At 71.1% G+C, this 56,494-nt stretch carries 52 protein-coding genes and 1 pseudogene (2 of these 53 cut by a window edge); 29 read left to right on the top strand and 24 right to left on the bottom strand.

The genetic code is table 11. The features are described from left to right. Positions 1-674 carry the 3' end of an NAD(P)H-quinone dehydrogenase gene (locus HNR57_RS12090; protein ID WP_184559648.1) on the top strand. It extends 775 nt beyond the left edge of the window, so only the last 674 of its 1,449 coding nucleotides appear in the window; its start codon lies beyond the left edge, outside the window; its stop codon occupies positions 672-674. A gap of 165 nt (positions 675-839) precedes the next feature. Next, complete coding sequence (locus HNR57_RS12095) at positions 840-1,826, top strand: DeoR/GlpR family DNA-binding transcription regulator (protein ID WP_184559649.1); 987 nt, start codon at positions 840-842, stop codon at positions 1,824-1,826. Positions 1,827-2,065: 239 nt separating this feature from the next. On the opposite strand, the gene HNR57_RS12100 is transcribed toward HNR57_RS12095, so the two are convergent. Beyond that, positions 2,066-3,838, bottom strand: a complete 1,773-nt coding sequence (locus HNR57_RS12100; protein WP_184559650.1) for an acetyl/propionyl/methylcrotonyl-CoA carboxylase subunit alpha — start codon at positions 3,836-3,838, stop codon at positions 2,066-2,068. A gap of 336 nt (positions 3,839-4,174) precedes the next feature. Here HNR57_RS12100 and HNR57_RS12105 point away from each other — a divergent pair, with 336 nt between their 5' ends. Further along, positions 4,175-4,651 carry a hypothetical protein gene (locus tag HNR57_RS12105; RefSeq protein ID WP_184559651.1) on the top strand — a complete coding sequence of 159 codons (477 nt, stop codon included), beginning with the start codon at positions 4,175-4,177 and terminating at the stop codon, positions 4,649-4,651. Here HNR57_RS12105 and HNR57_RS12110 read toward each other — a convergent pair. The 4 genes from HNR57_RS12110 to HNR57_RS12120 all read right to left on the bottom strand — a co-directional run bounded on the left by HNR57_RS12110 (position 4,620) and on the right by HNR57_RS12120 (position 7,350). After that, positions 4,620-5,240, bottom strand: coding sequence for a Maf family protein (locus HNR57_RS12110; RefSeq protein WP_184559652.1), 621 nt, complete (start codon positions 5,238-5,240; stop codon positions 4,620-4,622). The two genes, HNR57_RS12105 and HNR57_RS12110, sit on opposite strands and share 32 nt — an antisense overlap. A 32-nt stretch (positions 5,241-5,272) precedes the next feature. Then, positions 5,273-5,401 (bottom strand): morphogenic membrane protein MmpB, encoded by a 129-nt coding sequence (gene mmpB, locus HNR57_RS40250; RefSeq protein WP_281403879.1) that lies wholly within the window; start codon positions 5,399-5,401, stop codon positions 5,273-5,275. Between the two features lie 109 nt (positions 5,402-5,510). Beyond that, positions 5,511-5,720, bottom strand: a complete 210-nt coding sequence (locus HNR57_RS12115; protein WP_031109407.1) for an acyl-CoA carboxylase epsilon subunit — start codon at positions 5,718-5,720, stop codon at positions 5,511-5,513. Positions 5,721-5,745: 25 nt separating this feature from the next. Then, positions 5,746-7,350, bottom strand: a complete 1,605-nt coding sequence (locus HNR57_RS12120) for an acyl-CoA carboxylase subunit beta (RefSeq protein WP_184559654.1) — start codon at positions 7,348-7,350, stop codon at positions 5,746-5,748. Positions 7,351-7,460: 110 nt separating this feature from the next. Between HNR57_RS12120 and HNR57_RS12125 the strand changes: the two genes are divergently transcribed. Together HNR57_RS12125 and HNR57_RS12130 are read left to right on the top strand one after the other, a co-directional pair. Continuing rightward, positions 7,461-8,327 (top strand): biotin--[acetyl-CoA-carboxylase] ligase, encoded by an 867-nt coding sequence (locus tag HNR57_RS12125; protein WP_184559656.1) that lies wholly within the window; start codon positions 7,461-7,463, stop codon positions 8,325-8,327. 246 nt (positions 8,328-8,573) lie between these two features. After that, positions 8,574-9,680, top strand: a complete 1,107-nt coding sequence (locus tag HNR57_RS12130; RefSeq protein WP_184559658.1) for an adenylate/guanylate cyclase domain-containing protein — start codon at positions 8,574-8,576, stop codon at positions 9,678-9,680. A gap of 22 nt (positions 9,681-9,702) precedes the next feature. Here HNR57_RS12130 and HNR57_RS12135 read toward each other — a convergent pair whose 3' ends face one another. Beyond that, positions 9,703-10,374, bottom strand: a complete 672-nt coding sequence (locus HNR57_RS12135) for a hypothetical protein (RefSeq protein WP_246554470.1) — start codon at positions 10,372-10,374, stop codon at positions 9,703-9,705. Between the two features lie 213 nt (positions 10,375-10,587). Between HNR57_RS12135 and HNR57_RS12140 the strand changes: the two genes are divergently transcribed. The 3 genes from HNR57_RS12140 (at position 10,588) to hutH (ending at position 14,259) form a co-directional block, all read left to right on the top strand. After that, positions 10,588-11,388, top strand: coding sequence for an enoyl-CoA hydratase/isomerase family protein (locus tag HNR57_RS12140; RefSeq protein ID WP_184559660.1), 801 nt, complete (start codon positions 10,588-10,590; stop codon positions 11,386-11,388). A gap of 86 nt (positions 11,389-11,474) precedes the next feature. Next, complete coding sequence (locus tag HNR57_RS12145) at positions 11,475-12,626, top strand: GGDEF domain-containing protein (protein WP_184559662.1); 1,152 nt, start codon at positions 11,475-11,477, stop codon at positions 12,624-12,626. Between the two features lie 94 nt (positions 12,627-12,720). Then, a complete protein-coding gene (hutH, locus tag HNR57_RS12150) occupies positions 12,721-14,259 on the top strand; it encodes a histidine ammonia-lyase (protein WP_184560386.1) in 1,539 nt (512 codons plus the stop codon). 69 nt (positions 14,260-14,328) lie between these two features. Here hutH and HNR57_RS12155 read toward each other — a convergent pair whose 3' ends face one another. Beyond that, positions 14,329-14,643 carry a hypothetical protein gene (locus HNR57_RS12155; RefSeq protein ID WP_184559664.1) on the bottom strand — a complete coding sequence of 105 codons (315 nt, stop codon included), beginning with the start codon at positions 14,641-14,643 and terminating at the stop codon, positions 14,329-14,331. A gap of 148 nt (positions 14,644-14,791) precedes the next feature. Between HNR57_RS12155 and HNR57_RS12160 the strand changes: the two genes are divergently transcribed. The 5 genes and pseudogenes from HNR57_RS12160 to HNR57_RS12180 all read left to right on the top strand — a co-directional run bounded on the left by HNR57_RS12160 (position 14,792) and on the right by HNR57_RS12180 (position 21,140). Next, positions 14,792-15,082 carry a hypothetical protein gene (locus HNR57_RS12160; RefSeq protein WP_313673461.1) on the top strand — a complete coding sequence of 97 codons (291 nt, stop codon included), beginning with the start codon at positions 14,792-14,794 and terminating at the stop codon, positions 15,080-15,082. Between the two features lie 263 nt (positions 15,083-15,345). After that, positions 15,346-16,596, top strand: coding sequence for a L,D-transpeptidase (locus HNR57_RS12165; protein ID WP_184559668.1), 1,251 nt, complete (start codon positions 15,346-15,348; stop codon positions 16,594-16,596). Between the two features lie 107 nt (positions 16,597-16,703). Continuing rightward, a pseudogene (locus HNR57_RS40255) lies at positions 16,704-17,035 on the top strand (ATP-binding cassette domain-containing protein); the annotation flags it as partial. A 267-nt stretch (positions 17,036-17,302) separates the two neighbouring features. Continuing rightward, entirely contained in the window at positions 17,303-20,557 is a 3,255-nt protein-coding gene (locus HNR57_RS12175) for a S8 family serine peptidase (protein WP_221342478.1), read from the top strand. Positions 20,558-20,627: 70 nt separating this feature from the next. After that, positions 20,628-21,140 (top strand): hypothetical protein, encoded by a 513-nt coding sequence (locus HNR57_RS12180; protein WP_184559670.1) that lies wholly within the window; start codon positions 20,628-20,630, stop codon positions 21,138-21,140. A 49-nt stretch (positions 21,141-21,189) separates the two neighbouring features. On the opposite strand, the gene HNR57_RS12185 is transcribed toward HNR57_RS12180, so the two are convergent. Continuing rightward, complete coding sequence (locus HNR57_RS12185) at positions 21,190-22,104, bottom strand: helix-turn-helix domain-containing protein (protein WP_184559672.1); 915 nt, start codon at positions 22,102-22,104, stop codon at positions 21,190-21,192. A 181-nt stretch (positions 22,105-22,285) separates the two neighbouring features. Here HNR57_RS12185 and HNR57_RS12190 point away from each other — a divergent pair, with 181 nt between their 5' ends. From HNR57_RS12190 to HNR57_RS12200, 3 genes are all read left to right on the top strand, one after another. After that, entirely contained in the window at positions 22,286-23,326 is a 1,041-nt protein-coding gene (locus HNR57_RS12190; protein ID WP_184559674.1) for an NAD(P)-dependent alcohol dehydrogenase, read from the top strand. 172 nt (positions 23,327-23,498) lie between these two features. Continuing rightward, a complete protein-coding gene (locus HNR57_RS12195; protein ID WP_184559676.1) occupies positions 23,499-23,882 on the top strand; it encodes a VOC family protein in 384 nt (127 codons plus the stop codon). A gap of 92 nt (positions 23,883-23,974) precedes the next feature. After that, positions 23,975-24,736 (top strand): SDR family oxidoreductase, encoded by a 762-nt coding sequence (locus HNR57_RS12200; protein ID WP_184559678.1) that lies wholly within the window; start codon positions 23,975-23,977, stop codon positions 24,734-24,736. Here the strand turns inward: HNR57_RS12200 and HNR57_RS12205 are convergent. The 6 genes from HNR57_RS12205 to HNR57_RS12230 all read right to left on the bottom strand — a co-directional run bounded on the left by HNR57_RS12205 (position 24,733) and on the right by HNR57_RS12230 (position 29,151). Beyond that, on the bottom strand, positions 24,733-24,876 hold the full coding sequence (locus tag HNR57_RS12205) for a hypothetical protein (protein ID WP_184559680.1): 144 nt from the start codon (positions 24,874-24,876) through the stop codon (positions 24,733-24,735). The two genes, HNR57_RS12200 and HNR57_RS12205, sit on opposite strands and share 4 nt — an antisense overlap. A gap of 58 nt (positions 24,877-24,934) precedes the next feature. Next, positions 24,935-25,636: a DUF4389 domain-containing protein gene (locus HNR57_RS12210; protein WP_184559682.1), complete on the bottom strand. Its 702-nt coding sequence runs from the start codon at positions 25,634-25,636 to the stop codon at positions 24,935-24,937. Between the two features lie 135 nt (positions 25,637-25,771). Next, a complete protein-coding gene (locus HNR57_RS12215) occupies positions 25,772-26,887 on the bottom strand; it encodes an AI-2E family transporter (RefSeq protein ID WP_184559684.1) in 1,116 nt (371 codons plus the stop codon). Positions 26,888-26,948: 61 nt separating this feature from the next. After that, the gene (locus HNR57_RS12220) at positions 26,949-27,287 is read right to left on the bottom strand and encodes a hypothetical protein (RefSeq protein WP_184559687.1); all 339 of its coding nucleotides are present in this window, start codon (positions 27,285-27,287) and stop codon (positions 26,949-26,951) included. After that, a complete protein-coding gene (gene msrA, locus HNR57_RS12225; RefSeq protein WP_184559689.1) occupies positions 27,280-27,948 on the bottom strand; it encodes a peptide-methionine (S)-S-oxide reductase MsrA in 669 nt (222 codons plus the stop codon). The genes HNR57_RS12220 and msrA overlap by 8 nt, the downstream gene beginning before the upstream one ends. A gap of 81 nt (positions 27,949-28,029) precedes the next feature. Beyond that, a complete protein-coding gene (locus HNR57_RS12230) occupies positions 28,030-29,151 on the bottom strand; it encodes a hypothetical protein (RefSeq protein ID WP_184559691.1) in 1,122 nt (373 codons plus the stop codon). Between the two features lie 119 nt (positions 29,152-29,270). Between HNR57_RS12230 and HNR57_RS12235 the strand changes: the two genes are divergently transcribed. Continuing rightward, entirely contained in the window at positions 29,271-30,425 is a 1,155-nt protein-coding gene (locus HNR57_RS12235; protein ID WP_184559693.1) for a cystathionine gamma-synthase, read from the top strand. Positions 30,426-30,443: 18 nt separating this feature from the next. Here the strand turns inward: HNR57_RS12235 and HNR57_RS12240 are convergent, their stop codons facing one another. The 3 genes from HNR57_RS12240 to HNR57_RS12250 form a co-directional block, all read right to left on the bottom strand. Next, positions 30,444-30,692: a hypothetical protein gene (locus tag HNR57_RS12240; RefSeq protein WP_184559696.1), complete on the bottom strand. Its 249-nt coding sequence runs from the start codon at positions 30,690-30,692 to the stop codon at positions 30,444-30,446. A gap of 25 nt (positions 30,693-30,717) precedes the next feature. Beyond that, positions 30,718-31,218: a sigma factor-like helix-turn-helix DNA-binding protein gene (locus HNR57_RS12245; RefSeq protein WP_184559698.1), complete on the bottom strand. Its 501-nt coding sequence runs from the start codon at positions 31,216-31,218 to the stop codon at positions 30,718-30,720. Between the two features lie 177 nt (positions 31,219-31,395). Beyond that, the gene (locus tag HNR57_RS12250) at positions 31,396-31,902 is read right to left on the bottom strand and encodes a MarR family winged helix-turn-helix transcriptional regulator (RefSeq protein ID WP_184560391.1); all 507 of its coding nucleotides are present in this window, start codon (positions 31,900-31,902) and stop codon (positions 31,396-31,398) included. A 163-nt stretch (positions 31,903-32,065) separates the two neighbouring features. Between HNR57_RS12250 and ilvA the strand changes: the two genes are divergently transcribed. The 3 genes from ilvA (at position 32,066) to HNR57_RS12265 (ending at position 35,278) form a co-directional block, all read left to right on the top strand. After that, positions 32,066-33,295: a threonine ammonia-lyase gene (gene ilvA / locus HNR57_RS12255; protein ID WP_184559700.1), complete on the top strand. Its 1,230-nt coding sequence runs from the start codon at positions 32,066-32,068 to the stop codon at positions 33,293-33,295. Positions 33,296-33,446: 151 nt separating this feature from the next. Next, positions 33,447-34,424 carry an efflux ABC transporter ATPase subunit, DrrA-related gene (locus HNR57_RS12260; protein ID WP_184559702.1) on the top strand — a complete coding sequence of 326 codons (978 nt, stop codon included), beginning with the start codon at positions 33,447-33,449 and terminating at the stop codon, positions 34,422-34,424. After that, complete coding sequence (locus HNR57_RS12265; RefSeq protein ID WP_184559704.1) at positions 34,421-35,278, top strand: ABC transporter permease; 858 nt, start codon at positions 34,421-34,423, stop codon at positions 35,276-35,278. Before HNR57_RS12260 ends, HNR57_RS12265 begins: the two co-directional genes overlap by 4 nt. Before the next feature lie 58 nt (positions 35,279-35,336). On the opposite strand, the gene greA is transcribed toward HNR57_RS12265, so the two are convergent. Next, complete coding sequence (gene greA, locus HNR57_RS12270) at positions 35,337-35,834, bottom strand: transcription elongation factor GreA (RefSeq protein ID WP_184559706.1); 498 nt, start codon at positions 35,832-35,834, stop codon at positions 35,337-35,339. A 178-nt stretch (positions 35,835-36,012) separates the two neighbouring features. Beyond that, entirely contained in the window at positions 36,013-36,411 is a 399-nt protein-coding gene (locus tag HNR57_RS12275; protein WP_184559708.1) for a DUF4307 domain-containing protein, read from the bottom strand. A 147-nt stretch (positions 36,412-36,558) separates the two neighbouring features. Between HNR57_RS12275 and mca the strand changes: the two genes are divergently transcribed. Beyond that, positions 36,559-37,440 carry a mycothiol conjugate amidase Mca gene (gene mca, locus HNR57_RS12280; RefSeq protein WP_184559710.1) on the top strand — a complete coding sequence of 294 codons (882 nt, stop codon included), beginning with the start codon at positions 36,559-36,561 and terminating at the stop codon, positions 37,438-37,440. Beyond that, positions 37,433-37,735, top strand: a complete 303-nt coding sequence (locus tag HNR57_RS12285) for a hypothetical protein (protein ID WP_184559712.1) — start codon at positions 37,433-37,435, stop codon at positions 37,733-37,735. The genes mca and HNR57_RS12285 overlap by 8 nt, the downstream gene beginning before the upstream one ends. 166 nt (positions 37,736-37,901) lie before the next feature. On the opposite strand, the gene HNR57_RS12290 is transcribed toward HNR57_RS12285, so the two are convergent. Continuing rightward, complete coding sequence (locus tag HNR57_RS12290) at positions 37,902-41,099, bottom strand: tetratricopeptide repeat protein (RefSeq protein ID WP_184559714.1); 3,198 nt, start codon at positions 41,097-41,099, stop codon at positions 37,902-37,904. 170 nt (positions 41,100-41,269) lie between these two features. Between HNR57_RS12290 and HNR57_RS12295 the strand changes: the two genes are divergently transcribed. The 5 genes from HNR57_RS12295 (at position 41,270) to HNR57_RS12315 (ending at position 49,971) form a co-directional block, all read left to right on the top strand. Next, a complete protein-coding gene (locus HNR57_RS12295) occupies positions 41,270-43,303 on the top strand; it encodes a thioredoxin domain-containing protein (RefSeq protein ID WP_184559716.1) in 2,034 nt (677 codons plus the stop codon). A 146-nt stretch (positions 43,304-43,449) separates the two neighbouring features. Beyond that, positions 43,450-44,733 carry a glycosyltransferase gene (locus tag HNR57_RS12300; protein WP_184559718.1) on the top strand — a complete coding sequence of 428 codons (1,284 nt, stop codon included), beginning with the start codon at positions 43,450-43,452 and terminating at the stop codon, positions 44,731-44,733. Beyond that, positions 44,730-46,379 (top strand): ArnT family glycosyltransferase, encoded by a 1,650-nt coding sequence (locus HNR57_RS12305; protein ID WP_184559720.1) that lies wholly within the window; start codon positions 44,730-44,732, stop codon positions 46,377-46,379. The genes HNR57_RS12300 and HNR57_RS12305 overlap by 4 nt, the downstream gene beginning before the upstream one ends. After that, complete coding sequence (locus tag HNR57_RS12310; protein ID WP_184559722.1) at positions 46,376-47,569, top strand: glycosyltransferase; 1,194 nt, start codon at positions 46,376-46,378, stop codon at positions 47,567-47,569. Before HNR57_RS12305 ends, HNR57_RS12310 begins: the two co-directional genes overlap by 4 nt. Continuing rightward, positions 47,566-49,971, top strand: coding sequence for a galactose oxidase family protein (locus HNR57_RS12315; protein WP_184559724.1), 2,406 nt, complete (start codon positions 47,566-47,568; stop codon positions 49,969-49,971). The genes HNR57_RS12310 and HNR57_RS12315 overlap by 4 nt, the downstream gene beginning before the upstream one ends. Here the strand turns inward: HNR57_RS12315 and HNR57_RS12320 are convergent. The 3 genes from HNR57_RS12320 to trhA all read right to left on the bottom strand — a co-directional run bounded on the left by HNR57_RS12320 (position 49,968) and on the right by trhA (position 52,181). Further along, positions 49,968-50,699 carry a Mut7-C RNAse domain-containing protein gene (locus HNR57_RS12320; RefSeq protein WP_184559726.1) on the bottom strand — a complete coding sequence of 244 codons (732 nt, stop codon included), beginning with the start codon at positions 50,697-50,699 and terminating at the stop codon, positions 49,968-49,970. The genes HNR57_RS12315 and HNR57_RS12320 overlap by 4 nt on opposite strands. 33 nt (positions 50,700-50,732) lie before the next feature. Beyond that, complete coding sequence (locus HNR57_RS12325) at positions 50,733-51,359, bottom strand: TetR/AcrR family transcriptional regulator (RefSeq protein ID WP_376772225.1); 627 nt, start codon at positions 51,357-51,359, stop codon at positions 50,733-50,735. A 108-nt stretch (positions 51,360-51,467) separates the two neighbouring features. Beyond that, positions 51,468-52,181: a PAQR family membrane homeostasis protein TrhA gene (trhA, locus tag HNR57_RS12330; RefSeq protein ID WP_184559730.1), complete on the bottom strand. Its 714-nt coding sequence runs from the start codon at positions 52,179-52,181 to the stop codon at positions 51,468-51,470. A gap of 326 nt (positions 52,182-52,507) precedes the next feature. Between trhA and HNR57_RS12335 the strand changes: the two genes are divergently transcribed. Both HNR57_RS12335 and HNR57_RS12340 read left to right on the top strand, forming a co-directional pair. Then, on the top strand, positions 52,508-54,337 hold the full coding sequence (locus tag HNR57_RS12335) for a phosphoenolpyruvate carboxykinase (GTP) (RefSeq protein WP_184559732.1): 1,830 nt from the start codon (positions 52,508-52,510) through the stop codon (positions 54,335-54,337). A gap of 245 nt (positions 54,338-54,582) precedes the next feature. Next, entirely contained in the window at positions 54,583-56,313 is a 1,731-nt protein-coding gene (locus HNR57_RS12340) for an Ig-like domain repeat protein (protein WP_184559734.1), read from the top strand. A 143-nt stretch (positions 56,314-56,456) separates the two neighbouring features. On the opposite strand, the gene HNR57_RS12345 is transcribed toward HNR57_RS12340, so the two are convergent. After that, on the bottom strand, positions 56,457-56,494 hold the final stretch of the coding sequence (locus HNR57_RS12345; RefSeq protein WP_184559736.1) for an SCO4983 family protein. 379 nt of this gene lie beyond the right edge of the window; the window shows 38 of its 417 coding nt (coding positions 380-417); its start codon lies off the right edge, out of view; the stop codon is at positions 56,457-56,459.

Raw genomic sequence — 56,494 nt, forward strand, 5'->3', positions numbered from 1 at the left:
AACGGGTGGGGGACCGGGTCGAGGTGACCCTCTCCGACGGGCGGGTCATCACCGGCTCGCACTGCCTCATGGCCGTCGGTGCCGTGCCCAACAGTGCGGGCATGGGGCTGGAGGACGCCGGTGTCCGGCTGCGCGAGTCCGGCCACATCTGGACCGACAGGGTCTCGCGTACGACCGCTCCGGGCGTGTACGCGGCCGGTGACGTGACCGGTGTGTTCGCCCTCGCGTCCGTGGCCGCCATGCAGGGCCGCATCGCCATGTACCACTTCCTGGGCGACGCGGTGGCCCCGCTGAACCTGAAGACGGTCTCGTCGAACGTCTTCACCGACCCGGAGATCGCCACCGTCGGCTACACGCAGGCCGACGTCGACGGCGGGAAGATCGACGCCCGGGTCGTGAAGCTGCCGCTGCTGCGCAACCCGCGCGCCAAGATGCAGGGCATCCGGGACGGCTTCGTCAAGATCTTCTGCCGGCCGGGCACGGGCATCGTGGTGGGCGGTGTGGTCGTGTCACCGCGCGCCTCGGAACTGATCCACCCGATCTCGATCGCGGTCGACAACAATCTGACCGTCGAACAGATCGCGAACGCCTTCACCGTCTACCCGTCGCTGTCGGGCTCGATCGCCGAGGTGGCACGGCAGCTGCACACCCGCAAGGAGAACGGCGACGGCTGAGGCCGAAACCGGCTCCTCGCTGGTCACGGGGAGTGTTCGACCATGCGTACGGCATAGGCGGCAGGACTAGGCCTTATACCACTTCCCGCTGCTCGGTGCGAACATCTTCTGCTATTCAGCGCAAACTGCTGAAAGCAGACGGTCGCTGGCGTTACTGTCAGTTTCGTGTTCGCTGCAGAACGTCGCCAATTGATCCTCGAAATGGTGCGAGCCAACGGGGCCGTGTCGCTCCGTGAGCTTGCCCGCGTCGTCCAGACCTCCGAAGTGACCGTACGGCGGGACGTGCGCGCGCTGGAGGCAGAAGGACTCCTCGACCGCCGGCACGGCGGTGCGGTACTGCCGGGCGGTTTCACGCGGGAGTCCGGCTTTCCGCAGAAGTCTCATCTCGCGACCGCCGAGAAGACCGCCATCGCCGACCTCGCCGCGAACTTCGTGGAAGAGGGGGAGGCGATCGTGGTCGGGGCGGGTACGACGACCCAGGAGCTGGCGCGCCGGCTCGCCCGGGTGCCCGGGCTGACCGTCGTCACCAACTCCCTCCTCGTCGCCCAGGCGTTGGCCCATGCCAACCGGGTCGAGGTGGTGATGACCGGCGGTACGCTCCGCGGTTCGAACTACGCCCTGGTCGGCAGCGGTGCCGAGCAGTCCCTGCACGGGCTGCGGGTGTCGCGGGCGTTCCTGTCCGGGGCGGGGCTGACCGCCGAGCGGGGGCTGTCCACGTCCAACATGCTGTCGGCGTCCGTGGACCGGGCGCTGGTGCAGGCCGCGGCGGAGGTGGTCGTCCTCGCCGACCACACGAAGCTCGGCACCGACACCATGTTCCAGACCGTGCCCACGGATCTCATCACGCGCCTCGTCACGGACGAGCCGCCCGCCCACGACGACCGTGCGGCCACGGAGCTCCAGGCGCTCGCCGACCAGGGCGTGCAGATCGCCGTGGCCGGGGGGCAGGGGGGTTCGGCCGGGTCGGGTGCGGGGGGCCCGGGGGGTGATGCCGTCCCGGCGCGTCAGCAGCGCCGGGACGTGCCGGTGCCCGGGCCTCGGCGGCAGGCGCCGGGGGCTGGGGGGCCGTTGCGGTCTGCCTCTGCCTCGATGCTGGGTGAGCCGGGGCCCGGGGCGGAGCGGGCGCGGGTGGCGGACATGCGGCGGCGGTAGACGGCGCCGGCTGTTTGCCTTTCAGGTGCCCGGCGTTGTTGCTGATGCCGGGTGGGTCCGCAGCCCGGCGTGACGGGGTGCCTCCCCCCCAAGCGGGGGACCCCCACGCGCACCCGTGCCGCCCTGGGGGCACCTCCCGGGCCCTAGAGGCACTGGGGGAGGCACGATTGCCCGCAGCTGAGGCGCCTACGGCGCGACCCCAGTTCGGGTCGCGCCGTAGGCGTTGGTCTGTTTTCCGGTCAGTCCTTGATCTCGCAGATGGCCGCGCCCGACGTCACCGACGCGCCGATCTCCGCGCTCAGGCCCTTGATCGTGCCCGAGCGGTGCGCGTTCAGGGGCTGCTCCATCTTCATGGCCTCCAGGACGACGACGAGGTCGCCCTCCTTGACCTCCTGGCCCTCCTCGACGGCGACCTTGACGATGGTGCCCTGCATCGGGGAGGCCAGGGTGTCGCCCGAGGCCACCGGACCCGACTTCTTCGCCGCGCGGCGCTTCGGCTTGGCGCCCGCCGCGAGACCCGTACGGGCCAGGGACATGCCCAGCGACGACGGCAGGGAGACCTCCAGGCGCTTGCCGCCGACCTCGACGACGACCGTCTCGCGGCCCGGCTCCTCGTCGGCATCGGCGTCGGCCGGCGCGGCGAACGGCTTGATCTCGTTGACGAACTCGGTCTCGATCCAGCGGGTGTGGACCGTGAACGGGTCGGACGAGTCCGTCAGCTCGGGCGCGAACGCCGGGTCCTTGACCACCGCGCGGTGGAACGGGATGGCGGTGGCCATGCCCTCGACCTGGAACTCCTCCAGCGCGCGGGCGGCCCGCTGCAGGGCCTCCTTGCGGGTGCGGCCGGTGACGATCAGCTTGGCCAGCAGGGAGTCCCAGGCGGGGCCGATGACCGAGCCGGACTCCACGCCCGCGTCCAGCCGGACACCCGGGCCGGACGGCGGGTCGAACGTCGTGACCGTGCCCGGAGCGGGGAGGAAGTTGCGGCCCGGGTCCTCGCCGTTGATGCGGAACTCGAAGGAGTGGCCGCGCAGCTCCGGGTCGCCGTAGCCGAGCTCCTCGCCGTCGGCGATGCGGAACATCTCGCGCACCAGGTCGATGCCGGCGACCTCCTCGGTGACCGGGTGCTCCACCTGGAGGCGGGTGTTGACCTCCAGGAAGGAGATCGTGCCGTCGAGGCCGACGAGGAACTCGACCGTGCCGGCGCCGACGTAGCCGGCCTCCTTCAGGATCGCCTTGGAGGCGGAGTACAGCTCCTCCACCTGCGCGTCGGACAGGAAGGGGGCGGGGGCCTCCTCCACCAGCTTCTGGTGACGGCGCTGCAGGGAGCAGTCACGGGTGGAGACGACGACCACGTTGCCGTGCTGGTCGGCCAGGCACTGGGTCTCCACGTGCCGCGGCTTGTCCAGGTACCGCTCGACGAAGCACTCGCCCCGGCCGAAGGCGGCGACGGCCTCACGGACCGCCGAGTCGTACAGCTCCGGCACCTCTTCGAGGGTGCGGGCGACCTTCAGACCGCGACCGCCACCACCGAAGGCGGCCTTGATCGCGATCGGCAGGCCGTGCTGCTCGGCGAACGCGACGACCTCGTCCGCACCGGAGACCGGGTCGGGCGTGCCGGCCACCAGCGGGGCACCGGCGCGCTGCGCGATGTGCCGGGCGGCGACCTTGTCACCCAGGTCGCGGATGGCCTGCGGCGGCGGGCCGATCCAGATCAGGCCCGCGTCCAGGACCGCCTGCGCGAACTCGGCGTTCTCGGAGAGGAAGCCGTAGCCGGGGTGGATCGCGTCCGCACCCGACTCGCGGGCGGCGTTGAGCACCTTTTCGATGTCGAGGTAGCTGGTGCCCGGCGTGTCACCGCCCAGGGCGAACGCCTCATCCGCGGCGCGGACATGCAGAGCGTCCCGGTCCGGGTCGGCGTAGACGGCCACGCTCGCGATACCGGCATCCCGGCAGGCCCGGGCCACGCGGACAGCGATTTCGCCACGGTTGGCGATGAGCACCTTGCGCACGATTGAGGCTCCCTCCTTGAAACAAGCCGAGTTTAGGGACAGCCGACACGACACTTCGACCCGTCCCCAGTGGTGAGCTTGCCCACACGGAGCGTGATGCGTGGCTCGCTCGACCCGCGAAATCCCTTGTCGCACCGCGGTACGCAGTACTCCTGCGGGAAACCCTAGCCGTCTCCTGTGGTCAAGGTCTCTGTCATCACGTGCTGCGGGCCACTCGGTTTCTTTGTCGAGTCCCTACGAATGGCCCAATGATTCTTTGCCCGCCGCCGGACCCTTGTCCCCCGGTTTACCGGTTAGTAGCGTTCGCGATGTCTTCAAGGGAAGAGGGTGGGCCCGGTGATACGCAGGCCGGTGGCGTGGGTCGTGGCGGTGGTGCTGTTCGCGGAGGCGTTCGGCGTCGCGGCGCTGAACTGGTTCCTGGGGATGGTCGTCGACCGGCAGGACATGTCGCTGGCAGGGCTGGACCCGCACATGATGTCGGTGTCGTCGAAGATCGGCGGGATCGCCTTCGGCCTCTACTTCGCGCTGTGCGGCCTGGTCGCCCTGCTCGTGGCGCTGCGGGACCGGCCCCCGGCCGGCTTCGGGCGCGTACTGCTGATCAGCGCGGCCGTCGTGCACGCCCTGCTGGGCGCGTTCACCTGGGGCCTCGTCGGCTGGACCGCGTTCCTGTTCATGGTGCTGGTCCTCGCCCTGATCGTGCTGCTGCTGATGACGTACGACCGTCCGGCCGAGCCCGCCGACGCCGCTCCCGGAAGCGGGAAGAGCGGCGACGGGTCCCCGGTCACTTCTCCGCCGGCGCCCACAACTCCGTGATGCCGACGCCCAGTTCCGCCAGCAGCCGCCGCACCAGGGGCAGGCTGATGCCGATGACGTTGCCGTGGTCGCCGTCGATGCCGTCGATGAACGGGGCGGAACGGCCGTCCAGGGTGAACGCCCCGGCGACGTAGAGCGGTTCGCCGGAGGCGACGTAGGCGGCGATCTCCTCGTCCGTGGGGTCGCCGAAGTGGACGACCGTGGACGCGGTGGCGGAGACGTAGCGGCCGGTGAGCGTGTCGTAGACGCAGTGGCCGGTCTGGAGGGTGCCGGCGCGGCCGCGCATCGACTTCCAGCGGGCGGTGGCCTCCTCGGCGTCCGCGGGCTTGCCGAGGGCCTGGCCGTCCAGGTCGAGCACCGAGTCGCAGCCGATCACGAGCGCGCCCTTGACGTCCGGCCGGGCCGCCACGACGGACGCCTTCGCCTCGGCCAGGGCGAGTGCCAGCTCGGCGGGGGTGGGGGCGGTGACGGCGTCCTCGTCGACGCCGCTCACGATCACCTCGGGGGCGAGGCCGGCCTGGCGGAGCAGCCCGAGCCGGGCGGGGGACTGGGAGGCGAGGACGAGTCGCCTGCGGCGCTGAGCGGTCATGCAGTCAGGTTAGTCACACGGGTGAGGCCGACTCACCTCATGCCGATCACCAGCATGGCCACGAACGTGGCCAACGCCATGAGAACGCCCAGCCGCCGGAGCATGTCCTGCATGTCGCGGAGTTCTTTCGGCGGTTCGTTCTCGGGGTCGGACCACAGCATGAGTCCAGCGTGCGGCTTGGCAGAGCGGGGCGCCTGAGTAGGGGTACTCAAATCGGCGCCCCGCGTTGTTCCGCCGTGCGCGGTTCCCCGCGCCCTTGGGGCGAGAGCTCTAGCCCGGCCAGTAGGTACGGCCCCACGCCGCCGGCCCCGGCTGGGGCAGGCGGTGGGCCGCGATGCGGGACGGGTCGGACCAGGAATCGCGGGACGTCGGCGCGCCGGGCGGGGCGGCTGCCGCCGCCGCGGCGCGGGCCCTGACCACCGCCAGGGCGGCGGCCAGCTCCTCCGGGGTCGGGTTGCCCCGTACGACCTTGATCGTCATGTGGGCCTCCTGGGCTCGCTGCGGGCTAGAGGGGGATGTTGCCGTGCTTCTTCGGAGGCAGGGATTCCCGCTTGGTACGCAGTTGACGCAGGCCGCGTACGACGTGGCGGCGGGTGTCGGAGGGCAGGATCACGGCGTCGATGTAGCCGCGCTCGGCCGCGACGTAGGGGTTGAGGAGGGCGTCCTCGTACTCCTGGATCAGCCGGGCGCGGACCGCCTCCAGGTCCTCCCCGCCCGCCTCCGCCTCGGCGATGGTGCGGCGGTGCAGGATGTTGACCGCGCCCTGGGCGCCCATGACGGCGATCTGGGCGGTGGGCCAGGCGAGGTTGAGGTCGGCGCCCAGGTGCTTGGAGCCCATGACGTCGTAGGCGCCGCCGAACGCCTTGCGCGTGATGATCGTGATCAGCGGGACGGTCGCCTCGGCGTAGGCGTAGATCAGCTTGGCGCCGCGGCGGATGATGCCGTCGTGCTCCTGGTCGACGCCGGGCAGGAAGCCGGGGACGTCGACGAAGGTGATGACCGGGACGTTGAAGGCGTCGCAGGTGCGCACGAAGCGGGCGGCCTTCTCGCTGGCCTTGATGTCCAGGCACCCGGCGAGCTGCGTCGGCTGGTTGGCGATGATGCCGACCGGGTGGCCCTCGACCCGGCCGAAGCCGGTGACGATGTTCGGCGCGTACAGCGGCTGCGTCTCGAAGAACTCGGCGTCGTCCAGGACGTGCTCGATCACCGTGTGCATGTCGTAAGGCTGGTTCGCGCTGTCCGGGACGATCGCGTCCAGCTCGCGGTCCTCGTCGCTGACCTCCAGGTCGGCCTCCTCGGGGAAGGCCGGTGGCTCGGAGAGGTTGTTGGACGGCAGGTACGACAGCAGCTGCTTGATGTACTCGATGGCGTCCTTCTCGTCGCCCGCCATGTGGTGGGCGACTCCGGAGGTCGCGTTGTGGGTGCGGGCGCCGCCGAGCTCCTCGAAGCCGACGTCCTCTCCGGTGACGGTCTTGATGACGTCGGGGCCGGTGATGAACATGTGCGAGGTCTGGTCGACCATGACCGTGAAGTCGGTGATGGCCGGGGAGTAGACCGCGCCGCCCGCGCACGGCCCGACGACCAGGCTGATCTGCGGGATGACGCCGGAGGCGTGCGTGTTGCGGCGGAAGATCTCGCCGTAGGCGCCGAGCGAGGCGACGCCCTCCTGGATGCGGGCACCACCGGAGTCGTTGATCCCGATGACGGGGCACCCGGTCTTCAGGGCGAAGTCCATGACCTTGACGATCTTCTGCCCGTAGACCTCGCCGAGGGCACCGCCGAAGACGGTGAAGTCCTGCGAGAACACGGCGACCGGACGGCCGTCGACGGTTCCGTACCCGGTGACGACGCCGTCGCCGTAGGGGCGGTTCTTGTCGAGGCCGAAGTTGGTGGAGCGGTGCCGGGCGAACTCGTCGAGCTCGACGAAGGAGCCCTCGTCGAGCAGGAGCTCGACCCGCTCACGGGCCGTCAGTTTGCCCTTGGCGTGCTGCTTTTCGACGGCACGAGCGGAGCCGGCGTGTGTCGCTTCCTCGATGCGTCGCTTCAGATCCGCGAGCTTGCCCGCGGTCGTGTGAATGTCGGGCTGCTGCTGCTCTTCCGGCTCGGACATCGGGATGCGGCTCCCTGCCTGCTCAAAAGGGGGGACGGTTACTCATCCGTAGAGTAGTGGGGGGCCTCCACATCGGCAGTGCGGCGTTTACCACACCTAGGGTGGCTTGCATGACGCCGCGAGATGCATCAGAGCCGAACCGGAGCCGTTGGTCCGACCTGGACCGCCCGCCCCTCAACGTCACCGCCCTGCGCCGGGGTCTGGTGCGGCAGGGAGGGCTGTGGTCGGAGGTGGACGTGGTGCCGCGCACCGGCTCCACGAACTCCGACCTGGTCGCCCGTGCCGCGAAGGGCGAGGTGACCGAGGGCGCGGTGCTGGTCGCCGAGGAGCAGACGGCGGGCCGCGGCCGCCTCGACCGCCAGTGGACGGCGCCGCCCCGCTCCGGCCTCTTCTTCTCCGTACTGCTCACGCCGAGCGAGGTGCCGGTCGCACGATGGGGGTGGCTGCCGCTGCTCACGGGGGTCGCGGTGGCGACGGGGCTGTCGCGGGCGGCCGGCGTGGACACGGCCCTGAAGTGGCCGAACGACCTGCTGGTCACGGTGGGGGGCGCGGAGCGCAAGGCCGGCGGAATCCTGGCCGAGCGGGCCGGCGACGGCGGGGTCGTGATCGGGGTGGGCGTCAATGTGTCACTGAAGGCCGACGAACTGCCGGTGCCGACGGCGGGGTCGCTGGGTCTGGCCGGAGCGGTGAGCACGGACCGGGACCCGCTGCTGCGGGGGATGCTGCGCTCGCTGGAGGACTGGTACGGGAAGTGGCGTGACGCCCGGGGTGACGCGGGGGCGTGCGGGTTGCAGGAGGCGTACGTGGCGGGGTGCGCGACGCTCGGCCGGGAGGTGCGGGCGGAGTTGCCGGGGGATCGGGCCGTGGTGGGGGAAGCGGTGGCTGTGGACGGAGACGGGCGGCTGGTACTGGCGACGGAGGAGGGGGTGCAGGAACCTGTCGGCGCGGGGGACATCGTGCACCTGAGGCCGGCGTGAGCGCCTGAGGCAGGGCGCGGGCCAGGTGCTTCCAGCCCGTCCGGCGATCGAGGACGAGGCCGTTCAGGCCGAAGCGGGGGTCCAGGGGGCGGAGCTCCCTGGGGGCAGCGGCAGAGACGCCGGGTTCCTGTACAACCCCGGGCACCTCACCCGACGGCTGAACCTAACGGAGTGAGCTGGCGCACACCTGCCGTAGAGTTGAGGCCGGTCGATACATGACCGTGACAGATCGGAAGGGCAACACGCGTGACCGTCGACGACTCGGGTTCCGGCGAGGACGCGCAGGGCGCCGACTCCGGCGAGGATCCGCTCGCCCTGCGCCTCGAAGGGCTCATCCTGGGCGCCGAGCGCCGCTACACCCCGTTTCAGGCGGCCCGCAGCGCCGGTGTCTCCATGGAACTGGCCTCCCGCTTCTGGCGGGCCATGGGCTTCGCCGACATCGGCCAGGCCAAGGCCCTCACCGAGGCCGACGTCCTCGCCCTGCGGCGCCTCGCCGGTCTCGTCGAGGCGGGGCTGCTGAGCGAGGCGATGGCTGTACAGGTGGCCCGGTCCACCGGGCAGACCACCGCGCGGCTCGCCGAGTGGCAGATCGACTCCTTCCTGGAGGGGCTGACCGAGCCGCCCGAGCCGGGCATGACACGCACCGAGGTGACGTACCCGATCGTCGAGCTGCTCCTGCCCGAGCTGGAGGAGTTCCTGGTCTACGTCTGGCGCCGGCAGCTCGCCGCCTCGGCCGGACGGGTCGTGCAGGCGGCCGACGACGAGGAGATGGTCGACCGGCGCCTCGCCGTCGGCTTCGCCGACCTGGTCGGGTTCACGCGGCTGACCCGCCGCATGGAGGAGGAGGAGCTCGGCGAGCTGGTCGAGGCCTTCGAGACCACGGCCGCCGACCTGGTGGCCGCGAACGGCGGGCGGCTGATCAAGACCCTCGGCGACGAGGTGCTCTACGCCGCCGACGACGCGGGCACGGCCGCCGAGATCGCCCTGCGGCTGATCGAGACGATGGCGCACGACGAGACGATGCCGGAGCTGCGCGTCGGCATGGCGTTCGGCACGGTGACCACCCGTATGGGCGATGTGTTCGGTACGACCGTGAACCTGGCCTCCCGGCTCACCTCGATAGCTCCGAAGGACGCCGTCCTCGTCGACACGGCCTTCGCCGAGGAGCTGATCCGCACCAGGGACGCCCCGGCCTCGGAGGCGGAGGCGGCCGACGAGGCCGCGGCCGCGGAGAAGGAGGGCGAGGAGCCCCCGGCGTACCGGTTCGGGCTGCAGCCGATGTGGCAGCGGCCGGTCCGTGGCCTGGGCGTCGTGGAGCCGTGGCTGCTCACGCGCCGGGACAGCGCGCCGTAGCAGCCGTCGCGTCGGTCGGACGTCAGCGGCGGTCGACCGGCGAATCCACGCACAGCCCTATGACCGGCACGCACAGGCCCGGGTCGTGCGGCTTCTTCGACTCCTCGGGCTTGGGCGCCGGGGCCGGTGTGGTCCGGCGCGGCGGTGCGGGCGGGGCCGGGTCCGGGGCCGGGCGCGTGGCGTCGCCGCCCGGGGGCGTCGGGGCGGGGGCGTTCGGCGGGTTCGGTGTGTCGGGGAGGGTCGTGGGTGCCGGGGCGGCCGCCGTCGCGGCCGCGGGCGTGCCGGTCGTGGTGGACGGGGACGGTCGCGCGCCCTTGGCGGCCGGTGACGGGGTGAGGCCGCCCAGGGCCGTGGGCGAGGAGGGGCTCGCGTCGGGGGCCGCCGGGAAGGTCGCGGCCGTGCCGGCGGCGCCGTCCGTGGCGGTGGTGACGGGCTCGGGGCGGGGCCCGGCCTCGACGGTGCGGGCGTCGGGGCCCGGGCCGGAGGTCAGACGCAGGAGGATCAGGGCGCCCGCGGCGAGGGCGAGGCCACCGGCGGCGAGCAGGACCTTGCGGGAGCGGGGCTTGCGGTGACGGCCCCGGGCGCGGGGGGTTTCGGCCGGTGCCGGCTCGTGGGGCGCGGGCGGCTCCCGTCGGCGGGGTGCCGTCACGGTCCTGGTGGCCTGGTGCGGTTTCGTCGGCGTGTTCGTCGTCATCACGGTCCCTCCCCGATGCACATGCGCCCCCTGTGCGCCGTGGGGGTCGCACGCTATGCGCTCCCATGGGCGTTTGGGCCGGAGTTGCGGTGATGTCACTCGAACGGGTGGGCGGGGGTGGTGGGGGCCGAGGTGTCCGCCCTTCCGCGGGTGGGGTGCGGCTGCGATGATCGGAGCGTCGACCTTGTTAACCCGCGTTAACCGGAGGGTGTCATGAGTGAGGAACGGTTCGGGGAGTTCGTGCTGGTGCGGCGACATGAGCAGGGGCACGTCGCGGAGCTCGTCCTCGACCGGCCCAAGGCCATGAACGCGGTGTCGACGGAGATGGCACGCTCCATCGCCGGGGCGTGCGCGGCGCTCGGGGAGGACCGGGAGGTACGGGCCGTCGTCCTGACCTCGACGCACGAGCGGGCGTTCTGCGTCGGGGCGGATCTGAAGGAGCGGAACTCGTTCAGCGACGCGGATCTGCTGCGGCAGCGGCCGGTGACGCGCGGGGCGTACACCGGGGTGCTGGAGCTGCCGGTGCCGACGGTGGCGGCGGTGCACGGGTTCGCGCTCGGCGGCGGGTTCGAGCTGGCGCTGGCGTGCGACGTGATCGTGGCGGACCGCACGGCGGTGGTGGGGCTGCCGGAGGTGTCGGTCGGGGTGATCCCCGGGGGCGGCGGGACGCAGTTGCTGCCGCGGCGGGTCGGGGCGGCCCGGGCGGCCGAGCTGATCTTCTCCGCGCGGCGGGTGGAGGCCGCGGAGGCGGGCGAGTTGGGGCTGGTCGACCAGCTGGTGGAGGAGGGACGGGACCGGGAGGCGGCGCTGGCGCTGGCGGCCCGGATCGCCGGGAACTCCCCGGTGGGGCTGCGGGCGGCGAAGCGGGCGTTGCGGCTCGGGCAGGGACTGGATCTGCGGGCCGGGCTGGAGGTCGAGGACGCGGCGTGGCGGGCCACGGCCTTCTCGGGGGACCGGGCGGAGGGCGTCGCGGCGTTCAACGAGCGGCGCAAGCCGCAGTGGCCGGGGGAGTAGGGGCCGGAGCGCTCCGGGCGATATCGGCCGTCCCCGTTCGCGTCGTAAACAGGTCAGTCTGGCTGGAAACTCCCTAGCCTGGAGTGATGGGTGAGGACAGACGGCTGGCGGCCGTCGTCGCGTTGGCTCAGGGGATGGCGGCCGCACACGGGTCGCGTGAGGCGTGGCGTGCCGCGGCCGCCGGGGCGTGCCGGGCGCTGGGTGGGAGTTTCGCCGCGCTGTCGGTGTGGGAGCGGGATCTCGGGCGGCTGCGGGTCCTCGTGAACGTCGGCGAGCTGGCCGAGGGCGAAGAGGAGTTCCCGGAGGACGAGGCCTACCCGGTGCACCAGTTCGCGGAGATCACCGAGTTCCTGCACGAGCAGTGGGCCGGCGGCGGGGAGCCCGACGCCTGGGTGGAGACCGCCGAGGGGCCCGCCGCCGGGCGGCGGTCCGGGTACTGCCATCAGCGGGTCGCCGCCCTGCGCCGCCGGGGCCGCGGCTGCTGCGTGGTCGCGCCCATCGTGCTGGACGGCCGGGCCTGGGGGGAGCTGTATGTGGCCCGCCCGGCCGGTGAGGCCGTCTTCGGGCGGGCCGACGCCGACTTCGCCACGGTCCTGGCCTCCGTCGTGGCCGCCGGCCTCGCCCAGACCGAGCGGCTGGAGGAGGCCCGGCGGCTGGCCTTCACCGACTCCCTCACCGGGCTCGCCAACCGCCGCGCCGTGGACGTACGCCTGGAGCGGGCGATCGAGGCGCACCGCAGGGACGGGGCCGTCGTCAGTCTCGTCGTCTGCGATCTGAACGGGCTCAAACGGGTCAACGACACCCATGGGCACGCCGCCGGTGACCGCCTCCTGGAGCGGTTCGGCTCGGTGCTGTCGCTGTGCGGGGCCATGCTGCCGGGGGCGCTGGCCGCGCGGCTCGGCGGGGACGAGTTCTGTCTGCTCGCGGTGGGCCCGTCCGCCGACCAGGTCGTGAAGGCGGCCGGCGAACTGTGCCGCAGGGCCGCCGAGTTGGAGATCGGGGACGGGGTGGCCTGCGGGGTCGCCTCCACCGAGGACCCGATCGGGCCGGTGCGCTCGGCCCGGCGGCTCTTCCGCCTCGCCGACGCCGCCCAGTACCGAGCCAAGGCCGAGCGGGCGAGCAGGCCGGTCGTGGCAGGGCGGGCCGGGCCCGACGACCCCGTCGTACGGCTGGCGGACGAGCCGTCCCAGGAGGCCGACGGCGAGCGCCGGCGGTTCCGGGGCCGGCACGCGCCCTGACCCAGGCCCGGGGTGTGACGTATTCGGTAAGGGGTGAACGCCGCCCCCAGTGGTGACATCATCGAATTCACTGCGTACGCTCCTGAATATGGATATGCACACTGTGGTGGTGGGGACGTCCGGGGTGACCGCGTCCGACGTGCTCGCCGTGGCGCGCGGCGGCGCCCGCGTCGAGCTCTCCGAGGAGGCCGTGGCCGCCCTCGCCGCGGCCCGCGAGATCGTGGACGCGCTGGCGGCCAAGCCGGATCCCGTGTACGGCGTGAGCACCGGCTTCGGGGCGCTGGCGACCCGGCACATCAGCCCCGAGCTGCGCGCCCAGCTCCAGCGCAACATCGTCCGCTCGCACGCCGCCGGGATGGGCCCGGCCGTCGAGCGGGAAGTCGTGCGCGCCCTGATGTTCCTGCGGCTGAAGACCGTCTGCTCCGGGCACACCGGCGTCCGCCCCGAGGTCGCGCAGACCATGGCCGACCTCCTCAACGCCGGGATCACCCCGGTCGTGCACGAGTACGGCTCCCTCGGCTGCTCCGGCGACCTCGCGCCGCTGTCCCACTGCGCGCTGGCGCTCATGGGCGAGGGCGACGCCGAAGGCCCCGACGGTGTCGTACGCCCGGCCGCCGAACTCCTCGCCGCGCACGGCATCCAGCCGGTCGAACTGCGCGAGAAGGAGGGCCTCGCCCTCCTCAACGGCACCGACGGCATGCTCGGCATGCTGGTGATGGCCCTGGCCGACCTGGACACCCTCTACCGGTCCGCCGACGTCACCGCCGCCCTGTCCCTGGAGGCCCTGCTCGGCACCGACAAGGTCCTCGCCCCCGAACTGCACGCCATCCGGCCGCACCCGGGCCAGGCCGCCAGTGCCGCCAACATGCTGGCCGTGCTGAAGGGCTCCGGCCTGACCGGCCATCACCAGGACGACGCACCGCGCGTCCAGGACGCCTACTCGGTGCGCTGCGCCCCGCAGGTCGCCGGCGCCGGGCGGGACACCATGACCCACGCCCGGCTGGTCGCCGACCGTGAGCTGGCGTCCGCGGTGGACAACCCGGTCGTGCTGCCCGACGGACGGGTGGAGTCCAACGGCAACTTCCACGGGGCGCCGGTCGCCTACGTCCTGGACTTCCTCGCCATCGCCGCCGCCGACCTCGGATCCATCGCCGAGCGGCGCACCGACCGGCTGCTCGACAAGAACCGCAGCCACGGCCTGCCGCCGTTCCTCGCCGACGACGCCGGTGTGGACTCGGGCCTGATGATCGCTCAGTACACGCAGGCAGCGCTGGTGAGCGAGCTGAAGCGGCTCGCCGTACCGGCGTCCGCCGACTCGATCCCGTCCTCCGCCATGCAGGAGGACCACGTCTCGATGGGCTGGTCGGCGGCGCGCAAGCTGCGCACGGCCGTCGACAACCTCACCCGTGTGATCGCCATCGAGCTCTACGCCGCCACGCGCGCGGTGGAGTTGCGCGAGGGGCTGACCCCGGCGCCCGCGTCGCGGGCGGTCATCGACGCCGTACGGGAGGCGGGAGTCCAGGGGGCCGGGCCGGACCGGTTCCTCGCGCCCGACCTCGCCGCGGCGGACGCGTTCGTGCGCGACGGGCGGCTCCTGGCGGCGGTCGAGAAGGTCACCGGGCCGCTCCAGTAGGGCCGGAGGGGCCCTGTCGTCAGGGTGGGCGGGGTCCTGCCGGCCGGCGGGACCCCGCCTCAACCGCTGTCAGAAACCGAGACGTTCCCGGCGCACCGAGTACACGACGAACCCGGCGCCCAGCGTGAGGCAGAAGGTCCCGCCGATCACGTACGGCGTGCTGTCGAAGCTGCCGGTGTCGGCGAGGCGGGTGCCCGTGACGGAGGCGTCCGCGGTCGTGGCGGCGATCCGCGCCTGCTCTGTGACCTGCGGCGACGGACTGGCTGAGACCGCGTCTCTCACCGGGGAGTTCGACGTCGCGTTCGCGGACGGAACGAACCACAGGGCGCCCAGCAGGGACGCCGCGGCGGTGGCGGTCAGCAACGGTCGGCGAGCGGATGACACGGAATATCGATCCCCTTGTGGCGCTGGCGAATTGGCCGTGTGGGGCGATGTTAGTGAAAGTCGCGGGTCACGGGAAAGTCACGGGAGGACCTGGACGTACGCTCGCGCCATGAGCACTCCAGAGACATCACGTTTTGTACGGCTTCGGGTGGAAGTCGTTCTCGAGGTCGACGACGCGGACGCGGTCACCAAGTCCGCGCTGCGCCGGATCGCCGACGACGCGGAGATGCCGGCGGCGGAGCGGGCCCACGCCGAGAGCGCCGTGACGGAAGACACCGCGGAGGCCCTCGCCTACCTCGTGGACCCGTTCGACCTGGTCAGCCAGGTGCCGGGGGTGGAACTCCAGCAGGCCTCCTGGAGCAGCGAGCGGGTCGACTACGACCCCGATTCGCCCGACTGGGACCTCGACGAGGATGATGGCGACGACAGCGACGGCTGAACGTCCGGGAAATTCGTGACCCCGGGCGGCAACCGCCGCCCGGGGTCTTCGCGTCTCAAACGGCGCACCGACCACACCCGTATCGCCCGCACCGTCCGTCACGGACGTGGTGATCCCCACACCTGCGTGACATGGGGAACCCGACGAACCGGTCGTAGCGTTGAAAGTTCGGGACGAGGACTCACGAGTGGCGGCGGGGGCACTCAGTCGTGACGGGGACACTCGGGGTTCTGGGGAAATCGGCAACGATGGAGAAGCGTGTGATGACGGTCAGTAAGCGGCGCAAGGGCCTGACGGTCGCGTCCGCACTGCTCGGCGGGGTCCTGATGCTCTCGGCGTGTTCCGGAGGCGACGACAGTGCCTCCGGGGGCGACGGCGGCGACAGCTCCCAGTCGAAGGTCGACGAGGCAGCGGCGAAGAAGACCTCCGAGGCCCAGATCAAGATCACACCCGATGACGGCTCCGACAACGCCTCCATCAACAACTCCGCCGCCGTGACCGTGAGCAAGGGCACGCTCACCGACGTGAAGATGACGACGTCGGAGGGCACGGAGGTCAGCGGCCAGATATCCGCCGACAAGACCAGCTGGAAGCCGACCGCCCAGCTGGAGCGGTCCACGACCTACAAGCTGTCGGCCGAGGCGAAGGACTCCGACGGACGCGTCGCCCACGAGAACGCCTCGTTCACGACGGTCTCCCCGGCCAACAGCTTCATCGGCAACTTCACCCCGGACGACGGCACCACCGTGGGCGTCGGCATGCCGGTCTCGATCAACTTCGACAAGGCGATCACCAACAAGGCCGCCGTCCAGAAGGGCATCAAGGTCAGCACGACCGGCGGCCAGGAGGTCGCCTGCCACTGGTTCAACGCGAACCGCATGGACTGCCGGCCCGAGGACTACTGGAAGGAAGGCTCCACCGTCACGCTGAAGCTCGCGCTGGACGGTGTCGAGGGAGCCAAGGGCGTCTTCGGCGTCCAGCAGAAGACGGTCACCTTCAAGGTCGGCCGCAACCAGGTCTCGTACGTCGACGCGAAGACCAAGCAGATGAAGATCACGCAGGACGGCAAGGTCGTCCGCACGATCCCGATCTCCGCCGGCTCGCCCGAGAACAAGACCTACGAGGGCATCATGGTGATGTCCGAGAAGTTCAAGGAGACGCGCATGAACGGCGCGACCGTGGGCTTCACGGACGACGACGGCAAGGGCGAGTACGACATCAAGGACGTGCCGCACGCCATCCGCCTCTCCAGCTCCGGCACGTTCATCCACGGCAACTACTGGGGCGCGAAGTCCATCTTCGGCAGCGTGAACACCAGCCACGGCTGCGTCGGCCTGCAGGACGCCAAGGGCGCCAACAACCCGAACACCCCGGGTGCGTGGTTCTTCAAGAACTCGATGCTCGGTGACGTGGTGGTCGTCGAGAACACCGGCGACAAGACCATCGCGCCGGACAACGGCCTCAACGGCTGGAACATGAGCTGGGCCGACTGGAAGGCCGGTTCGGCGGTCTGACGGTTCGTCGGCCGCATAGACGAAGTGGCTGCACTGACGAAGCGGCCGCACTGACGAAAGGCCGCCGCCCACCCCTCCGCGGGGGTGGGCGGCGGCCTTTCGTCTCGCGACGCGAACGGGCCGCCGAGGCACTGGAGTCGGCTGGCCTCGGCGAGCGCCGCGCGCATCTGCGCGGCGAGATGTCCGGCGGTCAGCAGCAACGCGTGGCCATCTCCCGGGCCCTCGTGAAACAGCCGAAGGTGCTCCTCGCCGACGAACCCACGGCAAATCTCGACGAATCGATGCGCGACGAGATCATGGACGTACTCGAAAGCATGGGGGAGGAACTCGGCCTCACCTTCGTCATGGTCACCCACGACTCGGCCATCGCCATGAAGGCCCGCGTCTGGTGACGGTCCGGAAGGGCCGGATCACCGTCAAGGAGAACACGCGTGCGTAACCCCGCGGCCCTGTAACGGAGTTCCGACGGCTGTGTAACAGTCGGCCGACGGATTTCTTACCTCCTTCTCATCTATTGAGCACCTGATCACCCCTCGGCATACTGCCTATTCCGGGGGGTGTACGGGCATGCGTACGAGACCACCCCCGGCCGGGTGAACGGGGAATTCACCCGGTTCTTCTGCAAGGGGGAAACTTGCGCAGACAAGTGAAAAGGGCGTGCGCGGCCACGGTCGCCACTGCGGCGGCCGTGGCCCTGGCGGCGGGTATGACCAGCCCGGCGTCGGCCAACGGCGAGCAGGCGACAGCGGCCGCCAAGCCGGCGTCCCTGACCGCCAAGCACCGCGTCACACTGATCACCGGTGACCGCGTCGTCCTGGACGCCAAGGGCCGTGTCATCGGCCTGGAGCACGCCAAGGGCCGTGAGAACGTACCCGTCCAGGTCCGCAAGGTCGACGGCCACACCCTCGTCATCCCGGCCGACGCGGCCCGCCTGGTCGCCACCGGCAAGCTCGACCAGCGGCTCTTCGACGTCACCGAGCTCAACAAGTCCACGACCCGGAAGGCCCAGAAGAAGGGCCTGAAGGTCATCGTCGGCTACCAGGGCAGTGCCGCGGCCACCAAGGCCGACGTCCGCGAGGCCGGCACCCTGCGCCACACGCTGAAGTCCGTGAACGCGGACGCGGTGCAGACGCCGCAGAAGGACACCCCCGAACTCTGGGACGCGGTCACCAACGGCGAGAAGACCGCCTCCGGTATCGCGCACGTCTGGCTCGACGGCGTCCGCAAGGCCAGCCTCGACAAGTCCGTCCCGCAGATCGGCACCCCCAAGGCGTGGGCGGCCGGCTACGACGGCAAGGGCACGAAGATCGCCGTCCTGGACACCGGTGTGGACGCCACCCACGACGACCTCAAGGGTCAGGTGGCAGGCGCCAAGAACTTCACCACCTCGCCCGACGCCACCGACAAGGTCGGCCACGGCACGCACGTCGCCTCCATCGCGGCCGGCACCGGCAAGAAGTCCGGCGGCAAGTACAAGGGTGTCGCACCCGGCGCGAAGATCCTCAACGGCAAGGTCCTCGACGACGGCGGATTCGGCAGTGACTCCGAGATCCTCGCCGGCATGGAGTGGGCCGTCGCCGAGGGCGCCGACGTCATCAACATGAGCCTGGGCGGCGGCGACACGCCCGCGATCGACCCGCTGGAAGCGGCGGTGAACAAGCTGTCCGACGAGAAGGGCGTCCTGTTCGCCATCGCGGCCGGCAACGAGGGCGACTTCGGCGAGCAGACCATCGGCTCCCCGGGCAGCGCCGCCGCGGCCCTGACCGTCGGCGCGGTCGACGACAAGGACAAGCTCGCCGACTTCTCCAGCCGCGGCCCCGGCATGGACGGCGCCCTCAAGCCCGACGTGACCGCGCCCGGCGTGGACATCACCGCGGCCTCCGCCCCGGGCAACCAGATAGCCCAGGAGGTCGGCGAGAAGCCGGCCGGCTACATGACGATCTCCGGTACGTCGATGGCGACCCCGCACGTGGCGGGCGCGGCGGCGATCCTCAAGCAGCAGCACCCGGAGTGGAAGTACGCCGAGCTGAAGGGTGCCCTCACCGGCTCCACCAAGGGCGGCAAGTACACCCCGTTCCAGCAGGGCTCGGGCCGGATCCAGGTCGACAAGGCCATCAAGCAGACCGTGATCGCCGAGCCGGCCTCGGTGAGCTTCGGTGTGCAGCAGTGGCCGCACACCGACGACAAGCCGGTCACCAAGGAGCTGACGTACCGCAACCTCGGTACGAAGGACGTCACGCTGAAGCTGGCGTCGACGGCCACCAACCCGAAGGGCCAGGCCGCCCCGGCCGGCTTCTTCAAGCTCGGCGCCACCTCGGTGACGGTCCCGGCCGGCGGCAAGGCCTCCGTGCCGTTCACCGTCAACACCAAGCTGGGCGGCACGGTCGACGGCGCGTACTCGGCGTACGTGACGGCGACGGGCGACGGCCAGACGGTCCGCACGGCGGCGGCGGTGCAGCGCGAGGTCGAGTCGTACGACGTGACGCTGAAGTTCCTCGACCGCGACGGCAAGGCGGCGAAGAACTACAGCGCCGACCTGACCGGCATCGCGGGCCTGGGCAAGGGCAAGGGGGCCATGCCGTACGACGCGGACGGCACGGTCACCGCGCGTGTGCCCAAGGGCACCTACGTCCTGAACACGAACATCTTCGTGGGCGACGACCCGGAGAAGTTCGAGGGCGTCGACTGGCTGGCCCAGCCCAAGCTGAACGTCACCAAGAACACGACGGTCACGCTGGACGCCCGCAAGGCCAAGCCGGTGGACATCACCGTCCCGGCCACGGGCGTCAAGTCGGAGTTCGCCTCGGCCCACTACACGGTGGAGGCCGGTGACGGCAGCTACGGCTTCGGCTGGTGGCTGGACACCTTCGCCGACATCCGCACCGCCCACGTCGGCTCGCAGATCACCGACGGTTCGGTGACCCAGCAGTGGGACGGCCACTGGTCCAAGGGCGGCAAGGAGGAGTACAACGTCATCGCCGGCGGCCCGGTCAAGCAGCTCGCCACCGGTTTCACCAAGCACTACAAGGCGGGCGAGCTCGCCACGGTGAAGGCGGGGCTCGGCGCCTCGGCGAGCGGCAAGAAGGGCTCCGTCAACGCGGTGGGCTGGATGCCGTGGAGCTCCAGCGCCTCCTCGATCGGCATCCTGCAGACCCTGCCCGGCACCCGCACCCTGCACCTGTCCGCGCAGGGCGGTGTGAAGTGGCAGCTCGAGTTCGCCCAGTCCGGCGGTGTGGACGCGGACGGGTTCCCGGTCGACGAGGCCGCCTACGCGATGGGCACGCACAAGTTCGCGGCCGGCAAGAGCTACTCGAAGACCGTCAACACGGCAGTCTTCGGACCGCGCCTGACGACCGACTTCGGTGTCTTCCGTGAGGGCAACGAGATCTACGGTTCCCTGCCGCTGTTCGCCGACGGCAAGGGCAACGTGGGCTACTCGAAGTTCTCCGCGGTCGACACGACCCTGTACCGCAACGGCGCCAAGGTCGGCAGCAACGACGACCCGCTGTTCGGCGACAAGCAGTTCAAGGTCCCGGCCGGTGACGCGGCGTACAAGCTGACGACGTCGGTCAAGCGCAGCGTCAAGGTCGCGGCGGCCTCCACCCGGGTCGACGCCAGCTGGACGTTCCGCTCGAAGAAGACCAGCGACATCACCAAGCTGCCCGTCTCCACGGCCCGCTTCCACGCGGCCACCGGTCTGGACAGCAAGGCCCCGGCCGACAGGACCGTCAAGATCCCGGTCACCGTCGAGGGCGCGGCCAAGGGCAGCAACCTGAAGTCGCTGTCGGTGTACGCCTCGTACGACTACGGCAAGACCTGGAAGAAGCTCACCGTCAAGGACGGCAAGGTGAGCGTCAAGAACCCGGCGAAGGGGAAGGGCATCTCCTTCCACGCCAAGATCGCCGACAAGAAGGGCAACAAGTCGACGATCTCGATCTACAACGCGTACTACGGCAAGTAAGCGGTAGCACAAGCGCGTTGACGACCCGCCGGGAGCCCTGCTCCCGGCGGGTCTGCCGTATGGTCCTCGCATGACCGCCGCAGTGACCGCCATGATCACCGCCGTCGTGGGCGTCCTCGGAACGCTCTTCGCGCCGGTACTCGGCCAGCGGCTCTCCGCGCGGCAGCGGGACGAGGAGACCCGGGCCGACGAGCGGCGACGGCGCTTCGAGGAGCGCAGAGACGCGTACACGGCGATGAACAGGGCCTCGCGCCAGTTCCACACCCTCCTGAAGGACGCCCTGCACCGCATCCGCGACGGGGTCTACGGCGACGCCGAGCGCGTTCAGCTCGAAGAGACCCGGCGCGACTACCGGGACCGGTACGCCGAGGCCCAGATGATCGTGCCGGAGCGCATCCTGGAGGCCTCACGGTCCGTGAACGAGGTCCTCGCCGGCATCGACGCGGTGGTCAAGCGGCTCGACCGCGGGGTGGCCGGGGACGGCGAGAGCGCCGAGGGCGCTCTCCTCGACCTGAAGGAGGCCGAACCGCGGCTGTCCGCGATGCGCCGGCTGATGCGGGAGGACCTCGGCGTCGTCGACTGAGGCGAAGGTGACCTCCGAGGGGGACCCTCCTACTCCGAGGGTGACCCTCTTACTCCGAGGGTGCCGACGCCCTGGTGCCCGAGCGGGTCGCGTCCGCCCCCCAGCTCGCCAGCAGGCGCAGCGCCTCCGCCGACGGGGTGCCCGGCTCCGCGTGGTACGTCATCAGGGACTGCTCGCCGTCGTCGACCAGGCGGAACGTCTCGAACGACAGGGTCAGGTCGCCCACCAGGGGGTGGCGCAGGCGCTTGACGCCGTAGCTCTTCTCCTTGACGTCGTGGGCGGCCCAGAGGCGGCGGAACTCCTCGCTCTTCACCGACAGCTCACCGACCAGCGCCGACAGCTGCGGATCGTCCGGGTGGCAGCCCGCGTCCATGCGCAGATAGCCGACGATGTCGGCCGCCTTCTGGTCCCACTCGACGAACAGCTCGCGGTACTCGGGCCGCAGGAACACCATCCGCGCCCAGTTCCGCTCCTGGGCCGGCTGCTCCGCCCAGTCGCCGAAGAGAGCCGCGGCCATCCGGTTCCACGCCAGGATGTCCGAGCGCCGCCCGACGATGTACGCCGGGACGTTGTCGATCGAGTCCAGCAGGTGCCGCAGCGCCGGCCGCACCTGCCGGCTGCGCGCCACCGGCTTCTTCTTGTGCTGCTTCGGCTTCGCCAGATGCGTCAGATGCGCGTGCTCGGCATCGTTCAGCCGCAGGGCGCGCGCGATCGCGTCCAGCACCTCCGCCGAGACGTTGCGCCCGTTGCCCTGCTCCAGCCGCGTGTAATACGCCACGGACACCCCGGCCAGCTGCGCCAGCTCCTCGCGGCGCAGCCCGGGTACCCGGCGCCGCCCGAAGTCGGGCAGCCCCACGTCCTCGGGCTTCAGCCGGGCCCGCCGGGTGCGCAGGAACTCACAGAGCTCGGCGCGCCGGTCCAGGCCTCCTCCGGCCGTCTGTGCGGGTTCGGGCTGTTCGTCCATGCGGTCCAGTATTCACGGTCGTACGCACGCGAGCCTGACCCCACCAGTGGTACGCACCGTGTGCGTACGCAAAAGCGTGGTCTGGGTGAGCTTCCGAGGATCGTGCACGCTGGTGATCGTGCCCGGTCAGAAGATCCAGAAGGCAGCCGGGCACACAACCCCCGCTAGGAGAACCCCCGGCATGACCACTGTTGCTGCGTACGCCGCTCCCGCCCCCAAGGCTCCGCTGGAGCGCACCACCATCGAGCGCCGCGAGGTCCGCGAGTTCGACGTCCTGATCGACATCAAGTTCGCTGGCATCTGCCACTCGGACATCCACCAGGCCCAGGAGGGCTGGGGCGAGGCGATCTTCCCGATGGTCCCCGGCCACGAGATAGCCGGTGTCGTCACCGAGGTAGGCCCGGGCGTCACGAAGTTCGCCGTCGGCGACCGCGTGGGCGTCGGATGCATGGTCGACTCCTGCCGCGAGTGCGAGAACTGCAAGGCCGGCCGCGAGCAGTACTGCGTCAAGGGCAACGTCCCCACGTACAACGGCATCGGCAAGGACGGCGAGCCCACCTACGGCGGCTACTCGCAGAACGTCGTCGTCGACGAGAACTTTGTCGTCCGCATCCCCGACGGTCTCGCCCTCGACGTCGCGGCCCCGCTGCTGTGCGCCGGCATCACCCTGTACTCCCCGCTCAGGCGCTTCGGTGCCGGCCCCGGCAAGAAGGTCGCGATCGTCGGCCTGGGCGGCCTCGGCCACATGGGCGTCAAGATCGCCAACGCCCTCGGTGCCGAGGTGACCGTGCTGTCGCAGTCCCTGCGCAAGCAGGAGGACGGCCTGCGCCTGGGTGCGGCCCACTACTACGCCACCAGCGACCCGAAGACCTTCGAGGAGCTGGCCGGCACGTTCGACCTGATCGTGTCCACGGTGTCCGCCCCGCTGGACTTCAACGCCTACCTGTCGCTGCTGAAGACCGAGGGCACGCTGGCGAACGTCGGCGCCCCCGAGGAGCCCGTCTCCCTCAACCTCTTCTCGGTGATCGGCGGCGGCAAGACCCTCGCCGGTTCCATGATCGGCGGCATCGCGGAGACCCAGGAGATGCTGGACTTCTGCGCCGAGCACGGCCTCGGCGCCGAGATCGAGCTGATCCGCGGTGACCAGATCAACGAGGCGTACGAGCGGGTCCAGGCCAGCGACGTGCGCTACCGGTTCGTGATCGACACGGCGACGATCTGACCCCCGGCCTGCTGGAAAGCACCCCCTGAGGGCCCCCGCACGCGTGCCGGGGCCCTCAGGGCATTCCTGATGCACGACGGGGCGCACGCGGGGTACACGTCAGGGAGTGCGCTGGGTACACGTGGGGGGAGTGCACCAGGGGGTCCGCCAGGTACGTCAGGGGAGGCCAGCCATGACCGTGCAGCTGAACCACACCATCGTCGCCGCCCACGACAAGCGCGCCTCGGCCCGGTTCCTCGCCGACCTCCTGGGGCTCGACGTGAGTCCGCCCTACGGCCCGTTCCTCCCGGTCGAGATCTCCAACGGCGTGACCCTCGACTTCATGGACAGCCCCGGCGCCATCACGCCGCAGCACTACGCCTTCCTCGTCTCGGAGGACGAGTTCGACGAGATCTTCGGCCGCATCCGGGAAGCCGGCCTGACGTACTGGGCGGACCCGTTCCACAGCCGTCCCGGCGAGATCAACCACAACGACGGCGGCCGCGGGGCCTACTTCGACGACCCCGACGGCCACCGTCTGGAGATCATCACCAGGCCCTACGGCAGCGGCGGCTGAGCGACCCGCACCCCCACGCGTCACATCGTCGTGCCGTCGCACGTCATACCGGCGAAGGCGACATCACACGGCGAAAGAGCTGGGGAGCAGTCATGACATCACCGATCCTGGTCACCGGCGGCACGGGCACCCTGGGCGGCCACGTCGTCCCGCTGCTGCGCGCCTCCGGCCACGACGTGCGCATCCTCACCCGGCACGCCCGCCCCGCCACGGACGGCATCGCGTACGTCACCGGCGACCTGCTGAAGGGCGAGGGCGTCGAGGCCGCCGTCGACGGAGTGGGGACCGTGCTGCACCTGGCGGGCGGCCCCAAGGGCGACGACAAGGCGACCCGCACCCTGGTGCGCGCCGCGTCCCGGGCCGGTGTGCGGCACCTGCTCTACATCTCCGTCATCGGCGCCGACCGGGTCCCACTGGCCTGGATGCGGACGAAGCTGGAGTCGGAGCGGGCCGTCGCCGGCTCGGGCATCCCCTGGACGACCCTGCGCGCGGCCCAGTTCCACGACCTGGCGTTCACCATGGTCGAGAAGATGGCGAAGCTGCCGGTCTTCCCGGTCCCCGGCGGCCTCCGGCTCCAGCCGGTGGACTCGCGCGAGGTCGCCGCCCGCCTCGCGGAACTGGCCCTCGGCGCCCCGTCCGGCCTGGTCCCGGATCTGACCGGGCCGGACGTCCACGACCTCGCCGCCCTCGCCCGCCCCTACCTCGGCCTGCGCGGCAGCCGCCGCCCGATGCTGCCGGTGCGCATCCCCGGCAAGGCGGGGCGGGCGTACCGGGCGGGCGCGAACCTGACGCTGGACGGAGCCGAGACGGGGAAGCGGACGTGGGAGGAGTTCCTCGGGGAGAGGCTGGGCTAAAGGGTGTTGCAGAACAGCAGCTGCAGCCCGGTCGCCGTCCCGTCCTCCTCGGCCCGCGCCGTGCCCGCTCCGCCCTGGACCGCCCCCGCGAGGGCCAGAGCGATGACCATGATCAGCTGTAACGCTCGTCTCATAACCATGCGAGGGCGCGTAGGGCGGGAGGAAACGCTTCCGCTGTGAATTGGGCCCTTCGCGGGGTCAGGCCTTGGTCAGCGGGGAGGCTGGTGGCGAAGCCGGTGGTGACGCCGGTCGGGGCTCCTGCCCGCCCATGTCGAGCCGGAACGGCGGGTACTGGTCCGTCAGCAGCGCGGCGTAGGCCGCCACCCGCGCCGTCCAGCGGGCCAGGCCGATCAGGAAGTCGAAGAGGTGCCGCGGGTAGCGGGCGGTGAACAGCAGGACGACCACGGCCACCAGGGAGAGGTACGGCATCAGCCCGCCGCCCCGCCAGCCCTCCCCGTCGCCCCAGCCCCAGCCGCCACCGGCGATGATCCCGACGGCGATGTACTGCGGGATCGCCAGCAGCCACCACTTCACCAGCACCAGTCCGCGCGACAGCCGCTCGGGGTAGGCGACGTCGAAGCGCGCCGGGTAGTCGGGCACGTCGGCGAGGGTGAACGGCGGGTACCGGTCGGTGCCGAGCGCGGTGTGCGCGTAGTAGCCGACCCGCCAGTTCCAGCGCAGCACGCCGACGCTGAAGTCGAAGAGGGCACGGGGGTAGCGCGCGGTGAACAGGACGGCGAAGAAGGCGATCACGGTCACGACGGCGAACGCGATCCACAGGAAGAACAGCACGATGTAGTGCGGGATGGCGAGCAGCCACTTCACCAGCCACAGCCATCGGGACAACCGGGGATCGACGGACGCTTCCAGACGTACGGGTGACGCGGCGGCAGGAACCATAAGGCGGCACTCCTCTCGCCTGCAGACTCGCAAGCGAGGAGCGGCCCCGCGACCTGGGCGGGGCCGTTCGCGCGCCCGGCTTCCGGCCGCCGTCTCCGCTACCGGTTCCGGCCAATGTCTCCGGCTGCCGGCTGCTCAGGACGGGACGACCGCGCCGGCGTCCGGCTCGCCGGTGCTCGCGTCGTCCGCCGGATCGACGAGTTGCTCCCGTATGTAGTTCCAGACCACCGCGATCAGCGCCGCGATCGGAACGGCGAGCAGGCTGCCGACGATGCCGGCCAGGCTGCCGCCCAGGGTCACCGCCAGCAGCACGACGGCCGCGTGCAGGCCCAGGCCGCGGCTCTGGATCATGGGCTGGAAGACGTTGCCCTCCAGCTGCTGCACCACGACGATGATCGCCAGCACGATCAGCGCGTCCGTCAGTCCGTTGGAGACCAGCGCGATGAGCACCGCGACGAACCCGGCGAACAGGGCGCCGATGATCGGCACGAACGCGGAGACGAAGGTCAGCACAGCCAGCGGAAGCACCAGCGGAACGCCCAGGACCCACAGGCCCAGGCCGATCAGCACGGCGTCGAGCAGGCCTACGGCCGCCTGGGACCGCACGAAGGAGCCCAGGGTGGCCCAGCCGCGCGTGAACACGGCCGGGACGTCGGTGGCGAGCCGGCCGGGCAGCTGACGGGACAGCCACGGCAGGAACCGCGGGCCGTCCTTGAGGAAGAAGAACATCAGGAACAGCGCGAGGACGGCGGTGACGACACCGTTGACCACGGTGCTCACGCCCGTGACGACAGCGCCCACCATGCTGCCGACGCCCTCCTGGGCGCGCGAGACCGCACTGTCGAAGGCCTGGTTGATCTGTGCGTCCCCGATGTTCAGCGGCGGCCCGGCGGCCCACTCGCGCAGCCGCTGGATACCCTCCACGACACCGTCGGTCAGCTCTCCCGACTGGGACGCCACCGGCACGGCGATCAGTGCGACCACACCGGATGCGACCAGCAGGAACAGCACGGTCACGACCGAGGCGGCCAGCGCCGGCGGCCACCCCCGACGGCGCAGGAACCGGGCCACGGGCCAGGTCAGCGTGGTCAGCAACAGCCCGACCACGAGCGGCCACACCACCGACCACATCCGGCCCAGCAGCCACAGGGTCACGGCCAGCCCGGCCAACACCAGCAGGAACTCACCGGACACCCGCGCGGATATCCGCAGCGCGGCACGGGATCTGTCGGAACTCAGAGGCGCAGTCACGCAGGCACCTTATTGGCTGCGCGCGCGCCCGCAGCAGCCCCGTCCCTCGAAAGGCGGGCCGTCAGCGCATGGTGTACCTGCTGAAGATGTGCACCGCCGCCTCGATCCGGGCCCGCGTACGGTCGTCCGGCTCCCCGGTGAGCCGGACGAAGACGACGGACGAGCCCGGGTCGGCCGCGACCAGCAGGGTCATGGGGGTACGGCCCGACAGCGGGTAGTCGTACCAGCCGCCGGGCTCTTCCACGTCGGTGCCGGGGAGGGCGTTCTCGACGGCCTGCCAGTCCGAGTCGTCGAAGTCGTAGCCGCAGAACTCCGCGACCGACTCGCAGAACGGCCGCAGACTCTCCTCGAAGATCCAGCCCCCGCCGAGGCTCGCGGCGGAGCCCGAAGGGTCACCCACCGGCCTTGGCCACGCCGATCGGGCAGGACACCCCCGTGCCGCCGATGCCGCAGTAGCCCGCGGGGTTCTTGTCCAGGTACTGCTGGTGGTAGTCCTCCGCCGGATAGAAGGGGCGGCCTTCGGTCGGGACGATCTCCGTGGTGATGTCGCCGTAGCCGGAGGACGTGAGGACCTTCTGGTACGCCTCGCGGGAGGACTTGGCGGTGGCCGCCTGCTCGGGGGTGTGGGTGTAGATCGCCGAGCGGTACTGCGTGCCCACGTCGTTGCCCTGGCGGAAGCCCTGCGTGGGGTCGTGCGACTCCCAGAACGTCTTGAGGAGACGCTCGTACGAGATCAGTGCCGGGTCGAAGACCACGCGCACGACCTCCGTGTGGCCGGTCAGCCCCGAGCAGACCTCCTCGTACGTGGGGTGCTCGGTGTGACCGCCCTGGTAGCCGACGAGCGTCGTCCACACACCGGCCGGGAGCTGCCAGAACTTGCGCTCCGCGCCCCAGAAGCAGCCCAGGCCGAGGTCGGCGGTCTCCAGGCCCTCGGGGTAGGGGCCGAGCAGCGGGTTGCCGAGGACGGTGTGGCGGTCGGGGACCGTGAACACCGGCTCCGGGCGGCCGGGCAGCGCCTGCTCGGGAGTCGGCAGGAGGGGCGTGCGGTTGTCCAGGAACATGCGGTCTCCAATCGGGGCGACGCCCTCTGCAACGTGCCGGGACCTCCCGGAATTCCGGTGGGGACCCGGCCCGGGCGGGCGTCAGTGCGGCAGGCTCGCCGGGCTGCCGCCGTTCGCCTCGTAGCCCGCCACCGCCAGCGCCCGGTACACCGCGAACTCCGCCGCCGGGTCGGCGGACAGCGTCCAGGGCAGGGCGCCCACATGGCCGTCGATGTGGATCAGCTGGTTCATGGCCTCGGACCAGCGCTCGCTGCGGACCAGGAAGAACACCAGCATGTGCCGCACGTGCGCCAGCATCGGGTCGTCCGGGCGGGCCGAGTGCACCGCGTGCAGCGCGCCGTGTACCGCCTTCGTGACGACCTCGCTCTGCCAGAAGCTCGCGACGAGGGTCACCTCGGGGAGGTGCTCGAACACCGCGAAGAGGGGCATCGCCGAGAGGAGGGAGCCCTGGGGCGCCCGGGCCGCCGCGGCCTCGGCGAACGAGTAGGCCTCCGCACGGGAGCCGTGCCACTTCTCGCACCAGTAGTGCAGCGCGGCCAGGTGCGCTCCCATGTGGGCCGGGGCGCGGTCCAGGATCTTCAGCCAGACCTGCTCGAAGTCCTTCTGGGAGTAGCCGAGACCGCGGGCCACGGACAGCTCGACGATGTAGGGGATCGGGTCGCCGGGGGCGAGCAGCGCCGCCTCGCCGCACGCCGTCCTCGCCTCCTCCATGATGATCCGGAACTCGTCCGTCCCGGGTGTGGCCGTACGCCAGGCCTGCTGCACCAGGAACTCGGCGTGCACCGCCGCGCCGCCCGCGTCCTTGGGTGCCTCGGACCGCCACACGCGCAGCCACTGCCCGCCCGGCGTCTCGCTCACCCCGCCGGGCCGCCGCGAGAGCTCCAGCGAGGCGGCGCCCGCGAAGGCCTGCACGCGCTGCCAGCGCCGCTCGCCCTCCGTTTCCGTGCCCGCCAGGAGCTGCTGCGCGGCGCGGTAGTCCTGCGTGCGCTGCACCACGTCCAGGACGTCCAGCAGGTCCTGGTCGGGGCCGGGCATGCGGATGTCGAGCTCCTCCTCCAGGACGAAGCCGTAGTTCGCCGGGTCGGCCGCGTCCGGGTGGTCGGGCGAGACCAGTCCTATCGCCGCGCCGCGCCTGCGCCGCAGGAAGGGGAGCAGCACGAAGCCCAGCATGACCAGCGCGATCAGGACCCAGAGAATCTCCATGCAACAAGCGAACCAGACCGCGCCGACAATTGGCCAACCTGCTCCCCGAACCTGTGGAAAACCCCCGCGTCACGCGGACCCCCGGCACTCTTCGCCCCGGCGCACTACCCTCGGTGTTCATGAGCGACAGGCACATCAGTCAGCACTTCGAGACGCTCGCGATCCACGCGGGCAACACCGCCGACCCCCTGACGGGCGCGGTCGTCCCGCCGATCTACCAGGTCTCGACCTACAAGCAGGACGGCGTCGGCGGCCTGCGCGGCGGCTACGAGTACAGCCGCAGCGCCAATCCCACCAGGACCGCGCTGGAGGAGAACCTCGCCGCCCTGGAGGGCGGCCGCCGCGGTCTCGCGTTCGCGTCCGGGCTGGCGGCCGAGGACTGCCTGCTGCGTACGCTGCTCAGCCCGGGCGACCACGTGGTCATCCCGAACGACGCGTACGGCGGCACGTTCCGTCTGTTCGCCAAGGTCGTCGCCCGCTGGGGCGTGGAGTGGTCGGTCGCCGACACGAGCGACCCGGCCGCCGTGCGGGCCGCCGTCACCCCGAAGACCAAGGTCGTCTGGGTGGAGACCCCCTCCAACCCGCTCCTGGGCATCACCGACATCGCCGCCGTCGCCCAGGTCGCCCGGGACGCGGGCGCCCGCCTCGTCGTCGACAACACCTTCGCCACGCCCTACCTCCAACAGCCGCTGGCGCTGGGCGCGGACATCGTCGTGCACTCGCTGACCAAGTACATGGGCGGTCACTCCGACGTCGTGGGCGGCGCCCTGATCACCGCCGACGCCGGCCTCGGCGAGGAACTGGCCTTCCACCAGAACGCGATGGGCGCGGTCGCCGGGCCCTTCGACTCCTGGCTGGTGCTGCGCGGCACCAAGACCCTGTCCGTGCGCATGGACCGGCACAGCGAGAACGCGGCCAGGATCGCCGACATGCTCACCCGGCACGCGCGCGTGAGCAGCGTGCTGTACCCGGGGCTGCCGGAGCACCCGGGTCACGAGGTTGCCGCCAAGCAGATGAAGTCGTTCGGCGGCATGGTCTCCTTCCGGGTCGAGGGCGGTGAGGAGGCGGCCGTCGAGGTCTGCAACCGCGCCAGGATCTTCACGCTGGGCGAGTCCCTGGGCGGCGTCGAGTCGCTGATCGAGCACCCCGGCCGCATGACGCACGCGTCCGTGGCCGGTTCGGCCCTGGAGGTCCCCGGCGACCTGGTGCGCCTGTCCGTGGGCATCGAGAACGTCGAGGACCTGCTGGAGGACCTGCAGCAGGCGCTCGGCTAGAGGGGCCCCCTCACGGGGTCACCAGCCGCTGAGGGGTGGAGTCGTCTCGGACGGCGGCTCCACCCACGGGCGGGCCGTCAGCGCCCACACGGTGAACGCCAGGCTCGCCGCGAGCAGCAGCAGCCACAGGACGCGGCGGGCGAGCGTCCGGCGCCGCAGCATGCGGCCGCCGCGGCGCACCGCCTCCGTGTGGATCTCGGGCGGCACGGGGCGCGGCGCCTGCTCCAGGAGCCGTCGTACGGCCGCCTCGCGGTTGTTCCCGCTCATGCCGCCCTCCGTTCGCGGGCCGGGCTCATGACGGCACCGCCTTCGTGGCCGTCACCGCGGGCGCCGGGCCCCGTGGCCGGTGCAGCAGGGCCGACGTGGCCCGGTGGCAGATCGCCCGTACGCGCTCCGGGGACAGCCCGAGCAGGGCGGCCGTCTGCTCCTCGGCGACGCCCTCGTAGAGCCGGAGGACCAGGACCAGCCGTTCCTGCGGGGTCAGCGGGGCCAGGGGGCTCGCGGGATCCGGGCGGGAGCGGCCGAGCCCGCCGTGGTGCCACGCCCCGCGAGCGAAGCGGACGGCGAGGTGCGAGCGGGTGCGGTCGTAGGGGTCCTCGCCGCGCAGCCGGTCCCAGCTCGCGTAGGTGTGGGCCAGTGACCGCGTCAGCAGGCGCCGCGCGCGGGGGTTGTCGTCCGGGGCCTCCGCGGTGAGCAGCGTGGCGGCGTGCAGCAGCCGCCCGGCGGCGCCCGCGACGAACGCCTCGAACTCCCGGGCGCGTCGGGTTGCCCGGGACGCATGCCGCTCCAGCACCGCGCCTCCCGCCTGACGGCGACCCTGAGGATGCGGGCACCCGGCCGCGCGCGGCGGGGCCCGGTCTCATATCAGGCCAGGGAGGGCCCCGAGGTCAAGAGCCGCGCACGGCTCGGACGGTGCCGTGCACGCGTGGGTCTTCGCCGTCGTACGCGCTGCCCCCGCGCGGCGGGGCGTTCAGGACGCCGGTTCCGCCTCCGGCCCCGGCACCCCCTGCGCCGCCATCCGGGAGGACAGGGCGCTGTTGAAGCGCGTGAGGAGGTCGCAGAACGCCTCGCGCTCGCCGGGCTCCCAGTCGTGGGTTAGCTCGGCCATCAACTGCCGTCGGGAGGAGCGCACTTCCTCCAGGCGGGCCTGGCCGCGCGGGGACAGCTGCAGCACCACCGCGCGCCCGTCCTCGGGGTGCGAGGTGCGCTTGACCAGGCCGGTGTCGACGAGCGGTGCCACCTGCCGGGTGACCGTCGACGAGTCGATCCCCATGCTCGCGGCGAGCGCCTTGACGCCCATCGGGCCTTCCTTGTCGAGGCGGTTGAGCAGCAGGTACGCGGCGCGGTCCATGGAGTTGCGCACCTGACCGACCCCGCCGAGCCGGGTCTGTTCGGCACGGCGGGCGAACAGCGCCACCTCGTGCTGCAGCGTGTCGAGAAGACCGGTGTCACCGACGGTCGTCATGTCCATCGACATTTCAGGTGTTGTGGGCATGGCCGGGGGCTCACTTCGTGGAGGGCTGGCAGATTGGGGGACAGGGTACGCGGCCGGAAGGCGGGCCGTACCGGCGCTGCGCAAAGCGGGTCTCGGAGGTTGGTCACAACGGTCGTTCCCGCCTGTGAACTGCGATGCTGGAGTCATGAGCTACAGCACGGCTGACTCCTTTCGGCCCGTCACCCTCGACGACGTGCGCGGTGCGCAGAAGATGCTGTCGGGTGTGGCGCGGGTGACCGCGATGGAGGGCAGCAGGCACCTGTCCCAGATGGTCGGTGCGCCGGTCCACCTCAAGTGCGAGAACCTGCAGCGGACGGGCTCGTTCAAGCTGCGCGGCGCGTACGTGCGGATCGCCGGTCTGCTGCCGGAGGAGCGCGCCGCCGGTGTCGTCGCCGCGAGCGCCGGCAACCACGCGCAGGGCGTCGCCCTCGCCTCCGCCCTGCTCGGCGTGCGCTCCACGGTGTTCATGCCGAAGGGCGCCCCGCTGCCCAAGGTCAGTGCCACCCGTGACTACGGGGCCGAGGTACGTCTGCACGGCCAGGTCGTCGACGAGACGCTGGCCGCGGCGCAGGAGTACGCGGCCGAGACGGGCGCGGTGTTCATCCACCCCTTCGACCACCCCGACATCATCGCGGGCCAGGGCACGGTGGGCCTGGAGATCCTGGAGCAGTGCCCGGAGGCGCGCACGATCCTGGTCGGCATCGGCGGGGGCGGGCTGGCCGCCGGGATCGCGGTGGCGGTGAAGTCCCTGCGGCCGGACGTGCGGGTCGTGGGTGTGCAGGCGGCGGGCGCGGCGGCCTACCCGCCCTCGCTGGCGGCGGGCCGGCCGGTGTCGGTCGAGAACCCGGCGACGATGGCCGACGGCATCAAGGTCGGGCGGCCCGGCGACGTGCCGTTCGGGATCGTCGGCGAGCTGGTCGACGAGGTGCGCACGGTCAGCGAGGACGAGCTGTCCGCCGCGCTGCTGCTGTGCCTGGAGCGGGCCAAGCTGGTCGTGGAGCCGGCCGGGGCGAGCCCGGTCGCGGCGCTGCTGAGCGAGCCCGGCGCCTTCGAGGGCCCGGTCGTCGCGGTGCTGTCCGGCGGCAACGTCGACCCGGTGCTGATGGAGCGGGTGCTGCGGCACGGCATGGCCGCGCAGGGCCGCTACCTCGCGGTGCGGCTGCGGCTGACGGACCGGCCCGGAGCTCTCGCCACTCTTCTGGGCGCGTTGTCAGTGGTCGACGCTAACGTCCTCGATGTGAGCCATGTCCGGACCGACCCGCGGCTCGGGCTCACGGAGGCGGAGGTCGAGCTGCACCTGGAGACGAAGGGCCCGGCGCACTGCGCCGAGGTGGGTCAGGCGCTGCGCGAGGCGGGCTACACGGTCATCGGCTGACCCGGCTCCCGGGCCGGCCCAAGATCCTTTCGTCACACGAAGAGTAACCAGGAAAAGCGCATTGTGAGACGCGATACATCGCGTTATGGTGTGTTGGTGCCAAGCTTTGCCGGACGTCTGTCCGGCCATCCCCGAAGACGTGGAGACTCATATGCCAGGCGCCATCTACGCCGAAGGTCTGGTCAAGACCTTCGGTGACGTAAAGGCCTTGGACGGCGTCGACCTCGACGTGCCCGAGGGCACGGTCCTCGGCCTGCTCGGGCCGAACGGCGCGGGCAAGACCACGACCGTCCGCTGCCTGACCACCCTGCTGCGCCCCGACAGCGGCCGGGCGGTCGTCGCGGGAATCGACGTGCTCAAACAGCCTGACGCGGTCCGCCGCTCCATCGGCCTGTCCGGCCAGTTCGCGGCCGTCGACGAATACCTCACCGGCCGGGAGAACCTCCAGATGGTCGGCCAGCTCTACCAGATGCGGGCCAAGGCGGCGAAGGAGCGCGCGGCCGAACTGCTGGAGCAGTTCCATCTCGCGGACGCCGCCGACCGCCCCGCCAAGACCTACTCGGGAGGCATGCGCCGCCGCCTCGACCTCGCGGCCGCCCTGGTCGTCTCGCCGCCCGTGATGTTCATGGACGAGCCGACGACGGGCCTCGACCCCCGCAACCGCCAGCAGCTGTGGGAGGTCATCAAGCAACTGGTCTCCGGAGGCACGACGCTGCTGCTCACCACGCAGTACCTGGAGGAGGCCGACCACCTGGCGCACGACATCGCGGTGGTCGACCACGGCAAGGTCATCGCCCAGGGCACCTCCGACCAGCTCAAGGCCCGCACCGGCGGCGAGCGCGTCGAGGTCGTGGTGCACGAACGCGAGCACATCCAGGGCGCCGCCGAGGTCCTCGCCGGCTTCGGCAAGGGCGAGACCACCGTCGAGGAGCACATGCGCAAGCTCACCGCCCCCGTGACCGGCGGCGCCAAGCTCCTCGCCGAGGTCATCCGCGAGCTGGACACCCGCGGCATCGAGATCGACGACATCGGCCTGCGCCGGCCGACCCTCGACGACGTCTTCCTGTCCCTCACGGGACACGTGGCCGAGGCCAAGGACCAGGAGAACGACAAGGAGGCCGTCCAGTGAGCGCCGCAACCGACACCGTGCGCGTCGCGCCGGCCGCGAACCCGGTCAGCCAGTCGATCCGGGACTCCCTGGTCGTCGCCAAGCGGAACCTGATCCGCATGTCCCGGATCCCCGAGATGATCATCTACGGGCTGATCCAGCCGATCATGTTCGTGGTGCTGTTCACCTACGTCTTCGGCGGCTCCATGCAGATCGGCAACAGCACCAGTGCCGCCGACTACAAGAACTTCCTGATGGCGGGCATCTTCGCGCAGACCGTCACGTTCGCCACCGCCAGCTCCGGCGCCGGCATCGCCGACGACATGCACAAGGGCCTCATCGACCGCTTCCGCTCCCTGCCCATGGCACGCGGCGCGGTGCTCACCGGGCGCACCCTCGCCGACTCCGTGCAGACGGCCCTGACCCTGGTGGTCCTCGCCGTGGTCGCCCTCCTGGTCGGCTGGCGCGTCGGCTCGGACGGCAGCACCAACGCCGCCAAGGTCCTCGCGGCCTTCGGCCTGCTGCTCCTGCTCGGCTACGCGTTCACCTGGATCGGCGCCCTGATCGGCATGTCCGTGCGGACCCCCGAGGCGGCCACGTCCAGCGGCCTGATCTGGCTCTTTCCGGTCACGTTCATCTCGAACGCGTTCGTGGACACCAGTCACATGACCCCGTGGCTGCGCCACATCGCCGAGTGGAACCCGTTCAGTGCCACGGTCCAGGCCTGCCGGGTCCTCTTCGCCAACCCGGGCCAGTCGACGTCGGACGCCTGGCCCATGCAGCACCCGGTGTGGGCCTCACTGATCTACTCGGTCCTCATCCTGGTGGTCTTCCGGACCCTGGCGGTGCGCAAGTACCGCTCGGCGACGGCATGACAAACGCCCCCGGGGCCTGTGGGCGCCGGGGGCAGATCAGGGCTCGGACGGCGGCGGGTCAGCCCTCGTACGGCTCGGCCTTGAGGATCTTCACCAGGGCCTTCTTGCCGTTCGGCAGCTCGTACTCCGCGTCCTCGCCGACCTTGTGGCCGATCACGCCGGTGCCCAGCGGGGACTGCGGCGAGTAGGTCTCGATGTCGGAGCTCGCGTACTCGCGGGAGGCGAGCAGGAACGTCAGCGTGTCGTCCTCGTCACCGTCGAACGCGATCGTGACGACCATGCCGGGCGCCACCGCGCCGTCCGCCGCGGGCGCCTCACCGACCTTGGCGCTCTCCAGGAGCTGGGTGAGCTGGCGCACACGGAGCTCCTGCTTGCCCTGTTCCTCCTTGGCCGCGTGGTACCCGCCGTTCTCACGCAGGTCGCCCTCCTCGCGCGCGGCGGCGATCTTCGCGGAGATCTCCGCCCGCGCGGGACCAGTAAGGTGCTCAAGCTCAGCCTTGAGCTTGTTGTACGCCTCCTGGGTCAGCCAGGTGACGTTCTCGCTGGTCTGGGTCACAGGTGCTCCTCGTAGGTACTGGGAATACAAAGCATCGCCCTACCCAGAAGAATGTTCCTTCACGGAAGGGCGAAACCACGAGCCTAACAATTCAGGGGCCCGAGGGGGAGGACATAAGCCACCAGATTCACGTCAATGCAGGTCAGGCACTACGTATTCCAGGTGATGCCGGTCGGCGTCAGCCGGTGTGGCAGCCCAGCAGCTCGGCCGTGGTCCCCGGGGAGGTCGTACGGAGCGTGACGACCTTGTCGATGCGGGTCCCGTCCCCGTCGAAGCGGAAGTCGGCCCGGCCCACCTCGGCCCCGTCCTCGGCCTGCGAGCGCACCGTGCAGTAGCCCTTGGCGCCGGCGTCCTTGCGGACCTCCAGATGCACCTGCACGGACTTCTGGCCCGGCTCGAAGCTGATCACCTCGGCGCTGATCTCGCTCTTGGCGACGTAGTGGTAGCCGAACCAGCCGAGGAGCCCCAGCAGCGCCACCGCGAGGACGGTGCCCACGACCTTGAGCGTACGGTCGGCGCGCTCGTCCGAGGAACGGCCGTATCGGCCCTCGGGCAGCCGCGTGCTCGCCGTACTCATGATCGTCCTCCTGGCAGGGCCGGGACGAAGGTCCCGGAAGGGGCTCCAGGACCGGGTCCCGGAATTATTCGCCCCCCGATTCGGTCACTATAGAAGCCGCTGATTGCGCCGACGCACACAGGGCGCCGACTTACTGAGGATTGAGTCTTGACTGACCAGTTGCGACTGATGGCCGTTCACGCCCACCCCGACGACGAGTCGAGCAAGGGCGCTGCGACCATGGCGAAGTACGTGTCCGAGGGGGTGGACGTGCTGGTCGTGACCTGCACGGGCGGGGAACGCGGCTCCATCCTCAATCCCAAGCTCCAGGGCGACGCGTACATCGAGGAGCACATCCACGAGGTACGCAAGAAGGAGATGGACGAGGCCCGGGAGATCCTGGGCGTCAAGCAGGAATGGCTCGGCTTCGTCGACTCGGGCCTGCCCGAGGGCGACCCGCTGCCGCCGCTGCCGGAGGGCTGCTTCGCCCTGGAGGACGTGGACCACGCGGCCGGGGAGCTGGTGCGCAAGATCCGCGCCTTCCGCCCCCAGGTGATCACCACGTACGACGAGAACGGCGGCTACCCGCACCCCGACCACATCATGACCCACAAGATCTCCATGGTGGCGTTCGAGTCGGCCGCGGACACCGAGAAGTACCCGGAGGCGGAGTACGGCCCCGCCTACCAGCCGCAGAAGCTCTACTACAACCAGGGCTTCAACCGCCCGCGCACCGAGGCCCTGCACCAGGCGATGCTCGACCGCGGCCTGGAGTCCCCCTACGGGGACTGGCTCAAGCGCTGGGAGGAGTTCGGCATGAAGCAGCGCACGCTCACCACGCACATCCCGTGCGCCGACTTCTACGAGATCCGCGACAAGGCGCTGATCGCCCATGCCACGCAGATCGACCCGGACGGCGGCTGGTTCAAGGTGCCGATGGAGATCCAGAAGGAGGTCTGGCCGACGGAGGAGTACGAGCTGGCGAAGGCCCTCGTCGATACCTCCCTCCCCGAGGACGACCTCTTCGCGGGCATCCGCGACAATGCCTGACATGAGCGCAAGCGCAAGCCTGGCAATGACGCACCTCGTCTCCTTCGCCAAGGAGGTCGACGAGGACAAGGTCACCCCCGGCGTCCTCGGCTTCATCGTCTTCGCGGCGATGGCCCTGGCGGTGTGGGCCCTGATGAAGTCGATGAGCCGGCACATGAACCGGGTCGACTTCACGCAGGTGCCGGACCCGAAGGCGGAGCAGGCGGAGCAGGCGGAGCAGCCGGCGGCGGAGCCGGCCCGGACGGAATCCGCGGAAGCGGAGCCCTCCGGCCAGGGCGGCAAGAAGCAAGGCTGACGCCCCCCGAGGGGGCGCCACCCGTCGGTGGCCGGCGACAAGCGCCGCCGACGGGTGCGCCGCGCGCGTCGGGAGTGCCACCGTCAGGCACCACGCCCGTGGGAGGGCGGCGCCTGGAGCCAGGAGAACCCCGACGCGCACCCGGCGTCCCCCCAAGGAGTCTGGCCTAGGCCCCCGTCTCCACCGCCACCCCCATCACCTCACGCGCATGCCGGTCCGGGACCATGCCCAGGCGCCAGGCCTGCCAGCCCGCCTCCAGGGTCACGCCCCGCTCCAGCAGCAGCTGGAACGCGTCGAGGTTGTCGTCCAGCTTGCGGTCGCGCAGCCCGTGGCTCGCGCGGGACAGTTGCGCCAGCTCCTCCTGGGCCACCGCCGTACCCACCTCCATGCCGCCCGGTGCGGCGTACGGCAGGAGGGTGCAGCGCAGGAAGCGGGCCCAGTCCTCGCCCCGGCGGTCGCCGTAGGACGTGAAGAGGTCCACCGCCTCGTCGCACAGGGCCAGAGCCTGCTGGGTGCGGGCGTTGCCCGCGTCCACGACCGCCAGTTCCAGGCACGTCCAGGCCTCGCCGTGGGCGACGCCGATGCGCTGGAAGTCGGCCCGGGCGTCGACCAGGAGCTGGCGGGCGAAGCCCGAGTTGCGCAGCGAGCCCGTCTGGGCCGCCCGCTGGTTGCGGGTGACGCGGGCCGAGTGGTGGCGGGCGCAGGCCAGACCGTAGACGTCACGCATGCGGGAGAACATCGTGCGGGCGCGCTCCAGTTCGCGGACCGCCTGGTCGAGATCGCCCGTCTCCTCCAGTGCCTGGCCCAGGTAGTACAGGGTCCATGCCTCACCGCGCGCGTCCTCGTTGTCGCGGTGCCGGGCGGCAGCCCCGCGCAGTTCCTCCACCGCCGGGGACGCGTCCCCGGCGACCAGCAGCGCACGGGCCAGCTGCGTCAGGGCCCAGGCCTCGCCGCGGGCGTCCCGGGTACGGCCGTACAGGTCGAGGGCCGCGCGCAGCTCGGACTCGGCGCGCGGGACGTCGCCCATGCGCAGCCCCAGCTGACCGAGCTGGAAGTGCGCCCACGCCTGGCCGTGCACGGACTCGCCCGCCCGGTGCAGCACCAGGGACTCGGTCAGCAGAGCCAGCGCCTCCGCCACCCGGGCCCGGTCCCGCTCGACCGCCGCCAAGGCGTGCATCGTCCACGCCCGGTCCGTGGCCAGCTCAGGGGAGGACTGCAGGGCGAGGGCCTCACGGAGCTTCTCCGACGCCTCCGTCAGATTGCCCTGGTGGTGCAGCGTGATGCCGAGGGAGCACAGCGCGCGGGCGGCACCCGCGTCGTGGTGGGCCTCCCGGTAGAGGTCCACGACCGAGGCGAGGGTGGTGCGGGCCTTGTCGAGCTCGCCGAGCTGCCGGGCCGCGATACCCGTACGCCACTGCACCGAGCGGACCAGCAGGCCCTGGTCCACCGCCTGCGCCAGCTCGCTGATCTCGCCCAGGCGGTACAGGTCGCCCCGCAGCAGGCAGTAGTCGCACAGCGCGCCCAGCAGGTTCAGCACCGCCGCCTGGTCCACCCCCTCGGCATGCCGCAGCGCCGCCGTGATGAAGCTCGACTCGTCGTCCAGCCAGCGCAGCGCCTCGTCGAGGGAGGTGAAGCCGTAGGGGCTGAAGCGGTTCGTCCGGGTCGACATGTTGCCGTCGACCATCCGCAGCACCGAGTCGGCCAGCTCGGCGTAGTTCACGATCAGCCGCTCCTGCGCCGCCGTGCGCTCCGCCGGCTCCTCCTCGTCGAGCAGGCGGGCCTGCGCGAAGGAACGCACCAGGTCGTGCAGCCGGTAGCGGTCGCCCCGGACGTGGTCGATCAGACCGGCCCGGGTCAGGACCTGCAGATGGCGCTTGGCCTCCGCCTCGTCCGTCGCCAGCAGCGCGGCGGCCGCGGCGGCACCCAGCGAGGCCCGCCCGGCCAGGGCCAGCCGGCGCAGCAACCGCCGCACGGTCTCCGACTGGTCGGTGTAACGCAGCCACAGGGCGCGTTCGACCGGCTCGACCGGCCCGTACGCGTCGAGGTCCGTGGCCAGCGCGCGCGGCGAGCGCGGGCCGAGGCACGACCCCGCGATGCGCAGCGCCAGCGGCAGCCCGCCGCACAGCTCCCGGACCCGGTCCGCGGACTCCGCGTCGTACGGACCGGAACGGTCCTGCGCCGCCGCGCCCAGCAGCTCCTCCGCACCCGCCGCGTCCAGCGGCGTCACCGCCAGCTGGTGCACCCGCGCGGGCAGATCCCCGAGCTCCAGCGGGCCCCGCGCGGTCACCAGCACCAGGCTGTCGGACCGCTCCGGGACCAGGGCGCGGACCTGCTGCACGTCCGCGGCGTCGTCGAGGACGACCGTGACCGGCAGGCCCGTCAGATGCTGGTGATACAGCTCGCCCAGCCGCTTGACCTGCTGGTCGGGCGAGGAACGCTCACGGAACAGCAGCTGCTCGCGGGGCGCGCCGAGCCGGTTCAGCAGATGCAGCAGCGCGTCACGGGTGGACAGCGGGGACTCACCCGGCCCGTCCCCGCGCAGGTCGACGACACAGGCACCGCGGAAGTAGTCCCTCAGATCGTGCGTCGCGTGCACCGCGAGCGTCGTACGGCCGCTGCCGGGCGTGCCGTGCAGCACCACCACCGTCGGCTGCGTCTGAGTGCTCGCCCGGGCCGACTGCACCCACTGCCGGATCTGCGCCAGCTCGTGCCGCCGCCCCGCGAAGGGCTCCGACGGTTCGGGGAGCTGCCCGAAGGACTGCTCCAGCACGTTGCGCCCGCGCGCCGCCGCGCTCTTGTCCGCACCCCGCAGCCGCGGCCCCGGCTTCTTCGGCCCCGTCGAGGCCGCGAGCACCCGCTGCTGGTCCAGGAACGGCCGGATGCCCCGCACCTCCAGCGCCGTCAGCCACTGGAGCCGCAACTGTTCGGGCCCGCCGGGCTGGCTCACGGCCCCTGCGCGACGACTCGCGGCCGGCAGATGCGACCCGACCACCTTCACCACCGTCGCCGCGGCCCCCACGACACCCACCGTCACACCCGCCCCGAGAGCCGTCCCGGTCCCCGTGCCCAGCGCCATGTCGGCGACGACGGCCGCGACCGCGGCGACCGCGGCCACCAGCAGCGGCGTCCCGGCGCCCTCCCGGGCGTACCGCTGCCCGAAGGTCAGCTGACCGACCGCCGCCTCGTCGAGGGCGCGCGTGTAGGCCTCGTACTCCTCGCCCGCGCTCCGCGCCATGGTGTCGAGCGCCCCGCGCGCCCGCGCGAGCAGCACCTTCCCGTCGCTGCGCCCGCCCGAGCGGCGCACCTCCTCCTCCACGGCCCGCACCAGCAGCCGCTCGGCCTCCGCCCGATGAGCGTCCCGCATGTCACGTCCCCCTCCGGCGGCAACTCCTGTGTGTACGAGTGTCCTTGGTGGGAGGCGTGAGCGCGAGGGGGCGACGATCAACGGATGCGGTCCGGTGACCTAGGGGCCGCTCGCTCGCGCGAGGGGCTGCGTTCCACGGCCGGGCCGCCGTCCTGAGGCAGGATGGAAGCATGCCGAACCGACTGGCTCATGAGACGTCCCCTTACCTGCTCCAGCACGCCGACAACCCCGTCGACTGGCGGCCCTGGTCGGGAGAGGCTTTCGACGAGGCCCGGAAACGGAACGTGCCCGTCCTGCTCAGCATCGGATACAGCAGCTGTCACTGGTGTCACGTCATGGCTCACGAGTCCTTCGAGGACCAGGAGACCGCCGAGTACCTCAACGCACACTACGTGAGCGTCAAGGTCGACCGGGAAGAACGCCCCGACGTGGACGCCGTCTACATGGAGGCCGTGCAGGCGGCCACCGGGCAGGGCGGCTGGCCCATGACCGTCTTCCTCACTCCGGACGCCGAGCCGTTCTACTTCGGTACGTACTTCCCGCCCGCTCCCCGGCAGGGCATGCCGTCCTTCCGGCAGGTGCTCCAGGGTGTGCACCAGGCGTGGGACGAGCGGCGGGACGAGGTGACCGAGGTCGCCGGGAAGATCGTCCGGGATCTGGCCGGGCGGGAGATCTCCTACGGCGACGCGCAGACCCCCGGTGAGGAGGAGCTCGCGCAGGCGCTGCTCGGGCTGACCCGGGAGTACGACCCGCAGCGCGGCGGATTCGGCGGGGCGCCGAAGTTCCCGCCGTCCATGGTGCTGGAGTTCCTGCTGAGGCACCATGCGCGAACCGGCGCCGAGGGCGCGCTCCAGATGGCGAGCGACACCTGCGAGCGGATGGCCCGGGGCGGGATCTACGACCAGCTCGGGGGCGGCTTCGCCCGCTACTCCGTCGACCGCGACTGGGTCGTGCCGCACTTCGAGAAGATGCTGTACGACAACGCCCTGCTGTGCCGGGTGTACGCCCATCTCTGGCGCGCCACCGGCTCGGAGCTCGCGCGGCGCGTCGCCCTGGAGACCGCCGACTTCATGGTGCGCGAACTGCGCACGAACGAGGGCGGGTTCGCCTCCGCGCTGGACGCCGACAGTGACGACGGCACCGGGAAGCACGTCGAGGGCGCGTACTACGTGTGGACGCCGGAGCAGTTGCGGGATGTTCTCGGCGAGCAGGACGCCGAGTCGGCGGCCCAGCACTTCGGGGTGACCGAGGAGGGGACCTTCGAGGAGGGCGCGTCCGTCCTCCAACTGCCCGTGCGGGACGGCTTCGTCGACGCGGGGAAGGTCGCCTCCATCCGGGAGCGGCTGCTGGCGGCGCGGTCGGAGCGGCCCGCGCCCGGCCGGGACGACAAGGTCGTCGCCGCCTGGAACGGTCTCGCGATCGCCGCGCTGGCCGAGACGGGCGCCTACTTCGACCGGCCCGATCTGGTCGAGGCCGCCGTCGCCGCGGCCGACCTCCTCGTCCGGCTGCACCTGGACGAGCAGGCCCGGCTCACCCGCACCAGCAAGGACGGCCACGCCGGCGCCAACGCCGGTGTCCTGGAGGACTACGCGGATGTGGCGGAGGGCTTCCTCGCGCTCGCGTCCGTCACCGGGGAGGGGGTGTGGCTGGAGTTCGCCGGGTTCCTGCTGGACCACGTCCTGGCCCGTTTCACCGACCCCGAGTCGGGCGCGATGTTCGACACCGCGGCCGATGCCGAGCGGCTGATCCGCCGTCCGCAGGACCCGACCGACAACGCCGCCCCCTCCGGCTGGACCGCCGCGGCCGGTGCCCTGCTGAGCTATGCCGCGCACACCGGCTCCGAGCCGCACCGCACGGCCGCGGAGCGGGCGCTCGGTGTCGTCAAGGCACTCGGGCCGCGGGTGCCGCGCTTCATCGGCTGGGGGCTCGCCGTCGCGGAGGCCGTGCTGGACGGTCCGCGGGAAGTCGCGGTCGTGGGGCCGTCGCTCGGCGACGAGGGCACGAGGGTCTTGCACCGCACGGCACTTCTGGGGACCGCGCCGGGTGCCGTCGTCGCCGTCGGCGTCCCGGAGAGCGAGGAGTTCCCGCTGCTCAGCGACCGTCCGCTGGTCGGCGGTGAACCGGCGGCCTATGTCTGCCGTAACTTCACATGTGACGCGCCGACAACGGAAGTTGAACGGCTGCGTGCGGTGCTGAGCGACTGAAGTCGGGAATCAACGGAAACACGCTCTTTATCTGAACAGCCCCCAGGCTTCACAGTTCCCCCCTAATCTCTGCACAGTGACGTGACGGGAGGGGCCGCACCGGCACACCGTCACGACCGGGGGCTCTGGGATCTGGGGGGATCTGTTTGCTGACGTCTGTCTTCATCGCTGCCGTTTCACTGGCCCTGTTCTGGATGGCGGCGTTCACACTGTGGTGGCAGATGCACGCCTGGCGCACGCCGGAAGTGCTCGCCTCCACCCGGTTCAGCAGTCCGGACGGGGACGAGCACGTCTCCTTCTCGCTGCTGCTGCCCGCCCGGCACGAACAGGCGGTGCTGGACCACACGATCCAGCGGCTGCTGGAGTCGAGCCACACCGACTTCGAGATCATCGTGATCGTCGGGCACGACGACCCGGAGACCACCGCGGTGGCCGAGCATGCCGCCGCGCGTGACCCACGGGTCCGGGTCGTCGTCGACACCCACGAGAAGAAGAACAAGCCGAAGGCCATGAACACGGCCCTGCCGCACTGCCGCGGCGACGTCGTCGGCGTGTTCGACGCCGAGGACCAGGTCCACCCCGAACTCCTCGCGCACGTCGACCACGCCTTCCGCACCACCGGCGCGGACGTCGTGCAGGGCGGGGTGCAGCTGATCAACTTCCACTCCAGCTGGTACAGCCTGCGCAACTGCCTGGAGTACTTCTTCTGGTTCCGCTCGCGGCTCCACCTGCACGCGCAGAAAGGTTTCATTCCGCTCGGCGGCAACACCGTCTTCGTCCGCACGGACGTCCTCAGGGCAGCCGACGGCTGGGACCCGGACTGCCTCGCCGAGGACTGCGACCTCGGAGTGCGCCTGTCCAGCGTCGGCAAGAAGGTCGTCGTCGCCTACGACTCCGACATGGTGACCCGCGAGGAGACCCCCGGCTCGCTGATGTCCCTGCTGAAGCAGCGCACCCGCTGGAACCAGGGATTCCTTCAGGTCTACCGGAAGAAGGACTGGAAGCAACTGCCCACCCTCGGGCAGCGGCTGCTCGCCCGCTACACCCTGATGACTCCGTTCATGCAGGCCTTCACCGGCCTGATCATCCCGCTGAACGTGGCGATCGCCCTGTTCCTGGACGTGCCCGTCGGCATCGCCTTCATCACCTTCCTGCCGGCCGTCACCGCCCTGGTCACCTTCGTCTTCGAGATCGTCGGACTGCACGACTTCGGCAAGCAGTACGGGCTGCGCGTCCGCTTCGCGCACTATCTGAAGCTGATCGTCGGCGGCCCCTTCTACCAGGTCCTGCTCGCCGGAGCGGCCGTGCGGGCCGTCTGGCGCGAGCAGCGCGGCCGCAACGACTGGGAGCTGACCAGCCATGTCGGGGCCCACCTCGACGAGACGGCCGGGACCCGGCAGGCCGTGACCCGAGAGGACGTTCCCGCGTGACCTCCACCCTTCCCGCGGTGACCACTCCGAAGGTCCCCGCGCAGCGCCGTCCTGCGCCCCGCACCGGTACGCACCGCAGACCGGAGCCGCCGAGCCGGCTGCGCTCCTCCCGGCCCGACCTGCTCTTGTGCGGTGTCCTCCTCGCGGCGATCCTCGTCGTGCAGGGCTGGAACATCGGCGACTACCCCGCCCTCAGCGACGACGAGGGCACCTATCTCGCCCAGGCCTGGTCGGTCCAGCAGGGCAACGGCCTGGCCCACTACACCTACTGGTACGACCATCCGCCGCTCGGCTGGATCCAGATCGCCCTGCTGACCTGGATTCCCGCGCTGATCAGCCCCGAGTCGATGACGGTGGGCACCATGCGCGCCGCGATGCTGGTGATCAGCGGCATCAGCGCGGTCCTCGTCTACGTGCTGGGCCGGCGCCTCGCGCTGCCCCGCTGGGCCGCCGGGCTCGGCATGGTGTTCTTCGGGCTGTCGCCGCTGTCGGTCGTCCTCCAGCGGGAGATCTTCCTCGACAACCTCGCGGTGATGTGGACGCTGCTGGCCTTCACCCTGGCCGCCTCCCCGAGCCGCCACCTCTGGCACCACTTCGGCGCGGGCATCGCGGCCGCCACGGGCGTGCTCACCAAGGAGACGATGCTCGTCGTCCTGCCCGCCCTGTTCCTCACCATGTGGCGCCACAGCCACCGGGACACCCGCAAGTTCGCCATCACCGGCGCCGTCACGGCCTGCGCCCTGATCGGCTTCTCGTACCCGCTGTTCGCCCTGCTCAAGGGCGAGTTGCTGCCCGGCGCCGGACACGTGTCCCTCTGGGACGGCGTCAAGTACCAGATGACCAGACCCGGTTCGGGCTTCATCCTGGACCAGGGCTCCGGCTCCTGGGGCGTGCTCCGGTCGTGGCTGTACTACGACAAGATCCTGCCCCTCGGCGGCCTCGCGGGCGCCCTGCTGCTGCTCCTCACCTGGCGCTGGTCGGTCACCGCCCGGGCCCTGGCCGGACCGGCCCTGGCCGTGGCGGTCTTCGCCGCGCTCGCCCTGCGCCCGAACGGCTACCTGCCCGCGATGTACGTCATCCAGGCCCTGCCGTTCCTCGCGCTGGTCCTCGCCGGAGGTACCGCCTCCGTCGCCCACGCCGTGCTGAGCCGCTGGCGCTCCGAGGCGGAGAAACGGTACGTCAGTGTGAGCCGGTACGCGCTCGCCGCCGTCCTCGCCCTGGCCGCAGGCGCCTACGTCGTGCCCCGCTGGTACGACGGCGCGCACACGGCCGTCACCACCGACGCCAACGCCCCCTACAAGGCCGCCTCCAAGTGGCTGGCCACGGAGGTCGAGGACCCGGAGCGCACCCGGGTGCTGGTGGACGACGCCCTCTGGCTGGACCTGGTGCACCAGGGCTACCGGCCCGGGCTCGGCGTCATCTGGTTCTACAAGGCCGACCTCGACCCGGCGGTGACCAAGACGATGCCGCGCGGCTGGAAGGACCTCGACTACGTCGTCGCCTCGCCGACGGTGCGGCGGGACGCGGCCGACCTGCCCAACGTCAAGGCCGCCATGGAGCACTCGGACCCGGTCGCCACCTTCGGCACCGGCGAGGACCGCATCGAGATCCGCCAGATCCAGACGTCCGCCGGAGGCGCGCGATGAGCCAGGAGTCCACCGTCCCCGGCGAGGTCGTCGAGACCACCGAGATCCCCGAACCGGGCGCCGTCACCATCGTCGTACCGACGTTCAACGAGTCCGCGAACGTACGGCAGTTGCTGCGCCAGATCACCGAGGCCGTCCCGGCCCGGCTGCCCTGCGAGGTCGTCTTCGTGGACGACTCCACCGACGACACGCCCGAGGTCATCGAGAAGGCGGCGCAGGACTGCCCGTTCCCGGTGACCGTGCTGCACCGCGAGGAGCCGGTGGGCGGGCTCGGCGGCGCGGTCGTCGAGGGGCTGAAGGCGGCCACGTCGGACTGGATCGTCGTCATGGACGGCGACTGCCAGCACCCGCCGGCCCTCGTGCCCGACCTGGTCGCCACCGGCGAGCGGGCGAACGCCGGGCTGGTCGTGGCCTCCCGGTACATCAAGGGCGGCAGCCGGGCCGGGCTCGCGGGCAGCTACCGGGTGGCCGTCTCGCGCGGGGCGACCTGGCTGACCAAGGCGCTGTTCCCGCGGCGGCTGCACGGCATCAGCGACCCGATGAGCGGCTTCTTCGCGATCCGCCGCAGCGCGGTCACCGCCGAGGTCCTCCAGCCGCTCGGCTACAAGATCCTCCTCGAACTCGCCGTCCGCAGCCGCCCGCGCACGGTCACCGAGGTGCCGTTCGTCTTCCAGGACCGGTTCGCCGGGGAGTCCAAGTCCACCGCGCAGGAGGGCCTGCGCTTCCTGCGCCACCTGGCCGGGCTGCGCGCCGCCTCGCCGGTCGCGCGGATGATCGGGTTCGGCCTGATCGGGCTGACCGGCTTCGTGCCGAACCTGCTGGGCCTGTGGGCGCTGACCGCCGCCGGCATGCACTACGTACCGGCGGAGATCCTCGCCAACCAGCTCGGCGTCGCCTGGAACTTCGTGCTCATCGAGCACCTGCTGTTCCGCGAGCGGCGCCGGCACCGGCGCTGGTGGGACCGGGCCGGACGGTTCGCGCTGCTCGCCAACGCCGATCTGGTGCTGCGCATCCCGCTGATCGCCCTGTTCGTGCACCAGCTGCACCTGGGCGTGCTGTCGGCCACCGCGCTCGCGCTGGTGACGACGTTCGTCCTGCGCTTCGCCGCGACCGAAGCGCTGGTCTACCTGCCGCGCCGGGGACGTGAGAAGCCCGGGCGCGACAGCCGCACCGCAAGGAGAGCCGCGTGAACCTACGTCGCAGAACGACCGCACTCCTGTCCGTGGCGGGCCTCACCTCGGGCCTGCTCCTGACCGCACCCCAGCCCGCCTCCGCCGCCAACCTCATCAAGAACCCCGGCTTCGAGACCGCCGGAGCCGGCGACATGCCGTACTGCTGGGAGAAGTCCGGCTGGGGCGACAACGACTTCACCTTCACCACCACGGCCGACGCGCACACCGGCTCCAAGGCCATGAAGGTGGAGCTGACCCGCCGGGTCGACGGCGACCGCAAGGCGCTGATCACCGAGTCCGCCGCGTGCGCGCCGGTGGTGACGCCGGGCAAGCAGTACGACCTCGGCCTCTGGTACAAGACGACGACCCCGGACGCGGCGATCACCCTGTTCCGGCACGACACCACGGCCGGCTGGCAGTACTGGACCGACCTCAAGACCCTGGACCTCGCCGGGGACTGGACCGAGGCCACGGTCCGCACCCCCGAGGTCCCGGCAGGCACCGACCGCATCTCCTGGGGCGTCTCGGTCTACGGCACCGGCTCCGCCACCACCGACGACTACACCATGGACCAGGTCCCCGACCCGGTCCTGCCACCGGAGTGCACCGGCACGGCCGAGCAGTGCGCGAACGGCAAGTGGGACGTGCTGCCCACGCAGAACCCGGTCCGCTCGATGCACTCCGTCGTCCTGCCGGGCGGCAAGGTGCTGCTGATCGCCGGCTCCGGCAACGACGAGTCGATGTTCGAGGCCGGCACCTTCACCTCCGCCGTCTACGACCCGGCGAACGGCTCCTACAAGATCATCCCCACGCCGAAGGACATGTTCTGCGCCGGGCACGTCCAGCTCCAGGACGGCCGGGTGCTGGTGATGAGCGGCAACAAGGGCTACCCGACGGCGGACGGCCGGATCGGCTACCAGGGCTACAAGGACTCGTACATCTTCGACCCGGAGACCGAGACCTACACCAAGACCAACGACATGAACGACGGCCACTGGTACCCGTCGGCCACGATCCTCGGCAACGGTGACGTCATCTCCTTCGGAGGTCTGCGCGAGGACTCCACCGGCTCGGTCGCCGCCGAGCTGTTCTCCGAGGCCGAGCAGCAGTGGCAGCCGCTGTGGAAGGTCAACCAGACCTGGTCGTACTGGGGTCTGTACCCGTCGATGATCCTTATGCAGGACGGCCGCCTCTTCTACTCGGGCAGCCACGTCTTCGGCAACAACATCCCGGGCACGGGCTCGGCGATCTACGACTACGGCGCCAACACCACCACCCAGGTGCCCGGCCTGCGTAACAAGGACGAGCGCGACCAGTCGGCCAGCGTGCTGCTGCCCCCGGCCCAGGACCAGAAGGTCCTCACCCTCGGCGGCGGCAACATCGACTCCAACCCGGAGGCGAACCGCCTGACCGACATCATCGACCTCAAGCAGCCGAACCCCTCGTACGTGGCCGGGCCGCCGATCCCGCAGGGCACGGTCGACATGGGCAACGGGCCCGTCCCGCAGACCGGGAACCAGGGCAAGATGTACGTCTCCGCCGTGCTCCTGCCCGACGGCAAGGTGCTGGAGACGGGCGGCGCGCTGCACAACCGGGCCAACCCGGTCTACGAGACGTCGATCTTCGACCCGGCGTCGGAGACCTTCGACCCGGTGGCCGTCGACCCCGAGGCGCGCGGCTACCACTCCTCGGCGTTCCTGCTGCCCGACGGCCGCGTGATGACCACCGGCGACAACCCGGGCAACGGCACGTGGAACCACGACGTGTCGGTCTACAGCCCGCCCTATCTGTTCAAGGGCCCGCGCCCGCAGATCACGTCCGTCATCGACACCGAGTGGAACTACGGCGACACCCAGCGGATCACCGTCGACCGGCCCATCGCCAAGGCCGAGCTGATCCGCCCGGCCGCCGTCACGCACTCCTCCGACCCGAACCAGCGGTTCGTGGACCTGCCGCTGTCGGTCGACGGCAACAACGTCGACCTCAACGTGACGAGCAACCCCAACCTGGCCCCGCCCGGCTGGTACATGCTCTTCGCGGTCGACGCGAACGGGGTGCCGTCGGTGGCGAAGTGGGTGCACCTCCAGGGCCCGCAGGCCCTGAAGGCGACGGACGCCTCGGCCCACGTCCACGACTTCGCCGACGCACCGAAGGGCAAGGTCGCGGGGCCCGGCAAGAAGCGGGTGTCGCAGAAGGTCAGCCCGACGGTCTCCGGCTGCGACCGCCACTACGGCTCGATCAACGTCTGCGTGCCGACGGACTTCCCGGCGGAGGTGAAGAAGACGACCGCCGCCCGCTGCGAGTGGCTCAAGGCGAACGACTACGGCCGCCTGAAGGTCAACGGCAAGGACGACCCGCTGAACCTGGACCGCAACAGGGACGGCATCGCCTGCGGCAAGGGTGATGTGAAACGCGGTTAGCCGCGGCTGCGGGACTCCGCCAGGGCGCGCTCCACGATGGCTTCCAGCTGCTCGTGGTGCGCGCCCTTCCAGTACGCCCGGCCGCAGGCCGCGCACCGTGCGAACACGTCGTACGACCGGTGCGTGCCCTGCTGCAACTGGTCCGCCACCTCCTCCTTGGAGGCCTTGTGGAGCATCCCGTTGCAGGCGGTGCACCGTGTCCAGGGGAGCAACTCGGGCTCGAACCGGTCCAGTACGTCCCGCAGCTGCTCTTCCGGCCGGGTGCTGTACACGAACGCCCCCGCCCACAGCTCGCGGCGCCGCAGCAGCCCCCGGTCGCGGCTCAGCATGACCCGCCGCTCCGCCGCCGAGCGAGCGGCCAGCGCCGGGTCGCCGATGTCGGTCGACTCGTAGGCCGTGTCCACGCCGAGCAGGCGCAGCCGGCGGGCCAGCGTGCCGAGGTGCACGTCGAGCAGGAAGCGCAGGGGAGCGCCCGGGACCCGCTGGGGGCGCGTGACGGTCCGTACGGTCACCGACTCCCCGGCCGCCGGGACGTGCGAGACGGGCACCTCGCGGCCGTCCACGAGCAGCGCGCCGACCTCGGTCAGCGGCACGCCCAGCGACTCGATGACATGGCCGAGGCCGGCGGCGCCGTCGGTGGCGGCCCGCACGGTGCCGTCACGGCGGGCCCGGGGGACGAACACGTGCAGCTCGGGGGCGAACTCGACGTGGATCTCAGGACCGTTCACCAGGTCAGGATGTCACGGCGACGGGCACCGGCCTCAGGGTTTTCCGCCCGGCAGGCCGTGCTCCATGACGTCCAGGGCGCGGTCGACGAGGTCCCGGATGTCGTCCCGGTGGCCGGTCTCCGCCCAGTACTGGGAGACCTCCATCAGCCCGCCCATCACCGACATGGCGAAAACCCGTAGCTCCAGGCTGCCGGGATCGCGCCCGGAGCGTTCGGCGAGGGCCTCGCGGAGCAGCCGGCCGGTCGACGCCATGCTCTCCATCATGCGGGCGCGCACGGCCGGGACCTCGACCCCGAGCCGGGTCCGCAGCCGCGTCACCTCGGGCTCCTCGGCGAGGCTCAGGTCGAGCGCCGTGCGCATCACGTGCCGCAGGACGTCCGCCCACGACTCGTCCCGCGGCCGGGCCCGCAGCTCCGCCATCATCACCGGGTCCCACTCGTCGGTGATGACGATGTCCTCCTTGGTCGGGAAGTACCGGAAGACGGTCGACGGCGACACCTCGGCGCGGTCCGCGATCTGCTCGATCGTCGTGGCGTCGTAACCCTGCTCCTCGATCAGCGCGTACGTGGCGGTGCGGATCGCCTGGCGGGTCTTGATCTTCTTCCGCTCCCGGAGTCCCAGCGGGGGCCGGTCGGCGGGGGTGGTGCGCGGGGCCGTCATGAAGGTCATTGTCGGGCATCGGCCTCGGGCCCGGCCATGGCCGGGCTGTCGACAGCGGCCATTGAATGAAAGTGACTGTCACATGGTCGTCACTGTCAATCGAGAGGGCTACCCGTGCTGGTACGCCACCAGCGAGATCCCCACGTAGTGCGCGATGAAGGCGGCCAGGGTGAAGGAGTGGAACACCTCGTGGAAGCCGAACCAGCGGGGTGACGGGTTCGGCCGCTTGATGCCGTAGACCACGCCGCCTGCGCTGTAGAGCAGGCCGCCGACGATGACCAGGACGAGGACGGCGATGCCGCCGGTCCGCATGAAGTCCGGCAGGTAGAAGACGGCCGCCCAGCCCATCGCGATGTAACACGGCGTGTAGAGCCAGCGCGGGGCGCCGACCCAGAAGACCCGGAAGAGGATGCCGGCCACGGCCGCGGCCCAGATGCCCCACAGCAGCCACTGACCCTTCGCGCCGGGCAGGAGCAGCATGGTCAGCGGCGTGTACGTGCCCGCGATGATCAGGAAGATGTTGGCGTGGTCCAGCCGGCGCAGGACGCCGTCCATGCGCGGACTCCAGTCGCCCCGGTGGTACAGCGCGCTCACGCCGAACAGCAGGCATGCCGTCAGGGCGAAGATGCCACAGGCGATGCGTCCTCTGGTGGAGTCGGCGAGCGCGGTCAGCACCAGGCCCGCGACCAGAACGGCCGGAAACATGCCCAGGTGCAGCCAGCCGCGCAGCTTCGGCTTGACCGGATGCGGCAGGGAGAGCGCCTGCGGACCGTGGCCGTCGGCCGCCGAGTCCGTGGGCGCGTCGGGGACGAACGCAGTCATGGCCGAATGGTAGCTACGGAACCGTAAGTGGCGCGTCGGTGCCGTCGATTGACCGGTGAAGAGTGGCCATCCTCTCACCCCGGCCCGGGGGTGGTCACGCAAACGAACGGTCAGGTGAACGCAACGTGCACGCAAAGCGGGCGCGAGAAACCGTGGCGAGCCTCACGTTGCTCACCTGTGCGCTCCTCTGGACAGATGGGCGCGTACGTCGGATGATCAAATGAGTGCGGTCGGCACCGGATGAGCGCCAAGATCCACCGAAGCATCCGGGTCGCAGCCCCCACGGGGCCTCCACATCACAAAAAATCCCTCATTTAGGAGCAATCGTGGCGCGCGATATCGCGGCTCCCACCGTCCCCACCACCCATCAGGGGCTGATCTCGTGGGTCAACGAGATCGCTGAACTGACGCAGCCGGACAACGTGGTCTGGTGTGACGGATCCGAGGCCGAGTACGAGCGACTGTGCGAGGAGCTCGTCGAGAAGGGCACCTTCCGCAAACTCGACCCGATCAAGCGCCCCCACTCCTACTACGCGGCCTCCGACCCCACCGACGTCGCCCGGGTGGAGGACCGGACGTTCATCTGCTCCGAGAAGGAGGCGGACGCCGGTCCGACCAACCACTGGAAGGCCCCCGCCGAGATGCGGGAGATCTTCCAGGGCTCCGGAGGCCGGGGCGGTCTGTTCCGCGGCTCGATGCGCGGCCGGACCATGTACGTCGTGCCCTTCTGCATGGGCCCGCTCGGCTCGCCGCTGTCCGCGCTCGGTGTGGAGATCACGGACTCGGCCTACGTCGCCGTCTCGATGCGCACGATGACGCGCATGGGCCAGGCGGTCCTGGACGAGCTCGGCTCCGACGGCTTCTTCGTCAAGGCCGTGCACACCCTGGGCGCCCCGCTGGAGCCCGGCCAGGCGGACGTCCCCTGGCCCTGCAACCAGACCAAGTACATCTCGCACTTCCCCGAGGACCGCGAGATCTGGTCCTACGGCTCGGGCTACGGCGGCAACGCCCTGCTCGGCAAGAAGTGCTACGCCCTGCGCATCGCCTCCGTCATGGCCCGTGACGAGGGCTGGCTGGCCGAGCACATGCTCGTCCTCAAGCTGACCCCGCCGCGCGGCGAGGCCAAGTACGTCGCCGCGGCCTTCCCGAGCGCCTGCGGCAAGACCAACCTCGCCATGCTGGAGCCGACCATCCCCGGCTGGACGGTCGAGACCATCGGCGACGACATCGCCTGGATGCGCTTCGGCGAGGACGGCCGGCTCTACGCCATCAACCCCGAGGCGGGCTTCTTCGGCGTCGCGCCCGGCACTGGCGAGCACACCAACGCCAACGCGATGAAGACGCTGTGGGGCAACTCCGTCTTCACCAACGTCGCCCTCACCGACGACAACGACATCTGGTGGGAGGGCATGACGGAGGAGACTCCGGCCCACCTGACGGACTGGAAGGGCAACGACTGGACGCCCGAGTCCGGCGTCCCGGCCGCCCACCCCAACGCCCGCTTCACCGTCCCGGCCTCGCAGTGCCCGATCATCGCGCCCGAGTGGGAGGACCCCAAGGGCGTGCCGATCTCGGCGATCCTCTTCGGCGGCCGCCGCGCCACCGCCGTACCGCTGGTGACGGAGTCCTTCGACTGGAACCACGGCGTCTTCCTCGGCGCCAACGTGGCCTCCGAGAAGACCGCCGCCGCCGAGGGCAAGGTCGGCGAGCTGCGCCGCGACCCCTTCGCGATGCTGCCGTTCTGCGGCTACAACATGGGCGACTACATGGCCCACTGGGTCGACGTGGCCAAGGACAAGGACCAGTCCAAGCTGCCGAAGATCTACTACGTCAACTGGTTCCGCAAGGACGACGAGGGCAAGTTCGTCTGGCCCGGCTTCGGTGAGAACTCCCGGGTCCTGAAGTGGATCGTGGAGCGCCTGGACGGCACGGCCGAGGGCGTCGAGACGCCGATCGGCATCCTGCCGACCAAGGACGCCCTCGACACCGACGGCCTGGAACTGGCCGACTCCGACCTGGAGTTCCTGCTCACGGTCGACAAGGAGGTCTGGCGCGAGGAGGCCGCCCTGGTCCCCGAGCACCTCAACACCTTCGGCGACCACACGCCGAAGGAGCTGTGGGACCAGTACCGCGAGCTGGTGCGGCGCCTGGGCTGACCAGCCCCCAAGACTCCGCGGCCGGCTGGAACCGACAGTGCCCTGACCAGCAACATCGTCACGGCCGGCCGCGGTGACAGCACCACCGAAGGGCAGGGGTTCGCACAACGGCGTGCGGGCCCCTGCCTTTTCGGCGTTTCGCGTCGCGCCGCCTTGCCCACAGAATCTTCACACCTGTTTCATGCTCCCTGCAGGCGCCTCACCGGTCCCGGTGAGGCCCTCGATCCAGCCTGTGGGGGGCACAGTTGAACACCGCACACCGTTCCAGACGTCTCGCGGCCACACTCTCCGCCGCCTTACTCGCGGGGACCGGCCTGACCGTCGCCGCCGCGCCCGCGGCCCACGCGGCCTCCGACGCCGTGGTGAAGCTGCCGATCTCGTCGTACTCGGCGCTGGCCGTGGACAACGTCCACCAGCGGATCTTCGTGGCGGACAGCAACGTCGGCTACTACCTCAACTCCGGCACCATCGCCGTCTACACCTTCGAGGGTGAGCGCCTCACCACCCTCACCACCAACCAGGCCCATGTCTCCGGCCTCGCGGTCAGCGCCGACGGCAGCAAGCTGTACGCGGGCCTGCGCGACCGCATCGAGGCCTACGACACCACCACCTTCCAGCGCACCACCGTCTCCGCCGCCAACACCGACACGTGCGGCCGGGAGGTCGCCCAGTCCGGCGGCCAGACCTGGTTCACGACGCCGTACGCGTCCTCGACCTCCCAGTGCGCCACCGCCGAGACCCAGCTCGACGGGATCGTGAACGGCGTGCACACCCGCACCGGCTGGAACGACTACGGCGATCTGCTGCTGGAGGCCGGGGCCGGGGACCGCATGCTCATGGGCCAGCCGCTCAACGCCAAGGCGGCCGACCCCTTCCTCGCCGTGTACGACACCGGCAGCGGGACCCCCGTGCGGGGCGCGGCGCGGCGCTTCGCCGACGGCCAGGGCAACGGCGCCCTGAACCTCAAGGACCTGGCCTTCTCCGCCGACGGCGGCAAGGTCGCCGTCGCCGACGCCACCGCGGGCACCCGGCTGCTGAACACCGACGACCTGTCCGACGCGGCGACCGGCTACCGGGCCCTGCCCGAGGGGGCCACCGCCAGCGCGGTCGCCTTCGGCGGCGACGGCAAGTACATCGCGCGCGGAGCCGCCGCCACCGGTGCCGTCCCCGACCTGCTGGTGCAGCCGGCCGACCCGGACGATTCCACCACTCCGCTGGAGTTCGTCTTCGAGGGCAGCCTCGACGGGGACCGGGTCGTGCCGCGCGGCATGGAGTGGTCGTCCGACGGGTCCCGGCTGTTCGCGGTCACCACCAACGCGGCGGGCGGCCAGTACTGGCTGCACATCATCAAGCCGCCCGCCGTCCAGTACGACACCCGCTTCACCGGCGGGCTGACCCACAGCCCCGGCGGGGCCGTCGCCGGGGAGCCGCTGGCCGTGCGCGGCAAGCTGGAGCTCGACGGCCCCGCCCCGACCGAGCCGCTCAAGGTCAAGGCCACCCGCACCGATGCCGACGGCACCCACGACCTGGGTACCGCGACCGTGAAGGCGGACGGCACCTTCACCGTCCTCGACGAGCCCGGCCTGGTCGGCGAGGCCACGTACACGGTGTCGTACCTCGGTGACCTGACCCACCGCCCGGCCACGGACGTCACCCACACCGTGTCCGTCGGCAAGGCGCCCACCGCGATCGCGCTCACCGCCCCGGAGGAGGCGAGCATGTCCGGCGGCATCGAGATCACCGGAACGTTCACCGCCCAGGGCAAGGCGCTGCCCGAGCGGGCCGTGCTGAAGGTCGTGCGCGAGGACCGGCTCGGCACGGGCACCCTGTCGTCGGTCACCGTCGGGGCCGACGGCACGTTCACGATCAACGACGTGCCGCGCACCCGCCGCGAGGTGACCTACACGGTCAGCTGGCCGGGTGACGACCTGCACGAGGGGTCGACGGCGTCGGCGGAGGTGTACGTCAGGCGCTGAGGTCCGCTCCGACCCGGTTTCCGGCAGGCATGGCGGAGGCCGGGCGGGGGTACCTGAAGGCCCTCACGGAGGGGTGATGGCGCCCGGTCCGCGCGTCGCTGCGGGTGCGCGCGGACCGGGGCCGCAAAGGGAGCCCGAAGGGCTCAGCGGGACGCGAGTTCGCGCGGCTCCAGAGCCGCCG

The organism is Streptomyces paradoxus, assembly GCF_014202475.1.
GTDB classification, from domain to species: Bacteria; Actinomycetota; Actinomycetes; order Streptomycetales; family Streptomycetaceae; genus Streptomyces; species Streptomyces paradoxus.

What these genes read in the sequence shown, in the direction of transcription:
- HNR57_RS12235 (WP_184559693.1), top strand. Translation starts at nt 29,271, where the DNA reads ATGAGCGACAGGCACATCAGTCAGCACTTCGAGACGCTCGCGATCCAC.
- HNR57_RS12145 (WP_184559662.1), top strand. Translation starts at nt 11,475, where the DNA reads ATGGGTGAGGACAGACGGCTGGCGGCCGTCGTCGCGTTGGCTCAGGGG.
- HNR57_RS12165 (WP_184559668.1), top strand. Translation starts at nt 15,346, where the DNA reads ATGACGGTCAGTAAGCGGCGCAAGGGCCTGACGGTCGCGTCCGCACTG.
- HNR57_RS12310 (WP_184559722.1), top strand. Translation starts at nt 46,376, where the DNA reads ATGAGCCAGGAGTCCACCGTCCCCGGCGAGGTCGTCGAGACCACCGAG.
- HNR57_RS12175 (WP_221342478.1), top strand. Translation starts at nt 17,303, where the DNA reads ATGACCAGCCCGGCGTCGGCCAACGGCGAGCAGGCGACAGCGGCCGCC.
- HNR57_RS12115 (WP_031109407.1), bottom strand. Translation starts at nt 5,720, where the DNA reads ATGACGATCAAGGTCGTACGGGGCAACCCGACCCCGGAGGAGCTGGCC.
- HNR57_RS12190 (WP_184559674.1), top strand. Translation starts at nt 22,286, where the DNA reads ATGACCACTGTTGCTGCGTACGCCGCTCCCGCCCCCAAGGCTCCGCTG.
- HNR57_RS12195 (WP_184559676.1), top strand. Translation starts at nt 23,499, where the DNA reads ATGACCGTGCAGCTGAACCACACCATCGTCGCCGCCCACGACAAGCGC.
- HNR57_RS12185 (WP_184559672.1), bottom strand. Translation starts at nt 22,104, where the DNA reads ATGGACGAACAGCCCGAACCCGCACAGACGGCCGGAGGAGGCCTGGAC.
- HNR57_RS12110 (WP_184559652.1), bottom strand. Translation starts at nt 5,240, where the DNA reads ATGACCGCTCAGCGCCGCAGGCGACTCGTCCTCGCCTCCCAGTCCCCC.
- HNR57_RS12285 (WP_184559712.1), top strand. Translation starts at nt 37,433, where the DNA reads ATGCCTGACATGAGCGCAAGCGCAAGCCTGGCAATGACGCACCTCGTC.
- HNR57_RS12230 (WP_184559691.1), bottom strand. Translation starts at nt 29,151, where the DNA reads ATGGAGATTCTCTGGGTCCTGATCGCGCTGGTCATGCTGGGCTTCGTG.
- HNR57_RS12295 (WP_184559716.1), top strand. Translation starts at nt 41,270, where the DNA reads ATGCCGAACCGACTGGCTCATGAGACGTCCCCTTACCTGCTCCAGCAC.
- HNR57_RS12325 (WP_376772225.1), bottom strand. Translation starts at nt 51,359, where the DNA reads ATGACGGCCCCGCGCACCACCCCCGCCGACCGGCCCCCGCTGGGACTC.
- msrA (WP_184559689.1), bottom strand. Translation starts at nt 27,948, where the DNA reads ATGTTCCTGGACAACCGCACGCCCCTCCTGCCGACTCCCGAGCAGGCG.
- mmpB (WP_281403879.1), bottom strand. Translation starts at nt 5,401, where the DNA reads ATGCTGTGGTCCGACCCCGAGAACGAACCGCCGAAAGAACTCCGCGAC.
- ilvA (WP_184559700.1), top strand. Translation starts at nt 32,066, where the DNA reads ATGAGCTACAGCACGGCTGACTCCTTTCGGCCCGTCACCCTCGACGAC.
- HNR57_RS12205 (WP_184559680.1), bottom strand. Translation starts at nt 24,876, where the DNA reads ATGGTTATGAGACGAGCGTTACAGCTGATCATGGTCATCGCTCTGGCC.
- HNR57_RS12275 (WP_184559708.1), bottom strand. Translation starts at nt 36,411, where the DNA reads ATGAGTACGGCGAGCACGCGGCTGCCCGAGGGCCGATACGGCCGTTCC.
- HNR57_RS12180 (WP_184559670.1), top strand. Translation starts at nt 20,628, where the DNA reads ATGACCGCCGCAGTGACCGCCATGATCACCGCCGTCGTGGGCGTCCTC.
- HNR57_RS12210 (WP_184559682.1), bottom strand. Translation starts at nt 25,636, where the DNA reads ATGGTTCCTGCCGCCGCGTCACCCGTACGTCTGGAAGCGTCCGTCGAT.
- HNR57_RS12240 (WP_184559696.1), bottom strand. Translation starts at nt 30,692, where the DNA reads ATGAGCGGGAACAACCGCGAGGCGGCCGTACGACGGCTCCTGGAGCAG.
- HNR57_RS12135 (WP_246554470.1), bottom strand. Translation starts at nt 10,374, where the DNA reads ATGACGACGAACACGCCGACGAAACCGCACCAGGCCACCAGGACCGTG.
- HNR57_RS12260 (WP_184559702.1), top strand. Translation starts at nt 33,447, where the DNA reads ATGCCAGGCGCCATCTACGCCGAAGGTCTGGTCAAGACCTTCGGTGAC.
- HNR57_RS12250 (WP_184560391.1), bottom strand. Translation starts at nt 31,902, where the DNA reads ATGTCGATGGACATGACGACCGTCGGTGACACCGGTCTTCTCGACACG.
- HNR57_RS12120 (WP_184559654.1), bottom strand. Translation starts at nt 7,350, where the DNA reads ATGTCCGAGCCGGAAGAGCAGCAGCAGCCCGACATTCACACGACCGCG.
- HNR57_RS12140 (WP_184559660.1), top strand. Translation starts at nt 10,588, where the DNA reads ATGAGTGAGGAACGGTTCGGGGAGTTCGTGCTGGTGCGGCGACATGAG.
- trhA (WP_184559730.1), bottom strand. Translation starts at nt 52,181, where the DNA reads ATGACTGCGTTCGTCCCCGACGCGCCCACGGACTCGGCGGCCGACGGC.
- HNR57_RS12200 (WP_184559678.1), top strand. Translation starts at nt 23,975, where the DNA reads ATGACATCACCGATCCTGGTCACCGGCGGCACGGGCACCCTGGGCGGC.
- HNR57_RS12290 (WP_184559714.1), bottom strand. Translation starts at nt 41,099, where the DNA reads ATGCGGGACGCTCATCGGGCGGAGGCCGAGCGGCTGCTGGTGCGGGCC.
- HNR57_RS12125 (WP_184559656.1), top strand. Translation starts at nt 7,461, where the DNA reads ATGACGCCGCGAGATGCATCAGAGCCGAACCGGAGCCGTTGGTCCGAC.
- hutH (WP_184560386.1), top strand. Translation starts at nt 12,721, where the DNA reads ATGCACACTGTGGTGGTGGGGACGTCCGGGGTGACCGCGTCCGACGTG.